This is a genomic window from Micromonospora radicis (assembly GCF_003583405.1).
GTDB classification, from domain to species: Bacteria; Actinomycetota; Actinomycetes; order Mycobacteriales; family Micromonosporaceae; genus Micromonospora; species Micromonospora radicis.
Map to the genome: position 1 here is coordinate 1 of NZ_QXEC01000019.1, position 57,183 is coordinate 57,183.

A 57,183-nucleotide genomic window follows, 5' to 3' on the forward strand; every position below is an offset into this window, starting at 1 on the left:
ACACACCGATGGCCGGCACCCGAACCCGGGTGCCGGCCATCGGCATACCCCGCCCGGTCCTCGGCCGGGCCGGGATGTGGGTGAGCCGGGCCTCCTCGGATCTAGCCTGGCGGTTCTGCGGATGCGACCAGCTCGATCTCGTACCCCTCGGCGTTCGTCAGGTAAGCCGCATAGCTGTCCGGGCCACCGGCGTACGGATGACGGTCCGGGAAGAGTAGTTCCCAGCCGTACGCCGGTGCCTCGGTGACCAGCTGGTCCACGTCGGTGGGTGGCCCGGCGTGGAAGGCCAGGTGGTTGAGCCCCGGGGCAAGCCGATCGTGGCCGACCATTCCTGGAACGGCGTCCAGCCCAGTTTTCCGAGGAGCCAGCCCCAGCTGTGCATTGCCGCGCCCAGGTCGGGTACCCACACCTCCACGTGGTGCAGCGCTCCGAGCGTCACCGGCCTCCGCCGGGGACCCATAGCACGTCGCCGTCCGGATTTGCCGTTCTTGACAGGATAAAGAGCAGATCCGACAGCCGGTTGAGATACTTTGCCGGGAGGTGGCTGGTCCGGTCGGGGTCGTGTGCGACGAGAGCCCACGCCGACCGCTCGGCGCGCCGGGCGATCGTCCGCGCCGCGTGTAGCAGTGCCGCGCCCGCGGTGCCGCCGGGGAGGATGAAGGAGTCGAGCTTGCTCAGGCGCGCGTTGTACTCGTCGCACCAGCCCTCTAGTCGCTCGACGTACTCCTCGGTCACCCGCAGCGGCGGGTACTTCGGGTCGGGTTCCACCGGGGTGGACAGGTCCGCCCCCACGTCGAACAGGTCGTTCTGGATCTGCCCGAGCGCGGTCCGCAGGTCGTCGCCGAGTTGGCCGAGGGCGAGGGCCACGCCGATCGCCGCGTTGCACTCGTCGACGTCGGCGTACGCGGAGATCCGCGGGTCTGTCTTCGGCACCTGTTCGTTGTTGCTCAGCCTGGTCATGCCGGCGTCGCCGGCCTTGGTGTAGATGCGCGTGAGGTGGACGGCCATGACGCACAGCCTACGGATACCAGACCTGACCATCCCGGCCCGGCCGGAGACGGGAACGGGCTGGTCCGCCGGGGTCGGACCGGGTGACGCGGGTGACGCGGCGGTCTCCGACGTCGATGTCATCCGGGTACGCGGCGGGGCCCGGCTCGCCGGCACCGTACACGTGGTCGGTGCGAAGAACTCGGCGCTGAAGTTGATGGCCGCCGCGTTGCTCGCACCCGGCCGGAGCGTGATCACCAACGTCCCCCGGATCACCGACATCGCGATCATGGGTGAGGTGCTGCGGCGCCTCGGTTGCGGCGTACGGTTCGACGCGGACGAGCCGGTGGATCCGATGGTGGCCAGTGGCGGGGTGGCCCGCTCGCGGTCGGTCGTCATCGACGTGCCGGAGCAGCCGGGGGTGGAGGCCGACTACGACCTGGTCCGCCGGCTGCGTGCGTCGATCTGCGTGCTCGGTCCGCTGTTGGCCCGGCGCGGGTACGTGCGGGTGGCCCACCCGGGTGGCGACGCGATCGGTTCGCGCGGGCTGGACATGCACATCTCCGGGCTGACCCGGATGGGCGCGGACATCTCCGGCGAACACGGCTTCGTGATCGCCTCGGCGCCGCACGGCCTGCACGGCGCGGAGATCGCGCTGGACTTCCCGAGCGTCGGCGCGACCGAGAACCTGCTGATGGCGGCGGTACTGGCCGACGGCACCACCGTGATCGACAACGCCGCCCGTGAGCCGGAGATCGTGGACATCTGCACCATGCTCATCCGGATGGGCGCGCTGATCGAGGGGGAGGGGACGTCCACGATCACGGTGGTGGGCGTGCCCCGGTTGCAGCCGGTCCGGCACGCCACGGTGGGGGACCGGATCGTCGCCGGGACCTGGGCCTTCGGCGCGGCGATGACCCGCGGCGACGTCACCGTGACCGGCGTCGACCCGGCGTTCCTGCAGGTCGCGTTGGACAAGGTGGTCGCGGCCGGTGGGCTGGTGGAGACCCGGGCGGATGCCTTCCGGGTACGCATGGACGACCGGCCGCGGGCGGTGGACGTGGTGACCCTGCCGTATCCGGGCTTCGCCACCGACCTGCTGCCGATGGCGATCGGGCTGGCCGCGCTCAGCGAGGGCGCCTCCCTGATCACCGAGAACATCTTCGACGGCCGGTTCATGTTCGCCAACGAGATGATGCGTCTCGGCGCGGACATCAAGACCGACGGGCACCACGCGGTGGTACGCGGCCGGGAGCGGCTCTCCGGTGCGCCGGTACGCGCCACCGACATCCGGGCCGGCGCTGGTCTGATCATCGCTGGGCTCTGCGCCGACGGGGTGACCGAGGTGTCGCACGTGCACCACGTGGACCGGGGCTATCCCGACTTCGTCGCCGACCTGCGGGCGCTCGGCATCGAGGTCGAGCGGGCCACCGCACCGGAGGAACCGGAGCTGACCATCTGACTGTCGCGGCACCGGAGTAGCCGGAGCTGACCGTCGTCGGCTCGACCGATGCCGCCTTAGCTGTCGTTCAGGCTCGCCGACTAGGGTGCAGGCAGACACTCAAGTGCAGCGAGGGAGAGACAGATGGCGGGTCGACTCGCGGTCATCGGTGCCGGGCTGATGGGCTCGGGCATCGCCCAGGTGGCGGCGCAGGCAGGCTGGCAGGTGACCCTGCGGGACTTGGACGACGCGGCGACACAGCGTGGCGTGGACGGCATCCGCAAGTCGTTGGGGAGGTTCGCCGAGAAGGGGAAGATCTCCACCGACGACGTCGAGGCGGCGCTCGGGCGGATCACCCGGACCACCGACCTGGAGGCGGCGGCCGACGCGGACATCGTGGTCGAGGCGGTCTTCGAGAAGCTGGAGATCAAGCACGAGGTGTTCCGCGCGCTGGACAAGATCTGTCGTACGGACGCGATCCTGGCCACCAACACCTCGGCCATCCCGGTGACCCAGATCGCGGCGGTGACCGACCGTCCCGAGTCGGTCGTCGGCACCCACTTCTTCTCGCCGGTGCCGATGATGAAGCTCTGCGAGCTGGTCCGCGGCTACAAGACCAGCGACGCCACGCTCGACGGGGCGAAGGCGTTCGCCGAGGAGATCGGCAAGACGGTGGTGGTGGTCAACCGGGACATCGCCGGCTTCGTCACCACCCGGCTGATCTGTGCCCTGGCGATGGAGGCGGTACGGCTGGTCGAGGCGGGCGTGATCTCCGCCGAGGATCTGGACACCGCCTGCAAGCTCGGCTTCGGGCACGCCATGGGTCCGCTCGCCACCGTCGACCTCACCGGTGTCGACGTGTTGCTCAACGCCACCCGCAACATCTACACCGACACGGCCGACGAGAAGTTCTTCCCGCCGGAGCTGCTCCAGCGCATGGCCACCGCCGGTGACCTGGGCCGCAAGTCCGGCCAGGGCTTCTACTCGTACTGAGGGTGGGTCGGGAAGGGCCCGTCGACCGGGCCCTTCCTCGCGCCCTCAGCCGTCGCGGCGGCTGGTCCAGCGGAAGGTGGTCAGGCAGAGCACCAGGCCGATCACGCACCAGGCGCCGAGCACCAGGGCGACCCGGGTCAGCTCGAACGAGCCGCCCGGCTCCTGGGCGCCGAAGCTCTCCGGCAGGAAGACCGCCCGCAGTCCCTGGCACATCCACTTGAGCGGGAAGATCGCCGCCACCTGCTGCATCCAGGTCGGCAGGTTGGTGAAGACGAAGAACACCCCGGAGATGAACTGGAGCACCAGCGCGATCGGGGTGACTACCGCCGAGCCGCTGCGGGCGGTACGGGCCAGCGACGAGATCGCGATGCCGCACAGGGTGCAGGCGGTGATCCCGAGCGCGCTGACCCAGCCGAAGGTCAGCCAGGCGGCCGTGGTGCTCGGCAGTCGCAGGTCGAACAGGGCCACCGAGACGGCGAGCAGCAGGGCGGTCATCACCACGCCGATCACCAGCACCATCAGTACCTTGCCGGCGAACCAGACCCACTTCGGCATCGGCGTGCCCCGATAGCGTTTGAGCACGCCCCGGTCCCGCTCGATGGGGATCCAGATGCCGAGGTTCTGGAAGCTGACCGTCATCAGGCCGGTCGCGATCATGCCGGTGATGAAGTACTGCGTGTAGCTCACGCCGGAGCCGAGGTCGTCGTCGAAGATCGAGGCGAAGATCAGCACCATGATGATCGGGAAGCCCAGGGTGAAGACCACGGACTCCCGGCTGCGCAGGAACTGCCGGATCTCCAGCCGCCCCTGCCGCAGGGCGAGCCTGGCCGGTCCGGGCCGCCGGTTCGGTGCGACGGCGGTGACCGGGGCGGCCGGCTTCGTGGTGGTGGTCATCGGTGTCCGATCATCTGCAGGTAGATGTCCTCGAGGGTGGGCCGGGTGACGGTCAGGCCGGGCACCTCACCGGCGAAGCGCGCCGCCAGTTCGGTCACCAGCGCCGTCGGCGTCGCGCTCCGCTCGCTCTCCAGCTTGCCCTCCGGCGTACGCCAGGAGACCGTGGCCAGCGCCTCCTGCCGGTTGCCCAGCCGGTTCGGCGGGGCCACCTCGACCAGTCGACCGGCGGCGATCACACCGACCCGGTCGGCGAGCGCCTCGGCCTCGTCCAGGTAGTGCGTGGTGAGCACGATGGTGGTGCCGGCGGCGGCGAGGTCCCGGATCAGCTCCCAGAACTCGCGTCGGGCCTCCGGGTCGAAGCCGGTGGTCGGCTCGTCGAGGAAGAGCAGTTCGGGGCGGCCGATGATGCCCAGCGCCACGTCCAGCCGGCGCTTCTGCCCGCCGGAGAGGGTGTGCGTACGGGCGCGGGCCTTGCCGGCCAGCCCGACCCGGGCGATCACCTTGTCCGGGTCGTCGGCGTCCGGGTAGAAGCCGGCGAAGTGGTGCACCACCTCGGCGACGGTCAACTCGTCGAACTCGCCGGTGCCCTGGAGCACGATGCCGACCCGGGACCGCCAGTCCCGCCCGGCGTTGCCGACGGTACGGGCGGCCGAGCCGCGCGCGGCGGCGCCGGGGTCGATGCCGAGCACCTGTACCTCACCGGCGTCCCGGTGCCGGTAGCCCTCCAGGATCTCCACGGTGGTGGTCTTCCCGGCGCCGTTCGGCCCGAGCAGCGCGAACACCTCGCCCCGGTGGACGTCCAGGTCGAGGTCGGCCACCGCGACGTTGTCGCCGTACGCCTTGCGCAGCCCCCGGACGCGGATCGCGACGTCGTCACTCATGCCGTCAAGTGTGCGACCTGCCGGAGTCCGTCGTCCGCACCGGGGTGGTGGTTCTCGCTCAGCGGTGGCTGTAGGTCATACAGTCGGCCATGTCGGCGTCCGGGCCGACCCGGATCGCTGGTGCGTGGCACTCCAACTGCTCGTTGTGTCGGCAGTCGGCCCGCTGGCAAGCGCCGACCTGGGCGGTCTGCCCGTCGGCCCCCGCCCGGACGGCGGGCATCTCGATGAAGGTGTGGCAGTGTGCGTGGTCCATGCTGCCGATGGTGATGGCGAAGGCGTGGCAGTCGCCGGTGTGGTTGTACGCGCAGGCCGCCACCACACACTCCTGGACGCGCGGCATCTCCATTGCTGCGGTCATTACGACCCCCTCCTAGGTTATGCCCCGATTTTAGGCTTTCGGCGCTACGCGGCGGCCGGGTTCGCCGGGATTCGGGGTATCGGTGGTGTCGAACTGATAGCGCAAGCGGTGCAGCTCGACAGGGACCGGGGGAGGGACGGCAGGAGCGGGCGGCGGCAGCGCCGCAGGAAGCTAGGACCGCGGGGCGGGTGGGGCGGCGAGGACCTCCGACAGCGGGGCCGGTTCGAGGCCGCGTTCGGCGAGTCCGGCCAGGATGTGCGGCAGGGCCTCGTCGGTCATCGGGGCGTTGGCCTCCGTCACGTGCAGCACGACGACCGACCCGGGCCGGACCTCGTCCAGCACCGCCCGGACGATCGGCTGCCAGGCGGTCGCGAAGGGGTCGCCGCTCACCACGTCACCGTCGACCACGGTGAGACCGAGCGGGGCGAGTTCGGTCAGCGCGGCACGGTCGTGGCAGAGCCCGGGAAAGCGGAAGTACCGGGTCTGTCGGCCGCCGTAGGCGTTCACCAGGTCGAAGGTGCGGGCCACGTCGGCGGTCATCCGCCGCCGGTCGATGCGGGGCAGGCCGTAGCAGTCCGCGGTGAAGGCCAGGTGCCCGTAGGTGTGGTTGGCCAGCTCGAAGTGGGGATTGGCGGCGAGCCGGCGGGTCACCTCCGGGTACTGCTCGACCCACTTGCCGGTGAGAAAGAACGTGGCCGGGACGCCGTCGCGCTCCAACCGGTCGACGATCTTCAGGTTGGCGTACGAGCGGACGGTGCCGTTGCGCAGCTGGCGCAGCATGGCGTCGGTCATGTCCGCGTCGAAGGTGAGCGCCACCTTGTTGCCGCTGCGCGGGCCGTGGTCGAGCACCGGGGGCAGCGTGCCGGGCCGGGTGGCGCCGGGCTGGTCGCCGGCCGGTGTCGGGCCCGACCGTCCCGGCTCCGGCGCCCCGGCGGACGGTGGCCCGGGTGCGGATGGCCCGGGTGCGGAGGCCACGGGTGGATCCTGGCCCGCCTCGGCCCAGACGGCGGTCGCCGTGCTCTCGGCGGAGCCGGCCGGTGGTAGCCCGGCGGGGTCGCCGTCGCGTCCGCCGAGCGGGTTCAGGGTGATCAGCAGGGTGACCGCGCCGACCACGGCGGCGGACGTCGCGATGAGCGAAACGCGGGAAGTTCTCGCGGACACCCGCAGATGATGTCAACCCGCCGGGGCCGGCGACACCCGCGGTCGGGACCGTCCGGGTGACCGCCGGGTCAGACCCGGAAACCGGCGGCCCGGGCGGCCTGGCGCTCACGGCGGCGTTCCGCCCGGCGGCGCAGGAACCAGGGCAGGAAGAGGACGAACCCGACCAGGAACACCAGCACCAGCACCGGCAGGACGATCGCGACGAGGGACATCAGCACGCTGGTGGCATCCTCGGCGGTACTCGCCACCGGGGCGCCGATCCCGGCCGTGGTGGCGTTGATGATCGGTCGGGCGGCGGACTTGAGCAGGTGGATGCCGAGGGCGATGAGTACACCGACGAGTACCGGAAGCCACTGGCCCGTACTGCCGAAGAAGCTGCCGGGGTCGGTCACGGTGACCGTCTCGGAGGCCGAGCCCGCGCCGAACGCCAGCCCGCCCGCGGTCGGCCGGACCACCGTCTGGACCACGTCGTTGACGTGGTCCACCACCGGGACCTTGTCCGCGACGACCTCGACCGCGAACAGTACGGTCAGGATCGCCAGCACCCAGCCGTTGCCCAGCCACTGCCAGCTGCCGGGCAGGTCGATCACGCTGGTGTAGCGGGCCAGCAGCCCCATCGTCAGCAGTGGGATGTAGGCGTTCAGTCCCGCCGAGGCGGCCAGACCGGTACCGGTGAGCAGTTCGAGCACCAGTTCAGCATGGCACCGGCACGCCAGTGGCGCTCGGTGGCGATCCCGGGGGTCTCCGCTACCCTCGTCGGGTGCGGTTGGTGATTGCGAAGTGCTCGGTGGACTATGTCGGACGGCTCTCGGCCCACCTGCCGCTGGCCACCCGGTTGCTGATGGTGAAGGCGGACGGGTCGGTGTCCATCCACGCCGACGACCGGGCGTACAAGCCGTTGAACTGGATGAGCCCGCCCTGTCGGCTCCAGGAGGCGCCGGGAGTCTGGCGGGTGGTCAACAAGGCCGGTGAGGAGCTGCGGATCACCCTGGAGGAGATCTTCCAGGACACCTCGTACGACCTGGGTGTCGACCCGGGGCTGCGCAAGGACGGTGTCGAGGCACACCTACAGGAGTTGCTGGCCGCCAACCCGGAGACGCTGGGCGAGGGCTACACGCTGGTCCGCCGGGAGTACATGACCGCCATCGGTCCGGTGGACCTGCTCTGCCGGGACGCCGACCAGGGCACGGTCGCGGTCGAGGTGAAGCGCCGGGGCGAGATCGACGGTGTCGAGCAGCTCACCCGGTACCTCGAACTGCTCAACCGCGATCCGCTGCTCGCCCCGGTGGCCGGGGTCTTCGCCGCGCAGGAGATCAAGCCGCAGGCCCGGGTGCTCGCCACCGACCGGGGGATCCGGTGCGTGGTGGTGGACTACGACCGGCTGCGCGGCATCGAACGCGACGAGCTGACCCTCTTCTAGAGCTTCCGGCCGTACAGCATCTTGACCGCCTTCACCAGGCGGGCGATGTCGGCCGGGGTGCGTTCGAAGGTGGTCGAGGGCAGCGCCGAGCGGGCCCGGCGGCGGGTCACCGCCTTGGCCCGGCCGAACTCGCGTAGCCCGTCCTCGCCGTGGATGCGGCCGAAGCCCGACTCGCCGACGCCGCCGAACGGCAGGGTGGACATGCCGGCGAAGGTGAGGGTCGAGTTGATCGAGGCCATGCCGGAGCGCAGGCGCCGGGCGATGGCGACCGCGCGGCGGCGGCCGAAGACCGAGCCGCCCAGGCCGTACGGCAGGGCGTTGGCCAGGGCGAGGGCCTCGTCGGCGGTACCCACCCGGTTGATCGTCAGCGTCGGGCCGAACGTCTCCTCGCGGACCGCGGCGGCGTCCTCCGGCACGTCGACCAGCACCGTCGGGTGGGCGTACGGCGGTCGTACCGCGTCCGGCCCGCCGAGCACGGCGCGACCGCCCCGCTCCAGCGCGTCGGCGATGTGCCGGCGGATGACGTCCAGCTGGCTCGGCATGGTGATCGGGCCGACGTCGGCGTCCTGCGGGCCGACGGTGAGCCGGCCGGCGCGCTCCACCACGCGGTCGACGAAGGCGTCGAAGGCCGGCTCCACGACGTAGACCCGCTCGATGCCGATGCAGGTCTGCCCGGCGTTGGTCATCGCACCCCAGACACATGCCTCGGCGGCTGCGTCCAGGTCGGCGTCGACGTCGACGATCATCGCGTCCTTGCCGCCGGCCTCGATCAACACCGGGGTCAGCGACTCGGCGCAGGCCGCCATCACCTTCTTCGCGGTGGCGGTGGAACCGGTGAAGGCGAGCTTGTCGACCCCGGCGCGGCACAGCGCCGCGCCGACCTCGGCCAGCCCGTGCACCGTGCTGAAGACGGGTTGCTCGGGTACCACCTCGGCGAACGTGTCGACCAGCCACTGCCCGACCACCGGGGTGTACTCGCTGGGCTTGAAGACCACCGCGTTGCCGGCGGCCAGCGCGTACGCGGCGGAGCCGATCGGGGTGAAGACGGGGTAGTTCCAGGGGCCGATGACGCCGACCACGCCGTACGGCTGGTATTCCAGGTGGGCGGAGAACTCGGCCAGGATGAGCCGCGAGCGGACCCGGCGGTGACCGAGCACCCGGCGGGCGTTGCGGGCCGCCCAGTCGACGTGCTCCACCGAGGTCACGATCTCGACGAGGGCGTCGGGGACGGGCTTGCCGCCCTCGGCGTGCACCAGCTCCGCGAGCTGCTCCATCCGCTGGGCGAGCAGGCGACGCCAGCGCAGCAGCCGGTCGCGTCGCCCGTCGAAGCCGAGTCCGGCCCACCACTGGCCGGCGGTGCGGGCCCGTTCGACGGTCCGTTCGACGTCGACCACGGTGGAGAGCGGCACCCGGCCGGCCTCCTCGCCGGTCGCCGGGTTGGTCGAGATAAGGTGGTCGCCCTCGATGACCGGGGTGCCCGGCAGTTGCGGAGCCGTCATGGCGGAAGTCTAGACCTGAGACCTACTCGCCGGTACGGCAGTCGGGCCGGGCCGGCGCCGGTTCACCGGGCGGGGTTCACGCACCGTAAGGAGCCAGCGGCAAGTGTCTTCCCGGTTACTTATCGGTGCCCGCCCGGGCAGTGGAGGTGGACGCTTGGTGATGGCAGGCTGACGCGGGGTGGTCGTACGGGGTGGAGGTCGGACGGGGCATGGAGGAACATCCGCAGCTGTTGCCGCTGCTCACGGTGGCTACCGGGCCGATGCGCGGGCTCGGGTTCCGGTTGGGTCACCAGCCGCTGGTGATCGGTCGTGACCCGGCGGTCGACATCGTCGTGCACGATCCGCACCTGAGCCGTCGGCACGCCGAGATCTGGCTGGCCGGCGAGGGGGTATCGGTGGTTGATCTCGGTTCGACCAACGGCACCTGGGTGAACGAACTCCGTACCACCGGGGTGGCTCGGCTCACCGACGGTGACGTGATCCGGATCGGTCAGACGGAGTTGCGCTTCTTCGACCCCGGGTTGGCGCGGACCGACCCGGTGGGCCTGAGCTTCGGGGTGCCCCGCCAGGAGCGGCGTACCACGCTGGCGCTGCCGATCGCCCCCACGGGCCCGACGCCGGCGCCCCGCGCCTCGACGGCCGCCCGCTACGTGGCAGACTCGCCCGCGTAACCTTAGCGGTCGTTAACGTACCGGCCGCCCGGATCGGACAGGGGGGCCAGGCGTGACGCGCGAGTTCACCAGGGTCGGTGTGGTGGGTCTGGGCACCATGGGTGCCGGCATCGTCGAGGTGTTCGCCCGCAACGGCGTCCCCGTGGTGGCCGTGGAGGTCTCCGCGGCGGCCCTGGACCGGGGCCGGGCCAACCTGACCGGCTCGACCGACCGCGCGGTTTCCCGGGGCAAGCTCGCCGAGGCCGACCGGGACGCCCTGCTCGGCCGGGTCGACTTCGCCGTCGGGCTGGACGCGCTGCACTCGGTGGACCTGGTGATCGAGGCGGTGCCCGAGCGCCTCGACGTGAAGCAGCGGCTCTTCGCCGAACTGGACCGGATCTGCCACCCCCAGGCGATCCTCGCCACCAACACCTCGTCGTTGAGCGTCACCGAGATCGCCGTGTCGACCGGACGACCACAGCAGGTCGTCGGCGTCCACTTCTTCAACCCGGCGCCGGTGATGAAGCTGGTGGAGATCGTGCGTACGGTGGTCACCGCCGCCGACGTGGTGGCCGACGTGGAGGCGCTCTGCGCCCGGCTCGGCAAGGTCGACGTCACCATCGACGACCGGGCCGGTTTCATCGCCAACGCCCTGCTGTTCGGCTACCTCAACCAGGCCGTCGGCATGTTCGAGGCCGGGTACGCCACCCGCGCCGACCTCGACGCCGCGATGAAGCTCGGCTGTGGCCTGCCGATGGGCCCGCTGGCCCTGCTGGACCTGATCGGCCTGGACACCGCGTACGAGATCCTGGAGACCATGTACCGGCGGGGCGGCCGCAACCGCCGGCACGCCCCGGTGCCGCTGCTGCGGCAGATGGTCACCGCGGGGCTGCTGGGCCGCAAGACCGGCCGGGGCTTCTACACCTACGAGCGGCCGGGCTCGTCGAAGGTCGTACCGGACGAACTGACCCCGCGACCGGCGCAGACCGGCGGCGTCCGGGCCGTCGGCAAGGTCGGCGTGGTCGGTTCCGGGGCGACGGCCGAGGGTCTGGTCGGGATCCTCGGCGACGCCGGTCACCCGGTGGTCGCGGTGCCGGCCGGCGCCGACCCGAGCGGGCTGGCCGACGTCGACCTGGTGGTCGTGGCGTCGGACACCACCACCGCGGCGCGGCCGGTGATCGAGGCGGCGATGGCCACCGGCCGCCCGGCCGACGTGGTGGGCCTGCACTTCGTCCAGCCGCCGAAGGCCGCCCCGCTGGTGGAGATCGTGCGGACGGTCCGTACCTCGGCCGAGACCGTCGCCGCCGCCCGCGCCCTCGTCGCCGACCTCGGCAAGACCGGGGTGCTCTGTGCCGACCGGTCCGGTCTCGTCGTGGACGCGCTGTTGTTCCCGTACCTCAACGACGCCGTGCGGATGCTGGAGGCCGGCTACTCGACCGTCGACGACATCGACCACGCGATGAAGCTGGGCTGCGGCTACCCGACCGGCCCGTTCGAGTTGCTCGACGCCGTCGGGCTGGACGTGGCGCTGGCCGTGCTGCGCGGGGTGTACCGGGAGCAGCGCGAGCCGGGGCTGGCTCCGGCGCCGCTGCTGGAGAACCTGGTCACCGCCGGCTACCTGGGCCGCGAGTCGGGTCGGGGCTTCCGCGCGCAGCCGGCCGCGCAGGGGTAGGGCGCGTCACCGCCCCCGCAACCACCGCCCGAACCGCCCGTACCCTGGACGACGTGAGTCCGCGTCGTAACCGTCCCCGCCGCGACGAATCCGTGCAGCTGGACGCCGAACGCGTCCGGCACGGTGTCGCGTCGGTGCAGCAGTGGCGTGACGGCGACTGGCAGGTCCGGGCGATCAGCGGCGGCACCAAGACCTACCGTTGCCCCGGTTGCGACCAGGAGATCCGGCCCGGGGTGGCGCACCTGGTGGCGTGGCCGGCCGACGACCGGGGCGACCTGACCGACCGGCGGCACTGGCACACCGGCTGCTGGCGGGCCCGGGACCGCCGGGCACCGGTGATCCAGCGCGGCCGTGGCGCACCCCGGCACGGCTGACCGCCCCGACCGCGCGCCGCCGATCCCGGGGGCCGACGGGCGCGACCGGATCGGGCAGGGGAGACTGGACGCATGAGTGCACCGATCCGCGCGTCCTCGATCCTGCCCGGCCGGCGGGAGGACATCGAGTTGCACACGGCGGACGGCCTGCGCCTGGTGGGCGAGCTGGCGCTACCGGCCGAGCGGGCGCCCGTGGCCACCCTGGTCTGCCTGCACCCGCTGCCCACCCACGGCGGCATGATGGACAGCCACGTGTTCCGCAAGGCGGCCTGGCGGCTGCCCGCCCTGGCCGACCTGGCGGTGCTGCGGTTCAACACCCGGGGCACCAGCAGCGTACGCGGCACCAGCGAGGGGGCGTTCGACTCGGCCGTCGGCGAGCGCTACGACGTGGCCGCCGCCATCGAGTACGCCGAGTTCCACGAGCTGCCGAACATCTGGCTGCTCGGCTGGTCCTTCGGCACCGACCTGGTGCTCAAGTACGGCGCCGATCCGTCCGTGTCCGGCGCGATCCTGCTCTCCCCGCCGCTGCGGTTCTCCGAACCGGCCGACCTGGCCCACTGGGCCGAGTCGGGCAGGCCGCTGACCGCGCTGGTGCCGGAGTTCGACGACTACCTGCGCCCGCAGCAGGCCCGCGAGCGGTTCGCGGCGGTGCCGCAGGCCGAGGTCATCGGCGTACCCGGTGCGAAGCACCTCTGGGTCGGCGACGCCGAGACGGTGCTGGACGAGGTGGTCCGGCGGGTCAACCCGGCCGTGCCGGTGCCGCTGCCGACGACCTGGGACGGGCCGATGGAGACCGGCGATGCCAGCGCGTACGCCGACCGGACGGTGGCCGCGTTCGCCGACACGCCGGTGGCGGGCCCACCGCAGCGCCGGGCCGAGTGAGCGGGCACCCGCCGGACCGGGTGCTGTCAGCGGGCCCGCCGGGCTCGGTGCCGGTCAGCGGGCGTCCTGGCGGGGGATCACCACCTCGCGCAGGATCAGCTGGACGGCGGCCACGGTCGGGATGGCGATGAGCGCGCCGATCACGCCCAGCAGGGCGACCCCGAGCAGCGCCGCGACCAGCGCGGCGACCTCGTTGACGTGCACCGACCGGCGCATGATCTTGGGATAGATGAGGTAGTTCTCGATCTGCTGGTAGAGCACGAAGAAGACCAGGCAGGCGATCCCGACCGACGGGCTGGTGGCGAAGCCGACCAGGCTGACGATGACCGCGCCGATGGTCGCGCCGATCTGCGGGATCAGGTCGGTGACCGCGACGACCACGGCCAACGCGAACGGGTACGGCAGGCCGACGGCCAGCGCGAAGACGAAGGCCGTCGCCCCGGCCAGCACGGCGATGGCCAGCGCGCCGACCATGTAGGCGCCGACCTTGGTCAGGATCTCGTCGCCGATCAGCTGCACCCGCTCCCGGCGGGAGCCCGGCACCAGCGCGTACCCGAGGTCGCGCATCCGGTCGAAGTAGACCAGGAAGTAGATGGTCAGTACCAGCACGGTCAGCACCCGGAAGACCGTGCCGAAGACCAGTTGGGCACCGCCGAGCACGCCGCCCAGCGCCCGACCGACCACGTCCGCGTTGGCCGCCTCCTGCACCCGGCGCATCAGGTCGAACCGGACGGCCAGGTCGTTGACCGTCTCGTTGCGGCGCAGCGCGTCCAGGTAGCTCGGCAGCTGTTCGAGGAACTGCCCGGACTGGGTCACGATCGGCGGTACCAGCGCCAGCACCCCGGCGCAGAGCAACGCCAGCACGGTCAGCGTCACCGTCGCCACCGCCAGCCCACGCGGCAGCCCCCACGCGCGCAGCCGGACCACCGCCGGGTGCAGGCCCACCGCGAGGAACAACGCGATGACCACCAGGACCAGGATCCCGGCCGCGTTGCGCAGGCCCAGATAGACCGCGTACGCGGACAGTACGCCGAGTGCGCCGGTGAAGCCGACCAGGAAGCTGTTGCGCCGCAGCGGCCGTCCCGGCGTACCGAACCGGCTGCCGTCCCCACCCGTCGTACGCTGCGCCGGAGCGACCCCCGACGGTACGTTCGTCTCGGCGGCGGCGAGCGGTGCGGTGTGCTGCGCCGGGCTGGACGGTGCGGTGTGCCGCGCCGGGGCTGTGGTGGCGGTCTCCGGCCGGTCCCGGATGGTCCCGGTCGTCGCGGCATCGTGTCGGTCCCGGGTCGTCCCGGTCGCCGGTCCGTCGGGTGCCCCGGTACCCGTCGTCGCCGGCCGCGACTGCTCCGGCCCGCCCTGCGTCATTCGGCCTCCCCGTTCAGGCTCCACCCTGTACTCGCCGTTCCTCGATCCCGCTCGGCCTGGGCCCGCTCGGCCTGGGCCCGCTCGGCCTGGGCCCGCTCGGCCTGGGCCCGCTCGGCCTGGGCCGGAGCGGCCGGTGGTTACCGCCGCTTGAGCCGGCCGACGAAGGCCCGCCAGGTCTGCGGGGTGAACGCGAGCACCGGGCCCTGCCGGTCCTTGCTGTCGCGGACCGCGACCACGCCGGGCAGGTTGTCGGCCACCTCGACGCATTCGACATGCGCGCTGCGGACGGCGGTCCGCCAGATCGCGCCGGTCAGGTCCATGACTTCGCCACTTCCTTGAGGAGTTCGATCGACTGTTGGCGCGACAGTGCCTCGTTGCGCACCGTCTCCCAGCGCGCCAACAGCGTAGCCAAGTCCGCCTCTCCCGTGGCCGGTGCGGCGGTCAGCTGAGTCTCCATCATCGCCACCCAGCTCCCGTCGGCACCCCGTGCCAGATGAAACGGCCCGTACAGGCCGACGTGCAGCCCGGCACTGAGTGGGATGACGTGAACGCTGACGTTCGGCCGTTCGGTGCCGGCGATCAGGTGCTTGACCTGCTCGACCATGACAGACCGGAAGTGCTCTTCGTGTCGGTGCAGGATGGCCTCGTCGATGACCGCGATGAGCTGGGGCGGGTCGGCGGATCACCGCACGGGCGTAACCCTCGGTCTGCAACAGGCCCGGGATCAACGTGGGCTCGAAGATCCGGAGCTGGCGGGCCTGGGTCTGGGCGTCAAACCAGGGCAGGAACCAGGAGGGCTGGGCCTCCCGCTCGGCGATGCGCAGCAGCGACGCCAGCAGCCCGCCGGAACGCAGCACTTCGTCGGCGCGGGCCAGCAACGGCCGGTCGTACGGTCGGCTGCCCGTCTCGACGGCCGAGACCATCGACGGCGAGTAGTGCACCAACTTGCCGAACTCCTCCTGACTCAGCCCGGCGGCCACCCGTAACCGGCGTAGCTGCGCCCGGATCAGGTCGGCGGTCGACTCCTCCACAGTTCCTCCACAATCGCGTACCGAGAAACGCTCACCGTTCCCAGCCGGCACGCCGGCTGCGCAGCCGCGCTACGACCAGGCTCGATGCCTTCCGACAGTAGTGGCCCGCTCAGCACTGTCAGCCATGCCGGGCTCGTCCGCTGCCGGGGAGGGCGCGGACGGGTCTTGGCCGGGGCCGCCCCCCATTCCCCCGGGCGGGCGGCCCCTTCCAACCACTCCTGGTACGTCGCTGCCGCTCCGCACGGGCAGCAGCCCGTACCCAGGCTCGCTAACGGAGGTCGACATGCGTGTCCGCTGGTACCGATGCCCGACAATGCTCCTGCCGGTCCTGCCCCGACGACAGCGCGGCGCGCACCTGCCGGACTGGATGCGCCAGCCGACGCGGCCGCTGCCGATCCAACACCCCGGCCGCCCCGGCCGGCTGACCCCAGGCCAGCAAAGTCGCACGAACCGCGCCCAGCCCTGCGACGCGTACGGCGTCGAGCAGCACCCCGCGCACGGCGTTGCACGGTGGGGCGCGGATGGCGTTGCACGGCGGCCCGCGAGCGGCGGCCGACCGTGATCACCACGCGGCTACCGACACCCGGCGACGGCCCGGCACCCGAGCGCCCACGCGCAGCCGGCGACGGCCCCCCGCACACCCCGCTGCGTCCGATGTGGTGCTGCCGTGCCGACGGCCAGCCCTGGCCGTGCGCCCAAGCCCGGCTCCTGCTCACCGTGGAGTACGACGGAAACCGGATCGGCCTGTCGATCTACCTGGCCGGCCTGATGTACGAGGCGATGCGTGACCTCTACCGCCTCAACCCGTACGACGCCCCCGCCCCCGCCGCGCTGTTCGCCCGCTTCCTCACCTGGGCAACCCCCTGACCCCGCCTCCCGTGCCCTCGCTCTGTCCCGTGCCCTCGCTTTGTCCGGTGCCCTCGCTCTGTCCCGTGCCCTCGCTCTGTCCCGCGCTTGCTGCATCCCCGCCGATCATGAAGTTTTGTGCGGAACAAAGCACCATATAGCGGGCATATCGGCGACCGAAACTCCATGATCGGCGAGGCGGGGTGCGGGAGAGACCGCGAGGCGGGGTGCGGGAGAGCCGGCGAGCGAGGGTGCACGGGGGCGGGTGGGCGTGATTTCACCCTGAAATTTTTATTTCACCATGAAATCAGCGCTCTGAAGGTAACCCACTCCCGGGCTGCCAGCCACGGCGCCGCCGCCGATCATCCAACACCGTCTATCGATCACCGACCCGCCGCACCCGGCTTCGAGACACGACCTAGTCGGAGGTGATCTTGCTTGGTTTGGCGGTGCGTTCGTCGGTGGTCGGCTTCGTCGGTCGCTTGCCGTTCTCACCGGTGCTGGTGATCTTCGTCGGGGTGGCGCCCCGGCCACCGGTGCCGGGAACAGCGGCCACCGTGGGCTCGCCGTCCACCCCGGCGCTCGCGGTACCACCGTCGACGGTGGTCGGTTCGGCGGACGGCTTCGTCGGCGAGGCATCCTCGACCGTGGTGATCGGCTCGGCGACCGGCTTCGTCGGCGGGGCGGTGTCACCGTCGCCGCCCACAGTGGCGGCCGGGTCGGCGGCGGCGCCGTCGGCCGAGGCGGCTGCCGTCGCGGCCGGGGCCGGGGCGGTGTCGACGGTGGCGGCCGGGGTGAGGGCCGGGGTGAGGGCCGGGGCGGTGCCGTTGCTCGGGCGGCTGCCGTTGACCGGTGAGCCGTCGAGGGCCGCGGCGGCGGTGGCGGTGCCCACGGCGACCGGGGTGGTCAGGCCGGCCGGTGCGGGCGAGGTCGGGCCGTCGGGCGTCGTGGTCGCCGACAGCCGCAGTTCGAGCAGCTTGCGCTGCAACTCGTCGGACTCCTGCCGGGACTTCCAGGTCTCCTGGCGCAGGTCGGCGAGCTGCTGCTGGGCCTTGGCGATCTCCAGCATCACCTGGGCCAGCTGCTGCCGCCCGGCCGCCGCCTCCTGCTGCGTCGCGGCCAGGTGCTGCTGCGTGGTGGCCAGGTGCTGCTGGGTGGTGGCCGCGTACTCCTCGAACTGGCGACGGGACGAGGCGACGTACTCGTCGGCCTCCCGGCGGGAGGTGGTGGCGAACTCCTTGGCCTCGCGCCGCATGGTGGTGGCGTACTCCTCGGCCTCCCGACGGGTGGCGGCGACGTACTCGTCGGCCTCCCGCCGCTTGCCGGTGGCCTCGGACTCGGCCTGCCGCAGCAGCTCGCCCGACTGCTCCTCGGCGCGGGCGCGCACCGTGGCGGCCTCGGTCTCGGCGGCCTGGCGGACCTGGTCGGCGCCCTGCTCGATCTCGTTCTTGCGAGCGGTGTACTCCGACTCCAGCTCCGCGCGGCGGCTCTCGAACCCGGACTCCAACTCCGCGGTACGGCTGCGCAGCCGCTCGTCCAACTCGGCGGTCCTGGAACGGATCCGCTCGTCCAACTCGGCGTTGCGGGTCTTGTACTGCTTCTCCAGCTCGGTGCGGCGCCCGGCGAACTCCCGCTCGGCGGTCGCCTTCCGCTCGGCCAGTTCCCGGTCCGCCGCCGCCCGCCGGCCGTTGACCTCCTTCTCCACCCCGGCCCGCCAGGCGCCCAGTTCCTGCTGCGCCTGGGCCCGGGTGTGCTGCACGTACGCCTCGGTCTCGCTGCGCATGCGCTGCGCGTACGCCTCGGTCTCGGCGCGGGTGCGCTTGGCCGCCTCGCTCGCCTGGGTGGTCAACCGCTCGGCCTCCTGGCGGGCCTTGTTGCGGGCGGCCCGGCCGGCCTCGGCGGCGTCGTCGATGATCTGCTTGGCTTCCTGGCGGGCCCTGGCGTGGGTGGCCCGGCCGGCCTCGGTGGCCTGGTCGACCAGGCGCTTGGCCTCCTGCTGGGCCTTGGCGTGCACCTCCTTGGCCGCCTCACGCAGCTGGGTCGCCTCCTGCTGGGCGGTGGCGTGCACCTCGCGGGCCGCGTCGCGCAGCTTGGTCGCCTCCTGCTGGGCCCGAGCGTGGATCTCCTTGGCGGCGTCCCGGAGCTGGGTGGCCTCCTGCTCGGCCCGGGCCAGCGCCTCCTGGGCCGTCTTGCGCAGCCGGGCGACCTCCTCCTTGGCGGCCTTGGCGGCGGCCTCCGACTCGGCCCGGCGCGCGGCGGCCTGCCGCTCCTCCTCGGCCCGGCGGGCGGCGAGGGCGATCTCGAAGTCCTTGAGCGCCTTCGCGGCCTCGGCCCGCGCCTCGTCGATGATGTGCTCGGCGGCGGCCCGACGCGCCTCGATCTCCTCGTTGGCCTCGCTGACGATCGCCTCGGCCTGCTCCTCGGCCAGCGCCAGGATCTGCTCCACCCGGGGACCAAGGTGCCGGAACGCGGCCCGGTCCACCACACCCACCTGCTTGCGTACGGCGGCGAGGTCACGTTGGAGCACCTCGACCTGACCGGCCAGCTTGTGGATCTGGGTGTACGCCTGTTCCCGTTCGGCCGCCAGCGTCTCGATCTCGTGCTCCGCACGAGCGGCGTACCGGTCGACCTGGCGTTTGTCGTACCCCCGCAGGGCCAACTCGAAGTTGGGCTGGGTGGTCACGTCTCCGCTGAGCGCGAACAGATCCTCGCCGTGCGACATGCCCCCATCCTCACACGCATCAGGCCCTCCTGGGGCGATACGGACGCCTCGGTTGGGAGCTACTTCACGTACGCCCGGCGACTCTTCCCGACATGTCCCCGGAAAGCAGGGCGGCGCGGGATGGCACCGTCACCCGGTGTCACCCCGCGCCGTGGATCATGCCCCGGTCGACCTGTCAGCCGGCGGTCTCCGCCGCCACCTTCTCCTCGGCCCCGTCGGCCTTCTTGGCCGCCGGCTTGTCCGACCCGGCGGCGTTGTTGGGCACCCCGGGAACGATGCCGGCCAGGCCGGAGAGCATCTGCCCGAGCTGCGAGGTGACCGCGTCCTTCTGCCGGGTGAGGTCTTCGACCTCGCGGCGGGCCGCCTGGGTGGTCAGCTCGGCCTCGGTACGGGCCTCGTTCAGCAGACGCTGCGACTCGGCGCGCGCCTCGCTCAGCGTCCGCTCCGCCAGCGCCTTGGCCTTCTCGACCGTCTCGGTCGCGTTGCGCTCCGACTCGACCCGGCGGGCCTCGGCGCGCTGCTCGATCTCCTTGGCCCGCTCCTGCGCGGCCCGCGCCCGCTGCTCGGCCTCGCCGACCAGCTTCTGCGTCTGCGCGACCTGGGCGGCGTGCCGCTCCGACTCCTCGCGCTCGGCCTTCTCCCGCCGCTCGGCGAGCTGCAACTCCAGCGCCTGTAGGTCCTTGTCGCGCTTGTCCCGGGCGTCGGTGAGCAGCTTGGTCGCCTCGGCGCGCTTCTCCTCGGCCTCGCGGGCGGCCTTGGCCCGCTGCTGGGTGATCTCCCGCTCGGCGGTGGCGCGCAGCGTGGCGACCTCCCGCTCGACGGTCGACTTCAGCTCGGCGACCTCGTGCGCGGTCACCGTACGCAGCTGCTTGGTCTCCCGGTCGGCGTCCGCGCGCAGCGTGTCGGCCTCGCGTCGGGCCTGGACCCGGACCTCGGCCGCCTCCCGCTCGGCGGCGGTACGGACGTTGCCCGCCTCCCGCTCGGCGGTGGCCTTCATTGCCGCCGCCTCGGCGCGGGCCTTGTCGGTGATCTCCCGGGCCTCCAGGCGGGCTGCGGAGAGGATGCCCTCCGACTCCCGCTTGGCTTCGTTGCGGTGATCGTTGGCCTGCTCCTCCGCGAGCCGGAGAATCTGCTCGACCCGGGTGCCGAGGCCGGAGAGCGTGGGCCGGCTGTTCTCCTCCAGCTGCTTGCTGGTGTCGGTGAGCTTCTGTTCGAGGGCGGTGAGCCGCTGCTCAGACTGCCGGAGTCGGCGCTGGGCGTCGTTGAGCGCCTGCTCGGCGTCGGCGCGGTCCTTGTTGGCCTGGCTGAGTGCGGCGTTCAGCCGGCCGATGAAGTCGTCGACCTGACCGGTGTTGTATCCGCGCAGGCCAACCGTGAAATCAGGCTGCGAGTTCGCGTTATCGAAGAACGCGAGAGGGGAGGACTGCTGCTGGGGCATTGGGACATACTGGCAGACCCCCCGGGGTGCTTCGCAAGGGTGGGGCGGCCCTTTGCCGCCCGTATTACATGGTCAACTCCACCGCTCCGGGTGGAGGGCGATCTTGCCAGCTCGCGGGCGGGCCGCGCGGCACGGGCGTGACGTGGAAAAGGGTCCGCGCGCTTTGTTTCCCGCCCGGCCGGATCAGACGAATGGGCGCGTGGTCGCCGGTGTGGAAAGCCAATCGCGTTCACCGAATGGCCATCGTCGGCTCGTCCGTCAGGCCAGCGACCGCCCACGGCCGGTCCGCCCCGTCCGCCCGCTGGACGGCGCGTCCTGGTGCGTCCGCCTGCTCGTTGCGGGATCGAGTGGTCTCCGTTGCGGGACGATGCCACTCGTTCCGGGATCGTGCGTGATCTTGGTGCTGGCGGTCGTTCCGGCGGAGGTCACTGCTGCGCGGCGGGTTCGACCAGCTCGACCAGGACGCCACCGGCGTCCTTGGGGTGGACGAAGTTGATCCGCGAACCGGCGGTGCCGCGCCGGGGCGACTCGTAGAGCAGTCGCAGGCCGCGTTCCCGCAACGCCGCGCAGGCCGCGTCGATGTCCGCCACGGTGTACGCCACCTGCTGCACGCCGGGACCGTTGCGGTCGAGGAACCTGGCGATGGTCGACTCGGGGGTCAGCGGGGCGAGCAACTGCACGCAGCCGCCCTCGGCGGTCGGGCCGACGGCCAGCATCGCCTCGCGGACCCCCTGCTCGGTGTTCGTCTCGGTGTGCACGCAGCGCATGCCGAACGTCCGGGTGTAGAAGTCGATCGCGGCGTCGAGGTCGGCCACCGCGACCCCGACATGATCGATACGGCGCAGGCCGATGTCTGTGACATAGTCGGCAGCGGGCTCGGCGGGGGAGTTCTCAGGCATGACGCTAGTCTGACCGAACAATCGTTAAGGCGTACAGTTCGGCACCCCCTCGGAGGCAGGTATGGCTTCGGTGATCGTCAGCGGCGCTCGGACCCCGATGGGGCGCCTGCTGGGCAACCTCAAGGACCTACCGGCGACGAAACTCGGTGGCATCGCCATCGCCGCGGCCCTGGAGCGCGCCGGAGTCGCCCCCGACCAGGTGCAGTACGTGATCATGGGTCAGGTGCTCCAGGCCGGTACCGGGCAGATGCCGGCCCGGCAGGCGGCCGTCGAGGCGGGCATCCCGATGTCCGTACCCGCGCTGAGCATCAACAAGGTCTGCCTCTCCGGCCTGGACGCGATCGCCCTGGCCGACCAGCTGATCCGGGCCGGCGAGTTCGACGTCGTGGTGGCCGGCGGCATGGAGTCGATGACCAACGCCCCGCACCTGCTGCTCGGCCAGCGCGGCGGCTACAAGTACGGCGACGTGACGCTCAAGGACCACATGGCGCTCGACGGGCTGACCGACGCCTGGGACTGCTGCGCCATGGGCGAGTCCACCGAGCGACACGGCAGCACGCGCGGCATCACCCGGCAGGAGCAGGACGAGTTCGCCGCGGCCAGCCATCAGCGGGCCGCCGCCGCCCAGAAGAACGGACACTTCGCCGAGGAGATCACCCCGGTGGTCATCCCGCAGCGCAAGGGCGACCCGCTGGTGATCAGTGAGGACGAGGGCATCCGGCCGGACACCACCGTCGACACGCTGGCCAAGCTCCGCCCGGCCTTCGCCTCCGACGGCACCATCACCGCCGGCAGCTCCTCGCCGATCTCCGACGGCGCGGCGGCCGTGGTGGTGATGAGCAAGGCGAAGGCCAAGGCACTCGGGCTGACCTGGCTGGCCGAGATCGGCGCGCACGGCAACGTGGCCGGCCCGGACAACTCCCTGCACTCGCAGCCCTCCAACGCCATCCAGCACGCCCTGCGCAAGGGCGGGCTGACCGTCTCCGACCTCGACCTGATCGAGATCAACGAGGCGTTCGCCCAGGTGGGCATCCAGTCCATCCGTGACCTCGGGATCAGCCCGAGCAAGGTCAACGTCAACGGCGGCGCGATCGCGCTGGGCCACCCGATCGGCATGTCCGGTGCCCGGCTGGTACTCACCCTCGCGTTGGAGCTCAAGCGGCGCGGCGGTGGCACCGGCGCGGCGGCGCTCTGCGGCGGCGGCGGGCAGGGCGACGCGTTGATCATCCACGTCCCCGACCCCACCGAGACCGACCTGTGAGGGTGAGGAGCGAGCCGGGTTTGCGAGCCCCGCAGTCGCGAACGAAGGCTGATCTGTGAGCGAGGCGAACGGCGGCGCCCCGACCGCGGCCACCGGTTCGGTGCGCCGTAGTCGGGACGTACCGAGGCTGGTCGAGCGGGCCCGCGAGGGTGACCCGCGTGCGGTGGCCCGGTTGATCACGTTGGTGGAGTCGGGCGACGAGGTCCTGCCGGCGATCGCGGCGGCGCTCGCCCCGTACGGCGGCCAGGCCCAGGTGGTCGGGCTGACCGGCTCTCCCGGGGTGGGCAAGTCGACCACCACCAACGAGCTGGTGCGCTCGCTGCGAGCCCGTGGGCATCGGGTCGGGGTGCTGGCCATCGACCCGTCCAGCCCGTTCACCGGCGGGGCGATCCTCGGCGACCGGGTACGCATGCAGGACCACGCCACCGACCCGGGCGTCTACATCCGCTCGATGTCCAGCCGGGGTCATCTCGGTGGGTTGTCGGCGGCCACCCCGCAGGCGGTACGCGTGCTGGAGGGCGCCGGCTGCGACGTGGTGCTGGTGGAGACCGTCGGTGTCGGGCAGGCCGAGGTGGAGGTGGCCTCGCTGGCCGACACCACCCTGGTGCTGCTGGCGCCCGGCATGGGGGACGCGATCCAGGCGGTCAAGGCCGGCATCCTGGAGATCGCCGACATCTTCGTGGTCAACAAGGCCGACCGGGACGGCGCCGACGCCACCGTCCGGGACATCCAGGGCATGATCGCCCTCGGTGAGCGCGGGCCGGGCCAGTGGCGCCCGCAGGTGGTGCGTTCCGTGGCCGCCCGGGGCGAGGGGATCGACGACATCGCCGGGGCGATCGACAAGCACCGGGGCTGGCTGGTCGAGCACGACGAGCTGCGGCGCCGCCGGGAGGCGCGGGCCGCCGCCGAGATCGAGGCGATCGCGCTCGGCGTGCTACGTGCCCGGATCGGTTCACTGCGCGACGGTACGCAACTGTCGGTGCTCGCCGCCGAGGTCGCGGCCGGTGCGACCGACCCCTATGCCGCCGCCAACACCCTCCTGACCCACCTAACCCGCTGACACCCCCCACCCGCCCCACCCCTACCCCCTCCACCGCCACCCGCCCCACCCGCCGCCCGTCCCGTGGATCTTGCACTTTCTGCCTGGGCATAAGGGTGTGAAAGCGACTCTTCGGCGACCGAAACTGCAAGATCCACGTTCGTGGGGCGCGGGGTGTGGGTGGGTGGGGGTTGAGGTGTCCACTGCGGAGGATGCGGGGCGGCTAGGCTCGCAGCGCCCCGCAGCGCGCGGGGGTGGTGGGAGCGCCGGGAGAGGGCATGGATCACGAGATGACGCAGGAGCTGCCGATGACTCCGGACGCGGTGGCAGGTGGGCGCACCCACATCGCGGACGAGGTGGTCGAGAAGATCGCGGTGGCCGCGGCGAAGGCGGTGCCGGGCGTGGTCGAGCTGGGTGGGGACATCGCCCGGTTCTTCAACGCGGTACTCGACCGGGTCGGGCTGGACCAGGTGGGCGACGCCCGGCGCGGCTGCTCCGCCCACGTCACCAACGGCGGTGCGGTGATCAACCTGGTCATCGTGACCGACGCCGGGCATCCGGTGCCCGAGGTGACCACGGCCGTGCGGGCCGCCGTGACCGAGGCGGTCGAGGCGTACGGGCTGCGGGTCGACGAGATCAACATCCGGGTGGACGACGTGGCGATCGGGGGTCCGGCGGCCTGAGTTGGGGCAGCTCGGGTTACCTGCCGGTACGAACCGCCTTAGCGATCGTTCAGGCGGGGGCTCTACACTCGACGTGCAGTCGAGGACTCGAGGAGGAGCCCGGAGATGAACGCCGACGAGATCGCCGCCGGACGGGCCCGCTGGCAGGCCCGCTACGACGCGGCGCGGAAGCGGGAGGCGGACTTCACCACGCTCTCCGGGATGCCCGTCGAGCCGGTCTACGGGCCACCGGAGGGGGCCGCGTACCCCGGCTTCGACCGGATCGGCTGGCCCGGCGAGTACCCGTACACCCGGGGTCTGCACCCCACCGGCTACCGGGGGCGGACCTGGACCATCCGGCAGTTCGCCGGGTTCGGCAACGCCCGGCAGACCAACGAGCGCTACAAGATGATCCTCGGCGCCGGTGGCGGCGGCCTCTCGGTCGCCTTCGACATGCCGACCCTGATGGGCCGCGACTCCGACGACCCGCAGTCCCTCGGCGAGGTCGGCCACTGCGGGGTGGCGGTGGACAGCGCCGCCGACATGGAGGTGCTCTTCGACGGCATCGACCTGGCGGCCGTCACCACCAGCATGACCATCTCCGGTCCGGCGGTGCCGGTGTTCTGCATGTACCTGGTCGCCGCCGAGCGGCAGGGCGCCGACCTGTCGACGCTCGACGGCACCCTGCAGACCGACATCTTCAAGGAGTACATCGCGCAGAAGGAGTGGCTCTTCGACCCCGAGCCGCACCTGCGCCTGATCGGCGACCTGATGGAGTACTGCGCCCGGGAGATCCCGCGCTACAAGCCGCTGTCGGTCTCCGGCTACCACATCCGCGAGGCCGGCTCGACCGCCGCACAGGAGCTGGCGTACACCCTCGCCGACGGCTTCGGCTACGTCGAACTGGGGCTGTCGCGCGGGCTGGACGTAAACGTCTTCGCCCCCGGGCTGAGCTTCTTCTTCGACTCGCACGTCGACTTCTTCGAGGAGATCGCCAAGTTCCGCGCCGCCCGCCGGATCTGGGCCCGCTGGCTGCGCGAGGTCTACGGCGCGACCAGCGAGAAGGCGCTCTGGCTGCGGTTCCACACGCAGACCGCCGGGGTGTCGCTGACCGCCCAGCAGCCGGTGAACAACGTGGTCCGCACCGCCGTCGAGGCGCTCGCCGCGGTGCTCGGCGGCACCAACTCGCTGCACACCAACGCCCTGGACGAGACCCTGGCCCTGCCGACCGACGAGTCCGCCGAGATCGCCCTGCGTACCCAGCAGGTGCTGATGGAGGAGACCGGGGTGACGAACGTGGCCGACCCGCTCGGCGGATCGTGGTACGTCGAGGCGCTCACCGACCGGATCGAGGCCGAGGCGGAGGAGATCTTCGCCCGCATCCGGGCGCTGGGCGGCGAGGGCCCGCACGCCATCGGGCCGATGACCGCCGGCATCCTGCGCGGCATCGAGGACGGCTGGTTCACCGGGCACATCGCCGAGTCGGCGTTCGCCTACCAGCAGGCACTGGAGAAGGGCGACAAGAAGATCGTCGGGGTCAACTGCCACACCGGTACCGTCGCCAAGGACCTGGAGATCCTGCGCATCTCGCACGAGGTGGAGCTGGAACAGCGCCGGGTCCTCGCCGAGCGCAAGACCGGCCGGGACGCCGCCCGGGCCCGGGCCGCCGTCGCGGAGATGGTGGCGGTGAGCCGTACCGGGGAGAACATGATCCCCGCGATGCTGGACGCCGTACGGGCCGAGGCCACCCTCGGCGAGATCTGCGACGCGCTGCGCGCGGAATGGGGCGTTTACCGCGAGCCCGCCCGGTTCTGACATCCGCGCCGCCAGGGCGGTTGGGCAGGGGTGACAGTGGCAACTGCGTGGGCCGCGGTTGATCTGAGTTGGGCACGTCGCGTGCGAGACTAGATAACCATGAGCGACCCACGGATCACCTCGTCGATCTTCACCCGCGGCGCGGTCGACCTCAGCGCGCTGCGCACCCCTGCCCCCACCGCCACCCCCGCCCCGGCCCAGGCTGGCCCGCCTGCCGGCGTACCCGGCGGGGCCGCCGCCGGCGGCGCTGCCGTCGTCGACGTGACAGAGGCGAACATCCAGGCCGAGGTGCTCGAACGCTCGCTGGCCGCCCCCGTGGTGGTGTTCTTCGGTGCCGCGGGCTACCCGGACAGCGACCAGTTCGCCCCGCTGCTGGAGAAGCTCGCCGCCGAGGGCGGCGGCACGTGGGTGCTGGCCCGGGTCGACGTCCAGACCAACCCGCGGATCGCCCAGATGTTCCGGGTGCAGGGCATCCCGACGGTGTACGCGGTGGTCGGCGGGCAGCCGGTGGACGCCTTCTCCGGCGCGGTGCCGGAGCCGCAGCTCCGCCAGTGGCTCCAGGCCGTACTCAAGGCCGGCGGGGTCGCCGTGACCGCACCCGAGGATCCCCGGCTCGACGAGGCCGACGACGCCCTGATGGACGGCGACCTGGACGCCGCCGAGCAGGCGTACCGCAAGATCCTGGCCGAGACGCCCAACGACGCCGCGGCCCAGGCGGGCCTGGCCCAGGTCGGCCTCGCCCGCCGGGTCTCCGGCACCGACCCGCAGGCGGCGCTCGACGCCGCGGCGGCCGCCCCCGACGACGTCGACGCCCAACTGCTGGCCGCCGACATCGAGGTGCTCAGCGGCCTCGCCGAGCAGGCGTACCAGCGGCTCGTCGGGCTGGTCCGGCGCACCGCCGGTGAGGACCGCGAGAAGGCCCGCCAGCACCTCGTCGGCCTGTTCAGCATCGCCGGCCCGGACGACCCCACGGTCGCCACCGCCCGCCGGGCCCTGGCCAGCGCCCTGTTCTGATCCATCCGCCACGCCAGCGCGGGCCGGCGTAGCGCCGGCCCGCCGCGACCCTTCGAGGACGGGAGCCCATGATGCGCCGGATCGCCGTCCTCGACGCGCCGAGTAACCTTGGCCTGCGCCCGCCGACGTCCACCTCGGTACCGGGCTGCGGGAAGGCCCCCGGCGCGCTGCGCGACCAGGGCCTACTGCCCCGGCTGCGGGCGCGCGACGCCGGTTGCCTGACCCCACCCCGCTACGACGCGGGCGACTGGCGGCCCGGCGACGGCGTCTGCCACGCCCGGGAGATCGCCGGCTACTCGGTGGGGCTCGCCGACCGGATCGGCGACATCATCGACCGGGGCGAGTTCCCGCTGGTCCTCGGCGGCGACTGTTCCATCCTGCTCGGCTCGGCGCTGGCCATGCACCGACTCGGCGAGGCCGTCGGCGGCCGGATCGGCCTGGTCTTCGTCGACGGCCACTCCGACTTCCGGCACCCCGGCAACGCCTCGTACGTCGGCGCGGCGGCCGGCGAGGGCCTCGCCCTGGTCACCGGGCGCGGCCAGGCCGACCTCGCCGCCATCGAGGGACGCCGCCCCTACTTCCGCGACATCGACGTGGTGGTGCTCGGCATCCGCGCCCAGGACGAGTACCGGCTCGACCTACAGGCCGCCGGGATCACCACCCGACCGGTACCGGCACTGCGCGCCGAAGGCGCGGCGCGTACCGCCCAATGGGCCCACGAGCAGCTGGCCGACTGCGCCGGCTACTGGGTGCACGTGGACGTGGACGTCCTCGACCCGGCCGTGATGCCGGCCGTCGATGCCCCCGACCCCGGCGGCATCGCCTTCGCCGAGTTGGAGATCCTGCTCTCCGGCCTGGTCGACACCCCGCACTGCCTCGGTGTCGAGCTGACCGTCTTCGACCCCGACTACGACCCGGACGGCGCGTACGCCGCCGAGATCGTCAACACCGTGGTGGCCGGGCTGCGGCCGGTCACCGCCCCCGCGCCGATCCCACCCCGGCTACGCCCCGGGAAGGCCGACCGGCCCGCCCCGGCACCCCGGCACCCCGTCGCCCGCCCCGTCCCGCCGCTGCCCTCCGATCCGCTCGGCCCGGGCGCCCTCGGCCCCGGCTCCCTCGGCTCTGGCTCCCTCGGCCCAGGCCCGGTTGATGCTGGTTCGTCCGGATCGGGTTCGGGCCGATCGGGTTCTGACAGATCGGGTTCGGGTGGTTCGGGTTCGGATGGTTCGGGGTCGCTCGTGGTGGGGGCGGAGACTGCGGGGGCGCCGCCGGAGCTGCTGACACAGCCGGCGGTCGACGCGCAGCACCGGCCGGAGCGGGCGAGCCCGAACGGCTGGGACCCGGCACCGGACGACCATGATCTGATTCCCGGCGAGTCGGACCTGGCCAACACCGGTGACCCAGGGCAGGAGAACCGGCCCGCGTCCACTCCCGGCGGCCTGACCGCCTAACCACCCTCGCCATCCTGACCACCGCACCGCCCGGTGGCCCGGCCGCCGTGCCGTTCGCCCGTCTGGCCGCAATGATCGTCACCGTTGCGTCGTGATTGCGGTGATCCGGCCAGGCGGACGCCGCCGTTGCGGCGTAGCGGTGCGATCCACGCGGCGGCGTAACGGTGGCGTAGCGGTGGCGATCAGCCGGTGGCGAGTGAGCGGTGGACGATCAGAGGGCGCGGAGGAAGCGTGCCGCGATCGGGACGGCGGTGGAACTGCCCGAGCCGCCCTTCTCGACGAAGACCGCGAAGGCGATGTCTCCCTGCCAGCCCACGAACCAGGCGTGGGTGTTCTTCGGGTTGTTGTCGTACTCGGCGGTGCCGGTCTTGCCGTGTACCGGCTCGCCGGGCACGTTCTTCAACGCCGTGCCGGTTCCGCTGGTGACCACCTCGCGCATCATCTCCCGGACTGCGGTCACCGGCGCGGAAGGCAGCTCGGGGCCCGGTTCGGCCGGCTGCTCCGGCGCGGGGTCGAGCACCAGCCGGGGCGGGACGACGGCGCCCTTGGCCACCGCCGCGGTCGCCGCGGCCATGGCCAGCGGGCTGACCAGGGTGGTGCCCTGCCCGATCGCGGCGGCGGCCTGCTCGGTGGCGCCGCCACCGGCGGAGACCTTCCCGGTGAACGCGTCCAGCCCGACCTGCCAGTCGCCCTCCAGGCCTAGGCTGCGGCCGGCGGCGGCGAGCCCGTCGGGGCCGAGCTGTGGGGCGAGGGCGGCGAAGGCGGTGTTGCAGGACTTGGCGAAGTCGGTGCGGAACGGCACCTTGCCGAGTTCGAAGTCGTTGGAGTTCTTGAACGAGCGGCCGTCGACCTCGAAGGTCTTCGGGCAGTCGACGACGGTGTCCGGGTTCACCGCGCCGCGCTCCACCAGCCCGTACGCGCTGACCATCTTGAACGTGGAGCCGGGCGGCACCTGGGCGGTGAAGGCCAGGTTCTCCCCGGCGGCGCCGGGACCGTTCGCGGCGGCGAGCACCGCGCCGTCACTGATGCGTACGGCCACCAGGGCGGAGCGCCGTCGCTCGCCGCGCAGCGCCTGGTCGGCCGCGTTCTGGGTGGCCACGTCGAGGGTGGTCCGCACGGGCTGCCCCGGCTGCGGCTCGCGCTGGAACACCTCGGTGTCGGTGTTCACCAGCGTGCCGTCCGGGCCGGGGCGTTTGATGATCACGGAGAGTCCGGGTACGCCGCGCAGCCGTTCGTCCCATCGGCCCTGCAACCCGCCGTGGCCGACCAGGTCGCCGGGGGAGTAGCGGTCGGGGTGGTTGGCCAGGTCCTCGGCGTACGCCGGGTCGACGGTGCCGAGCACGGCGCGGGCGAACTCGCGGGTCGGCGCCAACTCCAGCTTGTCGGTCGGGAACTTCGTCCCCGGCAGGTCGTAGATGCGTGACTTGATCTGCCGGTACGCCTCGTCGCGCAGGGTGACCACCTCGACGAACGCGTCCGGTTTCGCCTCCGCCAGCCGTTTCGGCAGGTCCGACAGGTCCACCGGCGGGGTGATCGCCGGGCGGATGGCACGGAACGCGGCGTCCAGCTCGCGGACCATCGCCTTGACGTCGGTCACCTCGTTGGGCTGCAACCCGACCCGGACCACGTCGCGGGGGGCGACCAGCGGTTCACCGGCGCCGTCGAGCACCCCGGCCCGGGGCGCCCGTTCCCGTCGCAGCCCGAGCCGGTCGCCCCGGGTCAGGTTCTCCTGGACGATCTGCGGCTCCCAGATCACCTGCCACTGGTCGTCGCGGCCCTGGGCGAGGCGTACCGGCCGCTCGTAGGACCAGTTGGTCTCGCCCGGCAGCGTCCAGTCGACAGTGATGGTGGCGGTGGCGGTGTCCCGGACGATCGTCGGGTCGCCCTGCCGGGTCAGCGTGAGCGGCGCCTCGGCGAGTTCGCCGGAGAGCTCCTTGATCTCCCGCGCCACGTCGGCGGCCGGGATCCGCGAGCCGGTCGGGTCGATGAAGGCGACGGAGTTCAGGTCGCCCGAACGCCAGCCGGCGAGGAACGCGTCCACGCTGCGCTGCGGGCCGTCTTCGCCGGAGCAGGCGACCAAGCCGGCGGACGCGAGCAGACAGACGGCGAGGGCGGCCATCCGGGACGAGCTGCGACGGATTCGGTACGGCCGGTGCATCAGGTTCGGTTCCTCCCGCTCAGGCTGACCTGCACGCTAGTACGTCCGCGCAGCTGGCACCGCCCCGCCCGGGTCCGGGTGGGTGAGACCGGCACCGCCCCGCCCGGGTCCGGGTGGGTTAGACCGGCACCGCCCCGCCGGGCCTGGGTGGGCGGAAAGACGAACGGGTGACGGTGTGATGAACAACAACAGGCGGGGTACTCCCGAGCCAGCCGAACCTCGTACCGCATACGGGTGAAAGGACGACCGTCTGAGATCCGGATGGCCGGGCGGAGGTCCGCCGACGGAGGAACCGGTCGGTCGGCCTAGGCTTGGCGGCAGAGTGACCCACAACGCGGTGGGTCGAGGGGAGTGGCACCGATGGACCGGCGTCCGGCGATCAAACCGGGACCCGACCTCCGGCAGGATGACACCGGCCGGGACGACAGCTTCGACACGGCGACCGACGGAGACGGCTTCGGCCGCCTCGACACAGGAGTGACCGGGATGACCGGTTCGAGCATCGACACCCTCTACGACCTGGGTCTGCCACCAGAGGTGTTGGCGGACGACGTGGAGGACGCCGAGCTGGACGAGCCGGTACCCAACGCCGAGCGCCTGGTGGCGCAGGCGGTGGCGCTGGCCGGCGACGACCACGACGCCGCGACCCTGGTCGGGCGGTTCTGGCGGTTCGCGCCGGACGAGGAGCTGATCGGCTTCACCGCCGAGGAGATGCTCGACGCGGCCCGGGCCCACCGCGAGCTGGCCCAGCAGCGGGTGCCCGGCGAGTTGAAGTTGCGGATCCACTCACCCGACGCCGAGCAGCACCACAGCGTCGTCGAGATCGTCACCGACGACATGCCGTTCCTGGTCGACTCGGTGACCGCCCTGCTCAACAGTCACCACCTGGACGTGCACCTGCTGGTGCACCCGCTGGTCGTGGTGCGCCGGGAGCCGTTGGGTCGGCTGGTCGAGGTGGCCGCCGACGTGGAACCGGACGACGCGATCTCCGGTGACCTGGTCGAGAGCTGGATGCGGATCGAGATCGACCCGGTCCGCGACCCGGCGGAGCGGGACAAGCTGCGCCGCGAGTTGCAGCGGGTGCTGACCGATGTGCGGGAGGCCGTCGAGGACTGGCCCAAGATGCGCCAGTGTGCGCTGGCCCTGGCCGACGAGTTGGCCGCCGCCCGCACCAGCGACAACCGGCCGCCGGTGCCGGAGAAGGACATCACCGACTCGGTGGAGCTGCTGCGCTGGCTCGCCCACGACCACTTCACCTTCCTCGGCTACCGCGAGTACCGGCTGGTGCCGGAGTCGGAGCACGGTGGGCCGGCGTTGGAGGTGGTGCTCGGCACCGGTCTGGGCATCCTGCGGCAGGATTCGCCGGAGGCGCGCGCGCTGTCGTCGATGACGCCGGAGGCGCACGAGAAGGTCACCGAGAAACGCCTGTTGATCATCACGAAGGCGAACTCGCGGGCCACCGTGCACCGCTCGGCGTACCTGGACTACATCGGTTTCAAGATCTTCGACGCCAACGGTGAGGTGGTCGGCGAACGCCGGTTCCTCGGCCTGTTCTCCACCGCCGCGTACCGGACCAGCGTCCAGGAGCTGCCGGTGGTCCGGCGTAAGGTCGCCGAGGTGCTGGACCGTTCCGGGTTGAGCCTGCGCAGCCACTCCGGCAAGGATCTGCTGCAGATCCTGGAGACGTACCCGCGCGACGAGCTGTTCCAGATCAAGACCGACGACCTCTACCACGCGGTGATCGGTGTGCTGCGGATGGCGGGTCGCCGGCAGCTGCGGGTGTTCCTGCGGCGCGACGCGTACGGGCGGTTCATCTCCTGCCTGATCTACCTGCCCCGGGACCGGTTCACCACCCAGAACCGGCTGCGCATGCAGGACATCCTGCTGCGCGAGCTGAACGGCGTCGGGGTGGACTACACCACCCGGGTGACCGAGTCGATGCTGGCCCGGGTGCACTTCATCGTGCGTACCGACCCGACCAGCCCGCCCGGTGACATCGACGCCGACCTGCTGGCCGAGGAGCTGGCCGACGCCACCCGGCTGTGGGACGACGACTACCGGCTGGTGCTGGAACGCAAGCTCGGCGACGAGCAGGCCAAGCACCTGTTCGGCCGGTACGCCGACGCGTTCCCGGAGGGCTACAAGGACGGGCACACGCCGTACGAGGCGATGAAGGACCTGGCCAAGCTGGAGCTGCTGGAGGAGCCCGGCCAGCTGGAGATGCACCTGTTCCGCAAGCAGCTGATGCCGCGCGCCGCCGGCCGGGGCCCGGACGTCGACGAGTCGATGGACGTCCGGTTCAAGGTCTACCGGTACGGCGAGCCGATGATGCTGTCCGCGGTGCTGCCGGTGCTGCACTCGCTCGGCGTGAAGGTCGTCGACGAGCACCCGTACGAGGTGGAGCGCATCGACGGGCGGATCTGGCTGTACGACTTCGGGCTGCAACTGCCCGAGGGACACCAGGAACTCGCCGAGGTACGCCCGCACGTGGAGAACGCCTTCGCGGCGGCCTGGCGCGGCGAGGCCGAGGTGGACGGCTTCAACGAGTTGGTGTTGCGCGCCGGGCTCACCTGGCGGCAGGTGGTGGTGCTGCGCGCGTACGCGAAGTACCTGCGCCAGACCGGCACCGTCTTCTCCCAGGACTACATGGAGTCGACGTTCATCGCGTACCCGCAGATCGCCACGCTGCTGGTGCAGCTCTTCGAGGCGCGGTTCGAGCCGGGGCCGAGCACCGCCGAGCAGCGTCAGCAGCGCAGCGCCGAACTGGTCGACGAGATCCGGGCCGCGCTCGACGACGTGGCCAGCCTCGACCAGGACCGGATCCTGCGCTCGTACCTGTCGCTGATCCAGGCCACCCTGCGGACCAGCTTCTACCAGAAGCCGGTCGGTGGACGCCCGAAGCCGTACGTGGCGTTCAAGCTCGACCCGCAGGCGATCCCGGAGCTGCCCGCGCCGCGGCCGAAGTTCGAGGTCTTCGTGTACTCGCCGCGCTTCGAGGGCGTGCACCTGCGCTTCGGGCCGGTGGCCCGCGGCGGCCTGCGCTGGTCGGACCGGCGGGAGGACTTCCGTACCGAGGTGCTCGGCCTGGTCAAGGCGCAGATGGTGAAGAACGCCGTGATCGTGCCGGTGGGCGCCAAGGGCGGCTTCATGCTCAAGCAGAAGCCCGGCGACCGGGACGAGGCCGTGACCTGCTACCAGCAGTTCGTCGGCGCCCTGCTGGACATCACCGACAACATCGTGGCCGGCGAGATCGTGCCGCCGGAGGACACCGTCCGGCACGACGGCGACGACCCGTACATGGTGGTGGCGGCCGACAAGGGGACCGCGACCTTCTCCGACATCGCCAACGAGATCTCCACCGCGCACAACTTCTGGTTGGGTGACGCCTTCGCCTCCGGCGGCTCGGCGGGCTACGACCACAAGAAGATGGGCATCACCGCGCGGGGCGCCTGGGAGTCGGTCAAGCGGCACTTCCGCGAGTTGGGCCACGACACCCAGAGCCAGGACTTCACCGTGGTCGGCCTGGGTGACATGTCCGGCGACGTGTTCGGCAACGGGATGCTGCTGTCCAAGCACATCCGGCTGGTGGCCGCCTTCGACCACCGGCACATCTTCCTGGACCCGGACCCGGACGCGGCGACCTCGTACGCCGAGCGGAAGCGGCTGTTCGAGCTGCCCCGTTCGAGCTGGGAGGAGTACAACCCTGAGTTGATCTCCGCCGGTGGTGGGATCTATCCGCGTACGGCGAAGTCCGTCCCGGTGTCGCCGCAGGTCCGCGCGGCACTCGGGCTGCCCGACGAGGTCGAGCAGCTGAGCCCGCAGGAGCTGATGAAGGCGATCCTCACCGCGCCGGTCGACCTGTTCTGGAACGGTGGCATCGGCACCTACGTCAAGGCCTCCAGCCAGACCAACGCCGAGGTGGGCGACAAGTCCAACGACGCCATCCGGGTGGACGGCCGCAGCCTGCGCTGCCGGGTGGTCGGCGAGGGCGGCAACCTGGGCTTCACCCAGCACGGCCGGATCGAGTACGCCCAGGCGGGCGGCCGGATGTACACCGACTTCATCGACAACGCGGCCGGGGTGGACTGCTCCGACCACGAGGTGAACATCAAGATCCTGCTGAACACGGCGGTGGCCGACGGCGAGCTGACCGTCCCCGAGCGCGACGAACTGCTCGCCAGGATGACCGACGAGGTCGCCGAGCTGGTGCTGCGGGACAACTACGACCAGGCCCGGGCGATCAACAACGCCCAGGCACAGGCCGCCTCGCTGCTGCCGGTGCACCGTCGGATGATCACCGAGTTGGAACGCTCCGGCACGCTGGACCGGGCGCTGGAGGCGCTGCCGCCGGACGAGGAACTGGCCGTACGCGCCGAGTCCGGACTCACCGCGCCGGAGTTCGCGGTGCTGCTGGCGTACGTGAAGATCGCCCTGGAGAAGGAGATCCTCACCGAGGGGCTGCCGGACGAGGAGTGGACCAGCGAGGTGTTGGTCAACTACTTCCCGACGCCGATGCGGGAACGGTTCGCCGAACGGATGGGTCGGCACCGGCTGCGCCGCGACATCGTGACCACGGTGCTGGTCAACGAGGCGATCAACCGGGGCGGCATCTCGTTCGTCTTCCGGGTGGTCGAGGAGACGGCGGCGTCGGCGGCGGACGTCATCCGGGCGTACGTGGTGGTCCGTGAGGTCTTCGGGCTGCGCGAACTCTGGGACGCGGTCGAGGCGCTGGACAGCCAGGTGGACCCGGAGTTGCAGACCAGCGTCTACCTGGACACCCGGCGGCTGCTCGACCGGGCGGTGCGTTGGCTGGTGACGAACCGGCGATCGCCGATCGACGTACCGGCGGAGGTCGCCCGGCTGCGCGACGGGGTGGCCGAGTTGCTGCCCGGCCTGGAGACGTTGTTCCACGGCAGCGAGCGGGAGGGGATCGCGGCACACATCGACTCGATGACCGAGCGTGGCCTGCCGCGAGAACTGGCCGAGCGGAGCACCCGCCTGATGTACAGCTTCGGCCTGCTCGACGTGGTGGAGACCGCGGCGACCACCGGGCGCGAGGTGGGCGAGGTGGCCTCGATCTACTTCGTGCTCTCCGACCGCTTCCGGGTCGACTCGTTGCTGTCGAAGATCTCGCTGCTGCCCCGTGCGGACCGGTGGCAGACGCTGGCCCGGATGGCGCTGCGCTACGACCTGTACGCCGCGCTGGCCGCGCTCACCGCCGAGGTGCTCGACTCCACGTCGGACGATCTGTCGCCGCAGGAGCGGGTGCACCAGTGGGAGCAGTCGAACGCCACCTCGATCCACCGCGCCGAACGGGCGATGGGTGACTTCGACGAGTCCCGTGCCGACCTGGCGGCCCTGTCGGTCCTGCTCCGCCAGATCCGTACCCTGGTCCGCACCTCCGCCGCCACCTGATCACCCGCCGCGACGCCCGGGCGGCCCGGCGGGATGATCCGCCGGGCCGCCCGGGTCGGTCGTGGAGCGTGGCCAGCTGGTCAGTGAGTCAGCTGGTCAGCGAGGCGAAGACGATCACGTTGTCGGGGTAGTCGCCGGTGGCCTCGTCGAACTGGCCACCGCAGGTGACCACGCGCAGGCCGGGGCGGTCGCTCGGGCCGTACACCTGCTCGGTGGGGAAGGCGTCCTTCGGGTAGGAGGCCACCGAGTCGACCTGGAAGTTGGCCGGCTGGCCGTCGGCCCGGCTGACGGTGATGACGTCGCCGGGTTGCAGGGCGCCGAGGGAGAAGAAGACGGCGGGGCCGATGGCCGCCGAGTCGACGTGTCCGACGATGACCGCGTTGCCCACCTCGCCGGGGCTCGGGCCCGGCTCGTACCAGCCGGCAAGCAGTGCCTGGTCCAGCGGGGGCACCTGCACGGTGCCGTCGGGGTTGGTGCCGAGCGGCATGATCTGCGCGTCGACGCCGATGCGGGGGATGCTGATCGCGGTGGGTACGGCGCGCGCCAGCCCGGGGACCGGCCCGTCGGTGCCGCCGAGGTCCACGTCGTCGAAGGGTACGCCGGTCGGCGCGGTGACACCGGTCTGCGCCGCGGGCTGGGGTGGGCGCACCGGCGCGGTGGTCTTCAACGAGGCGCCGATCAGGCCGGAACCCGCCATGGCGAGCAGGACGACGACGACGGCGCCGACGGCGCGCCACGGTCTACCGTGACGGCCGTCGGCCCGTGTCGTCGTCGCGTCAGGCCGCGAACTCATCGACCCGGCGGCGGCGCAGCAGCACGAGGCCGCCGAGGGCGGCCGCGCCGACCAGACCCGCTCCGGCGGTGGCCATCCCGCGGTCGGCGCCGGCGGTCATGCCGCCGTCACCACCGTCGACCCCGCCGTGCGGCAGGACGACCAGTTCGCCCACGCCACAGGAGCCTTCCAACTTGTACGTGCCGGGCTTGGCGTCCCTGGCGATCCGGGCCTCGCCGTAGTAGACGAAGTCCTTCTTGTGCTCCCAGTCGCCGTCCTTGCCGCGCTCCGCGGACTCCTCGCCGGCCCACTCGCGCTCGCCGGCCCAGTCGCGCTCGCCCGACCACTCGCCGGAGTCCGAGCCGTACTCGTCGCGGCCCTGCCAGCCGCCCTTGGACTCCTCGCCCTCGCGGCCCTGCCACTCCTCGCGGTCCTTGCCGCCCTCCGAGTCACGGCCCCGCTCCGCGTCCTGGCCGTGCTCGTCGCTCTTCCAGTCCTGCTGGTCGTCGGCGGCGGCACCCCCACCGGAACCGTACTGGGGAGCTTCGTCGCGGCCCTGCCACTCGCCGCGGTCGTCGCCGCCCTCCCAGTCCTTGCCCTTGTCGTCCTTGCCCTTGTCCCAGCTCTTGTCGTCCTGCCAGTCTCTGCGGTCCCCGCCGTGCTCGTAGGAACCCTCTTCCCGGTTCCAGCCACCGCGGTCGCCACCCCACTGCCCACCGTCGCGGGCCGGTTCGAGCTTGACCTTGCCGGTGACCTTGGACCAGACAAAGGGGTTCTCCTGCGGGCTGGGGCAGACCTCCACCAGCTTGATCTCTTCGCCGGGCTTGGCGGCGTGCGGCTTGGCGAAGACCTTGCCTTCGTCCTCGTGGGGCTGGCCGTCGGCGAACGCGACTCCCGGCGCGAACACCAGCAGGGAGGCGCCGCCGAGGGCAGCCCCCGCCACGACCTTCCCGAGCATCTTCTTAGCCATGACCTGAGTCACTCCATCCCTGATTTGTCCTGCGGCCGGTGACAACCGAGCCATAACCGACGTTAGACCGTTTCATGACTTATGCAGGGAAAGATTCGCGTTTTGGCATTAGTTCGGGTTGTCGACTTCGCGGGGCCGGTAGGTTCGCGCGTACCGCCCTGTCCGGGCTTCGATGCGGGTGTGCCGGCTCCGGCCCCGTCGCCCGCTCCCGCGGACCGCCGGCCGGCGGGTCGCCCCGGCGTGGCGAGGTAAGGTTTCGAAAGTATCGAACCATTGCCATGGAAGCGCTCCCATGCAAGAATCGCTGCACGCGGTTCGCGGAGCCACACCGCGTAGGCAGGGTGTCGAGGGCAGCCGGTTGCACCGGACGACCATCCGCCGCCGACCGGCTACGCCGGTCGTCGCACCACCACCAACGCCCGCCCGGGTCGGGCGCTCCCGAATATCCCGTTGGCGCCGGTGGCCGTCCACACAGGACGCCCTGGGGCCACGTGCCGGGCCGTACGCGGATCCGGTCTCGCCCAAGGAGATCAGTGGCATGAATGTGTGGAGAAGGCTGTCCGGCCGTCGCCGGGCCGTCGCGCTGGCCGGCGCGAGCGCGCTGGTCGCGGGCGGCTTGGTGACGCTTCCGGTCACCGCGGCGCACGCGGCGACGCAGTGCGACGTGGCCTACACGACCAACGACTGGCAGGGCGGCTTCACCGCCAACATCACGATCAGGAACATCGGCGACCCGCTCAACGGGTGGACCCTCGGCTTCACGTTCCCCGACGCCAACCAGCGCGTCCAGCAGGGCTGGTCGGCCCGGTGGAGCCAGTCGGGCCGCAACGTGACCGCGCAGAACGAGGCGTACAACGGCAACCTGGCCACCGGCGGCACCGCCAGCATCGGCTTCAACGGCAGCTGGAGCGGCAGCAACCCGCGGCCCACCTCGTTCACGGTCAACGGGGTCGCCTGCAACGGCGGCACCACCCCGACGACCCCGCCGCCCACCACGACTCCGCCGACCACGCCGCCGCCCACGACTCCGCCGCCCACCACCCCGCCGCCCACCACGCCGCCGCCCGGCGGACCTCGGGTGGACAACCCGTACGTGAACGCCCGGGGCTACGTGAACCCGGAGTGGAAGGCCAAGGCCGAGTCGGTCGCCGGTGGCAACCGGATCTCGAACACCCCGACGGGTGTCTGGCTGGACCGGATCGCGGCGATCGAGGGCACCGACAACAGCCAGTCCAACGGCCCGATGGGTCTGCGTGACCACCTGGACGAGGCGCTGCGGCAGAACGCCCAGTACATCCAGGTCGTGATCTACAACCTGCCCGGCCGGGACTGCGCGGCGCTCGCCTCGAACGGTGAGCTGCAGGCCCACGAACTGCCCCGGTACAAGGCGCAGTACATCGACCCGATCGCGGCGATCATGGGTGACACGAAGTACCGCAACCTGCGGATCATCACCGTCATCGAGATCGACTCGCTGCCGAACCTGGTGACCAACACCACCAACAACCCGGGTGGCACCGCGATGTGCGACACGGTGAAGGCCAACGGCGCGTACGTCGAGGGTGTCGGCTACGCCCTGGCCAAGCTGGGTGCGATCCCGAACGTCTACAACTACATCGACGCCGGCCACCACGGCTGGCTCGGCTGGGACAGCAACTTCGTCCCGACCGCGCAGATCCTGCGAGACGCCGCACGGGCCTCCGGCTCCACCACCGCCAACGTGCACGGCTTCATCGTCAACACCGCGAACTACTCGGCCCTGCGTGAGCCGTACGCCCGGGTCACCGACTCGGTGAACGGGCAGACGGTGCGCCAGTCGAAGTGGATCGACTGGAACCAGTACAACGACGAGCTGTCCTTCGCCCAGGCGTTCCGCCAGGAACTCGTCCGGCAGGGCTTCGACAGCGGCATCGGCATGCTGATCGACACCTCCCGCAACGGCTGGGGCGGTGCGAACCGTCCGACCGGCGCGGGCCCGACGACCAGCGTGGACGCCTACGTGGACGGTGGCCGGGTCGACCGGCGCATCCACAAGGGCAACTGGTGCAACCAGGCCGGTGCCGGTCTGGGCGAGCGGCCGAGGGCCGCGCCGGAGCCGGGCATCGACGCGTACGTCTGGATCAAGCCCCCGGGTGAGTCGGACGGCTCCAGCCGCGAGATCCCGAACAACGACGGCAAGGGCTTCGACCGGATGTGCGACCCGACCTACACCGGCAACGAGCGCAACGGCAACAACCGCAGCGGTGCCCTGCCGGACGCCCCGATCTCGGGCGCCTGGTTCCCGGCCCAGCTCTCCGAGCTGATGCGCAACGCCTACCCGCCGTTGTCCTGACGGTCAGGCACACCGGCCGCCAGCAGTAGGTGAGGCGCTGCGGCGGCAGGTTCCCCGGGCCCCTGGTCCGACCGCACCGGTCGGACCAGGGGCCCACCCCCGCGGCGGCACCGGGCCCGGCGACCTTGTCGCCGGTGGGCAGCCGCCTCGGGTCAGGGCACGGTCTTCTCGACCGCTTCCCGACCGGTCTCGGCCAACTCCCGCCGGGCCCGCTCGACGTTCTCCGGGGTCGGATCCAGCCCTCGGGCGACGACCAGGTCCTCGGGATCCCACGGCTGTTCGGCACCGGTGCGAATGTTGTCCGGGGCGGCACCCGTGCCGGTGCCGGTCGCCCCGGTGCCGGCGGCGTACGGATCGCCGATGACGGGGTCGGTCGGCGCGCCCTGGTCCACCCGTTCGCCCGGTTCGGCGAAGGTCGGGCTCTCCGCGTCGGGACCGCCTCCGGTCATCAGCGCCGGCACGCCGCTGTCGTCGTCCACCGCCGCGGCCACCTCGGGGCGCTCCTCCAGCGGGCGTTCCCGCTCACGATCCGTCATCGTTGCTGCCCTCCTGTCCGCAGCCGCTTCACCTGGCCCGCTGCCGGGTACCCACCAACCCGCCCACCATGCCCCGCCGACCCGTCCGCCGCCCGGCCGGGTTCGCGGTGCCGGGGCAGGACGGAGGCGGGCGTCCCGACCAGGACGCCCGCCTCCGGCGGATCGGTTCGTCAGCGACCGAGAACCCGGTCGAGGAAGTCGCGGTACTCCCGGACGGCCACCCGTAGCTGCTCGGTGTCGGTCGCCCCGGCTTCCTGCCAGCCGCCCAGCTTCTTCTTGTGCTCGGCCAGCGCGGCGGAGAGCGCCTCCATCGCCTCGTCGACCAGCGACTGCGCCTCGCCGGCCGCAGCCCGGGGGTCGTCCACGAAGCGCAGCTGGACGTCCCGCCAGCGGTCCCGGAAACCCTGCGCGGTGCTCCCGTCGAAGAGGGTCGCCGCCCCCGCCGGTACGGCCGTGGACGTCCCGTTGGGGGACTGCGCGTCCGGATCGACCATCGCCGGGGTGGCGCTGCCGTAACCGGCGCCCCCGGCGGCTGCCGCCGCGCCGTCCACTCCGGTCGTCGCTGCCGGTCGGCTCAGCTCGTCCGCGTCGGCCCGGTGCCCGTCGGCGTCGGCCCGGTGCTCGTCGGCGTCGGCCCGGTGCCCGCCGACGGCGGGCACGTCCCGCGCCTCGATGTCGTCCCGCGCCTCGATGTCGTCGTCGGTGGCGTCGTCGTGCGGCCTGGTGTCGTCGTGGGCGAGGCCGTCGACGGTCCGACCGGTCCCGGTCGTACCGTCGAACTCGGCCGTCGGGTCGGCGCGCAGCCCCTCCCGCTCGCCGTCGACCGCGCCGTCGCCCGGCTGGGCGGTACGCTCCTCACGCGGGTCGGGCTCGTTCTCGGGACGCGGGTTGGCCAGCGCGGAAGCGGCCACCGCCCCACCCACGGTGGTGGCGCCGAAGGTGGTCGGCACGGGGCCCGGCTCGTGGAACTCGGCCTGCTCGCCGTCGTCACCCGGCCGTCCGTCCCAGGGCCGGGCGCGCTCGGCGGTGGACTCCGTCCGCGGCTCCGACTCGTCGTGGCCGTCGAAGTCGTCCGCGATGTCACGGTCGTCGCCGCTCGGCGGTACCTGCACCGGCGTCGACCGGATGGTGTCGGGGTGATCGTTGTTCAGCTTCTCTTCCTGCCGCATGGTGGTCTCCTCAGCGGTTGGTGGCGTCGTGGGCGGCGTCGCGGTGGCGCTGCTCCGGCGTCCGCGCCGCCACCGGCTCCGCACCGAGCAGGTCGGCGAAGAGGGCGCGGTAGTGGACGACGGCTTGGCGAAGGTCCTCGGTGCTGGCCTCGCCCCGGGAGTTGCGCAGGTGGATCTCGTGGGCGTCCCGGTAGTGGCTGAGCGTCCGGGCATGGTCCACGGACAGGTGGGCGAGTTGGTCGGAGAAGTCACCCGTGGGGTAGCCGCGCTCGGCGACGAGCCGGGTGACCAGTTCGTCCGCCTGGCCGACGGTCTCGGCGGGGGAGTCGATGAAGCGGACCTGGAGTTCCTCCCAGGCGGCGGCGTACCGGGCGCGGGAGGCGGGTTCGAGCGGGACCAGTTCGAGTTCGGCGTGCCGGCGTTCCCGGTCCCGCAGTTCCCGCTCGGCCGCGCTGCGGCTGTCCTGCTCGGCGATGACATGGTCGTACTCCGGACCGAATCGCTGACGAAGCGCCCGGCGGCGGCCCGCCACGACGACGGCCGCGGCGACGGCGGCGAGGATCAGGATGACGAGGACGGTGACGACTATCTGCGTGGGCGACATGGCTCCTCCTTCGCCTGCAGGTATTCCCTCCGTCCACTGATCGCCAATCCCGTTCCGGAGCACTTTCCTGCGCCGACTTGCCCCCACAGCCGCGGATCTTGGTACGAAAGCGCCCACCCGGGGGCAAGTCTCGTACCAGATATCGGCCGGGACGTTCGGCAACGTACCGGTAGTCTCGACGGACGGTAGTGCGTCGAGCGCGGATTACGTATCCTGCCCAAGGCGCCCGAGTCGGCGTCCCGGCGGGCAACCGGGTCGCGTCCCGGTGACGGCGCTGCCCGGCCGTGCCGGAGCCCCTCCAGCCACCTCTCCGGGCGAGGTCCGATTGAACACCCGCGACTGGCCGATCCGCTCCAAGCTGACCGCGTTGGTCGTCGTGCCGGTGACCGCGCTGCTGGCACTGTGGATCTTCGCCACCACGCTCACCTTCGGGCCGGCCCTCGACCTGCTGGCCGCCCGGACCCTCCTCTACGACCTGGGCCGACCCGGCGAGACCGTGGTGGCCGAGCTGCAACGGGAGCGACGGCTCTCGGTGGTGCAGCTCGCCGCGCCCCGCGCGGCCTGCGACCGGCAGTCGGCCGGTTGTGTGCTGCCGGCCCTGCTGGAGCAGCGGGAACGCACCGACGCGGCCGTCGCCGAGCTGCGGCGCCGGGTCTCCGGCGACAAGCTCCGGGACGCCGCGGGCGAGCTGCTCGAAGCCCGGCTGGACCGGTTGCTGGGTGAGCTGGCGGAGTTGCCGCAGGGGCGCGCGGCGATCGACGGTCGACAGCTCGACCGGGTGGGCACCATCGGGCTCTACAGTGGAATGGTCTCGGCCGCGTTCCACACCTTCGAGGCCCTGGCGAACCTGCCGGACGAGGACCTCAACCGGGAGGCGCGGGCCCTGACCGACCTCGGTCGCTCCCGTGAACTGCTCGGGCAGACCGACGCGCTGCTGGCCGGGGCGCTGGCCGGCGGAGGGTTCGCCAAGGGCGAGCACACGATGCTCGTGCAGAGCGTCGGCAGCCAGTGGTTCCTCGCCGAGCACGCCGTGGCGGACCTGCCGGAGGCCGACCAGGCCACCTACCAGCGGTTGACCGAGCAGGAGGCGTTCGGCCGGCTGCGGTCGATGCAGGACGACCTGATCGCCGCCGGCCCGTCGGCCCGGGTGACGGTCGACCCGCAAGCGTGGCAGCTCGGCTACGACACCGTGCAGCAGTCGCTGCGTGACTTCGAACTGGCCCAGGCCGACAGCCTGGCCGACCGGTCGGTGCCGATGGCGGTTCGTACCCTGGCCCGGCTGGCCGCCGCCGGGCTGCTCGGCCTGATCGCCGTCGTGCTCTCGCTGGTGGTGGCGCTGCGGGTCGGTCGTTCCCTCGCGCAGCGGCTCACCCTGGTACGCGGCACTCTGAAGGAGACCGCCGAACGGCGCCTGCCGGAGGTGGTGGATCGGCTGCGCCGGGGCGAGCCGGTGGACGTGGCCCGGGAGACACCGGTGGCCGACCGGGGAGCCGACGAGATCGGCCAGGTGGCCCAGGCCTTCACCGAGGTGCAGCGGGTCGCCATCCAGGCCGCCCAGGTCGAGGTCACCCTGCGCCGCGGACTGAACGAGGTCTTCCTGAACATCGCCCGGCGCAGCCAGGGCCTGGTGCACCGCCAACTCGCCCTGCTCGACCGACTGGAGCGCGACGCGGAGGATCCGGACTACCTCGCCGAACTGTTCCGGGTCGACCACCTCGCCACCCGGCTCCGCCGGCACGCCGAGGACCTGGTCATCCTCGCCGGATCGGCGCCGGGGCGGGGCTGGCGTAACCCGGTGGCCATGGTGGACCTGATCCGCGGGGCGATCTCCGAGGTCGAGTCGTACGACCGGGTCGACATCACCGCCGTGCAACCCGCCGGGACGGTGGGCCGGGCGGTGGGCGACATCATCCACCTGCTCGCCGAGCTGATCGAGAACGCCACCGCCTTCTCGCCGCCGCAGTCGCGGGTGGAGGTCGCTGGCGAGCACGTCGCCCACGGGTACGCCCTCTCGGTGTCCGACCAGGGCCTGGGCATGACCGCGACCGCGATCGAGGAGGCCAACGACAAGCTGGCCCGGGCGCCCGAGTTCGACCCGGCGGAGACGGCCCGGCTCGGGTTGTTCGTGGTGGCGCGGCTGGCCGCCCGGCACGGCGTACGGGTGCGACTGCGCAAGTCCGACGGGCCCGGCCTGGCGGCGGTGGTGCTGATCCCCACCGAGCTGATCACGGCCGAGCCGTCGGCGTTGCCCGACCTGGAGCCCGCGCAGGCCGAGGACGGTGCCGTCAGCCCGGAGCAGCGGCGGCTGGCACGGGCGACCCGACTGACCACGGTTCCCCGGCAGCGCTCCCGACCGTCGTCGCGTACGACGGCGCCCGACGACCCGGCCCGCCGGTCGGCTCCCGGTGAGCCCGCCGGGCGACGGGGCGGCCCCGACCAGGCGTCGACCGTCGAACCGGCCGAGGACGGTGGGCTGCCACGCCGGATCCGTCGGCACCGCCGGGCCGGTACGACCGTCGAGCCGGCCACGACGCCGCACGCCGCGGAGGTCGCGGCCGGGGCGACGGGGGGTACGGCGGCGGCGGGCGACGGTGCTCGCGGCCCGGTGGACACCCCGACCGTGCGGCTGCCCGCGCTGACGCCCCGGTCCACGTCGTCGGCGGCGATCGACGGTCCGACCCTGCGGCAGCCGGTGGTGCCACCCCGGACCGCGCCCCGGCCGGTCGGCGAGCCCACGCCGCGCAGCCCGGAGCAGGCGCGGCGGTTCATGTCGGCCCTACAGGCCGGCACGGCCCGGGGCCGATTGGCCGCCGGGACGGACGCGGACCGATCGGAGACGCCGGCCTCTTCCGGGCCGGGCGCCGATGCGACCCGGCCCGGCGCGGGCGCCGGTGCGACCCGGCCCGGGGATGGCGCCGAAGACGCCGCCGCAGCCGGGCCGACCGAGCCGCCGGACGGCGGTTCGGCCACTGTGGAATCCCCGACCGCTACTGAGAGGGACGCCTGATGCAATCGACGAGGCAGAGCGCCAATCTCGACTGGTTGCTCGACGATCTGGTGGAGCGGGTGCCGACCGCGCGACGCGCGGTGGTGCTCTCGGCGGACGGGCTCCTGCTGGGCTCCTCCGCCGAGCTGGACCGTGCCGACGCCGAGCACCTGTGCGCGCTGGCCTCCGGCCTCGCCAGTCTGGCCCGGGGCGCCAGCCGGCAACTCACCGGTGGGCCGGTCCGGCAGACGGTGGTGGAGATGGAGTCGGCGTACCTCATCGTGACCGCGGCGGGGCAGGGCGCCTGCCTGGCGGTGGCCAGCGACGCGGACGCGGACATCGGCCTGGTGGCGTACGAGATGGCGATGTTGGTGACCCGCGTGGGCGAGAACCTGGGAGCGCCGGTCCGGGCGTCGGTGGGTGCCGCCGATGCGGACTGACTTACCCGGGCACCGACACGAGTGGCTCGACGACGACGCCGGGCCGGTGGTACGGCCGTACACCCTGACCGGCGGACGGGTACGGCCCAGCGCGGACGGCGTCGACCTGGTCGCGTACGTGCTGGCGAAGCCGGATCCGGATCTCGCCGCGTACCCGGAGCTGCATCCGGAGCACCGGCTGTTGGTGGAACTAGCCGGCCGGGGCACTCCGGTGGTGGAACTCGCCGCCGACCTGGACCTGGCGGTCGGCGTGGTCCGGGTGTTACTCGGTGACCTGCTGTCCCGGGGGCTGGTCGCCGTGCACCAGCCGCCGCGCGCCACGTATCTGCCCGACAACGACATCCTCAAGGCGGTGGTCGATGGACTCCGTGCGTTATGACGCCGAGCGGTGGGGCCACCGGGTCCCGATCGCGCTGAAGATCCTCATCGCCGGCGGGTTCGGCGCCGGCAAGACGACGCTGGTCAGCGCGTTGAGCGAGGTGCGGCCGTTGCAGACGGAGGAGATCCTCACCGGCGCCGGTGTCGACACCGACGACATCTCCGGGGTGGAGACCAAGTCGACCACCACGGTGGCGATGGACTTCGGACGCATCACCATCAACGACGATCTCCAGCTGTACCTCTTCGGTACGCCCGGACAGGATCGGTTCTGGTTCCTCTGGGACGAGTTGGCCTTCGGCGCCCTCGGCGCGGTGGTGCTCGCCGACACCCGACGGCTGGCGGACTGCTTCCCGTCGATCGACTACTTCGAGCAGCGGGGCATCCCGTTCGTGGTCGGCGTCAACTGCTTCGACGGTTCGCAACGGTTCAGCCTGGAGGCCGTACGCCGGGCGCTGGACCTCGACCCGGACGTGCCGATGGTGCTCTGCGACGCCCGGGACCGGCAGTCCGGCAAGGCGGTGCTGATCTCGCTGGTGGAGCACGTCGCCCGGCAGCGGGGCGAACCGGTGCCAGCGGGGTGACCGCCGATGCGCCGCGGATCGCAGGTCTAATCCGCTGACGTCGGGGGAAGGCTTGACGGTGGGATCGACGGGCGAGGACGGCGGAAGGCGGCTACCCGGTGGCGGGTCGAGGCGACATCTTTCACATCGGTGGTTACACCGCGCACAGCGACGGGCGGGGCACCGGCATCGTCGCCGCCCGGCGTGACCCGGACACCGGCGAGCTGACCTCGCTGGGCACGGTCGCGGTCACCGCGTCACCGTCCTTCCTCGCCCGCCACCCGACCCGGCCGGTGTTGTACGCGGTCAGCGAGCTGCCCACCGGCGCGGTCGGTGCCTGGCGGGTGGGGGACGACGGTGACCTGACGGCGCTGGGTGCACGTCCGACCGGCGGTGCGGAGCCCTGCCATCTGGCGGTCGCGCCGGACGGCGGGTACCTCTTCGTGGCCAACTACGGCGGCGGGAGCGTGACCGTGCTGCCGCTCGATCCGGACGGGGTGCCCGGCGAGCGCACCGACCTGGTGCAGCACCAGGGGCACGGCCCCGATCCGGAGCGCCAGGAGCAGGCACACACGCACATGGTCTCGCCGGGCGCCGGCCACGAACCGCTGCTCGCGGTGGACCTGGGCACCGATTCCATCTACCGGTACGACCTCGACGCCGCCTCGGGTCGGCTGGTGCCCCGGGCCCCCCGGGTGCGGACGACCCCCGGCGTGGGGCCCCGCCATCTGGCCCGCCATCCGGACGGCCGACGCCTGTACGTCTCCGGCGAACTCGACGGTTCGGTGCTGGCGTACGAGTCGACCGGGGACGGCGCGCTGCACCTGCGGGGGCGGGTCGCCGCCAGTGACCGGGCCGGGCACGTCCAGCCCTCGGAGATCGCGGTCGACGCGGACGGCCGGTTCCTCTACCTGGCCAACCGGGGGGTCGGTACGATCGCCGTCTTCGCTCTCGGCCCGGGCCTGCCGGAACTGGTCGGCGAGGTGGAGACCGGTGGGGAGTGGCCCCGGCACTTCGTGTTGACCGGGGGGTACCTCTACGTCGCCGACGAGCGGGCGGACATGGTGCGGACGTTCCGGGTCGACCGGGAGAAGGGTTTGCCGGTGCCGGTCGGCGAGCCGGTGGCGATTCCCAGCCCTACCTGCGTTCTGCCCTGATAGTGGGCGTTGGACATTGATGCATCCACATTGCGGCGCTGAGTCCTCACTCAAAGTTACTGAATCACGGTAAACTGTTTCTCCTCTGTAACTTTCGTCCGAACGGCCATGGCAGTGGCCCGGTCGGGTACGGAAGATGGTCTGCGTGTCAGCAGGCCGCCATCGCATGCGTTCAGGTATTCACGGTGCCGCCGCCGCAGCCGCGGTCGGCGTGCTCGTCGTCACGGCCGGAGGTTGGGTGGGCTACCGCCAACTCGCCGGGCCGGACTGCTCGGGCAAGATCGAGTTGTCGGTCGCGGTGGCGACCGAACTCGCACCGGCGGTCGACGCGGCGGCCTCCGAGTGGGAGGCGAACGGCGCGGCGGTCGACGGCACCTGCATCGACGTGACGGTCGCGGCCTCCGACCCGGTCGAGGTGGCCGCGGTGGTGGCGGCCAAGCACGGCGCCACGCTGGCCGGCGTCGGCCAGGCCAGCGGCACGGCGGTCAGCCCGGACGTCTGGATTCCGGACTCCTCCACCTGGCTGCTGCGGTTGCAGACCGGCGGCGCGGCGGCCTTCGCGCCGGGCAACGGCGCGTCCGTGGCGAGCAGCCCGGTGGTCGTCGCCATGCCCGAGCCGATCGCGACCCGGCTCGGTTGGCCGCAGAAGGAACTCGGCTGGACCGAACTGCTGGCCCGGGTCAACAGCGACCGGCCGTTGAAGACCGGCATCGTCGAGCCGACCCGGGACGCGGCCGGCCTGTCCGGCCTGCTGTCGCTGATGACCGCCGCGTCGTCGGCCGGTGGCGCCACCGCCGAGCAGGACCGCATCGGGGCGCTGCGCGCGTTGGCCTCCGGCGCCTCGGCGCTGCGTCAGGACCTGCTCGCCAAGTTCCCGACCGCGGCGGACGGCACCACGCTGGCCAGCGCGCTCGGCGCGGCGGCACTGTCCGAAGAGGACGTCATCCAGTACAACGCGAAGAAGCCGCCGGTGCCGTTGGCGGCGCTCTACCTGAAGCCGTCGCCGTTGCCGTTGGACTACCCGTACGCGGTGCTGCCCGGCATCGAGCCGGCCAAGGACTCCGCAGCCCGGGTGCTGTTCGAGGTGCTCACCACCTCGTCGTTCAAGGACAAGCTGGCCGCGCAGTCGCTGCGCGGGCCGGACGGCAACTGGGGCAACGGCTTCGCCCCGCCGCAGGGCGCACCGAGCCCGGCCGGTGGCGACCCCTCCTCCGCGCCACCACCGCAGGGCGGCGTCGCCGCCGGGGGGCTCGCGCCGGACGCGGTGGAGCGCGCCGTCTCCAGCTGGTCCATCGCCACCCTGTCCGGGCGGATGCTCTGCATCATCGACGTCTCCGGCTCGATGAAGAAGCCGGTACCGACCGCGAACGGCGCGACCCGCCAGCAGGTCACCGCGGAAGCGGCCCGGCGTGGTCTGAACCTGTTCGACGACTCCTGGTCGATCGGCCTGTGGGTCTTCTCGACGAACCTGGACGGCCCGCGCGACTACCGCGAGGTGGTGCCGATCGGGCCACTGTCGAGGCAGCGCAGCACCCTGGAACGGGGCCTGGACACGGTCGTCTCGTCCAGTGGTGACACCGGGCTCTACGACACGCTGCTGGCCGCCTACAAGGACGTCCAGCAGAACTGGGAACCAGGCAAGGTCAACTCGATCGTGCTCTTCACCGACGGTAAGAACGAGGACGACAACGGCATCTCGCAGCGCCAGTTGATCGCCGAGCTTGAGCGGATCAAGGATCCGGACCAGCCGATCCAGGTGATCATCATCGGTATCGGCACCGAGGTCAGCAAGTCGGAGCTGGACACCATCGCGGAGAGTGCCGGTGGTGGCGCGTTCATCGCCGCCGACCCGACCAAGATCAGCGACATCTTCCTCCGGGCGATCGCCCTGCGGAAGGCGCCGGCCTGAGCCGAGTGACAGGTGACGAGCCTGTGGTGGCGACGGGGATTCCTGTTACCACAGGCTCGTTTCGGTTTGCGTGCCAGCTCCACAAAGTGACGGCAATACGTCCGAAGCAATCGGCCACCATAGTTGTCAGGGCAGGATGTCGTCGTGCACCGGTCGCTCCGGCTTCGATCTGAACCGGGCCCGGGCCGTCGGCGAGCGAAGTGGGAGGGCTGGTGACCTCGGCGACGCTGTTGACCCCCGCCAGATCTTCGACGCGACCGGACGGCGCCTCGTCGTCGAGCAGATCGGTACGCAGCGACCAGCGGGCGTACGTGCGCAGCCTGGTGGTGCTGGACGCCGCCGTGCTGACCCTGGCGGTGCTCGCCGGCTACGCCGCCCGGTTCGGTGACGCCGCGCCGCGGGACACCCACGTGCCCTACGTCCTGGTCGCCCCCGGGCTGGTCCTGGCCTGGCTGGTCTCGCTGAAGGCGATGCGCTGCTACGACGACCGGGTGATCGGCTACGGCGCGGACGAGTACCGCCGGGTCAGCATGGCCAGTCTCCGGCTCGCCGGTGCGGTCGCCATCGCCGGCTACGTCGCCGACGTCGGCGTCTCCCGGGGCTTCCTGGCGATCTCGTTCGCCGTCGGCACCGTCGGCCTGGAGGTCGCCCGCTTCGCCGCCCGTAAACGCCTGCACCGGGCCCGTTCCCGGGGCGCCGGCTGGTCCCGGCGGGTGCTGGTGGTCGGCGACACCGCGCACGTGCTGGAGCTGGTGCACACGTTGCGCCGCGAGCCGTACGCCGGCTACGAGGTGGTGGGTGCCTGCATCCCGGACGCCCTGCTGGCCCCGGTGGCCCAACGGCTCGGCGACGTACCGGTGGTCGGCTCGTTCCGGGGCATCCCGGAGGCCGCCGCCGCGATCGGCGCGGACACCGTCGCCGTCACCGCCTGCGGCGAACTCACCGCCACCCGGCTGCGTCGGCTCGGCTGGCAGCTCGAGGGCACCGGGATCGACCTGGTGCTCGCCCCGGCGCTGACCGACGTGGCCGGCCCCCGCATCCACACCCGTCCGGTCGCCGGGCTGCCGCTGATCCACGTGGAGGCGCCGGAGTTCCGTGGGGCGCGCAAGCTGGTGAAGGGATTCGTCGACCGGTCGGCGTCGCTGCTGGCGCTGGCCCTGTTGCTGCCGCTGCTGGCGGTCATCGCGCTGGCCGTCAAGCTCAACAGCCGTGGCCCGGTGCTGTTCCGGCAGATCCGGGTCGGCCAGGGTGGCCGGGAGTTCGGGGTCTTCAAGTTCCGCACCATGGTGGTCAACGCGGACGCCCTGCTGGCCGAGCTGGCGGCCCGCAACGAGACCGACGGCCTGCTGTTCAAGATGCGGGACGATCCGCGGGTGACCCGGGTCGGGCGGCTGCTGCGCAAGTGGTCGCTGGACGAGTTGCCGCAGTTGGTCAACGTCCTGCTCGGGCAGATGAGCCTGGTCGGTCCCCGTCCGCCGCTGCCCTCCGAGGTGGCCCGCTACGACGGCGACGTGGCCCGGCGGTTGCTGGTCAAGCCCGGCATGACCGGCCTCTGGCAGGTCAGCGGCCGGTCGGACCTGAGCTGGGAGGACGGCATCCGGCTGGATCTCTACTACGTGGAGAACTGGTCGCTGGCGGCCGACCTGACGATCCTCTGGAAGACCTTCGGTGCCGTGCTGAACAGCCGCGGCGCGTACTGACGCCCCCGGGACGGTCCCGGCGCGTGCTGAGGCCCGGGCCGGGCGGGCCGGTTACGGCTGCGGGCCGAGCCAGTCCAGGCAGACCACCACGGCGTCGTCGGTCAGGTCGCTGGCGACGAACGCCCGCAGGTCGCCCAGGAGGGAACGGACCGCGTCCAGCGGGCTCATCGGCGCGGTACGGCGCAGCATCCGGTCCAGCGCGGTCTCGCCGTACCGGGTGCTCGGCCCGGTCGCGTCGATCACCCCGTCGCTGATCATGAACAGCCGGTCGCCGCGTTCGAGTTGGATGTGCTGCTCGCGGTAGTGCGTCCCCTCGAACATGCCGAGCGGGAACTGTTCCTCCAACTGCTGCACGCTGACCTCCCCGCCACGCAGCAGGACGAGCCGCGGTGAACCGGCGTCGACGGCGGTGAGCAGCCCGCTGTGCAGGTCGACCTCGATCAGCAGGGTGGCCAGGTGCTGCTCGCCCCGGTGCAGGGCGTAGATCGCCTGGTCGGCCAGCGAGGCCTGGTCGGCCAGCGAGATGCCGGCCCGCCGGGCGTTGCGCAGGGCGCAGGTGGCGAGGGTGGTGAGCATCGACGCGGCGACCCCCTCACCCATGCCGTTGATCGTGGCCGTCCAGACCCGGTCACCGTCGTCGGACCAGTCGAAGCTGTCACCGCGCACCGCGTACGCCGGTTCCAGCTGCCCGGCCAGGCTGAACGAGGGACGGATCCGGCTGCGGCCGGGCAACTGCTCCCACTGCACCTCGGCGGCGAGGGTCAGGCGACGGCTGCGCCGGGCGGTGCGGTACACGTCGGTGCCCGGGTCGACCGCGGTCAGCTCGTGGGCCAGCGCGGTGCCGATCTCGGCCAGCTCGACCAGTACGCCCTGGTCGGCGACCGGCGTGACCCGGAGCACCCCGCGCCGCTCGCCGCGCATGCTGACCGGAAGGTACCCGGTGCGGTCGGCGTACACCGGGCTCTGGTGGTCGAAGCAGCGCCAGGCCGGATGACCCGGCGTGGTGATCTCCTCCCCGCCGCGCAGCGGCAGCAGCGCCGCGAGCCGGTAGTCGACCTGGAAGAGCTCGGCGTCGGTGATGCCGTACCCCCGGGCGAGCAACGGGCCGAGCCGATCCAGCAGGAGGTCTGCGGGCGCCGCGGTAAGGCTGGCTCGGGCCCGGTCGACCGGCTCGCTCATGGCTTCTCCTTGATCACAAGCCCATTCACCGACAGAATCGGAGTACGCTCAGCCCCACCATGGCGGAACTGCACGGTCCACCCGGACCCGAGATGAGTATGGCTGCCCAGCTGGATGTCGCGGCGGGCGCCCTGCTGACTGTCTGGGACGGTGCCCGGGAACGGACGGCGAACCGGATCTCCACCGCCCAGCTTCGGGCGGTCATGCTCGTGGAACGGCAGGACGGGATCAACCTGCGCAGGCTGGCCAGCGGGCTGGACATGCTGCTCTCCTCGGCCAGCCGACTCTGTGACCGGCTGGTCGCCGCCGGCATGCTGGAGCGGGAGCCCGGGCGGGCCGACCGGCGGGAGATCTCGCTGCACCTGACCGCCGAGGCCCGCCGGCTCCTCGACGAGCTGCGCGAGGACCGCCGGCAGCGGCTGGCCGAGATCCTCGCCGACATGACACCCGAGGCACGTGCGGCGCTCCTGCACGGCCTGCAGGAGTTCGACGAGGCGGCCCGGGAGCGTCTGGTCCGGCCGGTGTCGCCGTTGGTGCCGCAGGCCGACCAGCCCGAGGCGGAACAGCTGCCCGAGTCCCGCGCCGGTGGCGACGCGCCGCGGGCCTGGCCGGCGGGGGAGTCCGCGGTCTTCCGGACGGCCTGACCTGATGGTCCGCCGCCCCGCGGCGACCGGCGGCGGTTCAGCGGGGCTCGGCCGATGCCATCGCCAGCATCGCCACGTCGTCGTGTCGCTGCTCACCGCACCAGTCGTCGATCAGGCCGAGCACCCGGTCGACCAACGCGGCCGGGGGCAGCCCGGCGGCGGCGGTGAGCGCCTGGCGCAACCGTCGCTCACCGAACATCTCCGTCCCGTCCGGCCCACCCCGGGCCTCGGTCACCCCGTCGGTGTGGGCGAGCAGTACCGCACCGGGCGGCAGCCGTAGCGCGACGTCGACGAAGCGGGCATCGGGCAGGGCGCCCACCGGCATGCCGTCCACCGGTATCGAGGCGACCGTGCCGTCACCACCGACCACCAGGGGTGGCGGATGTCCACCGCCGGCCACCCGGACCCGCAGCCCGCCGTCGGGTTCGCGGTGCAGCGAACCCAGCAGCAGAGTGGTGAACTGGCCCCGCCGGGCGGCCCCGGGCAGGTCGAGCAGGGCCTGGTCGAGCAGCCGCAGCAACTCCAGCGGCTGCTGTTCGACCAGCCGTAGGGTCTGCAACGACTGGCGGACCCGGCCGGTGAGCACCGCCGCGCCGACGCCCTTGCCGGAGACGTCGCCGAGCGCGAAGAGCGCACCGCCGTCGGTCGGCAGCACGTCGTAGAAGTCCCCGCCGATCCGCAGTGTGTCGCCGGCCGCCCGGTAACCACCGGCGATCGCCATCCCGGGCAGCCGGGGCAGCTTCGGCGGCAACAAGCTGTTCTGCAGCACCCGGGCCAGGTGGGCCTGTTCGTCGTACAGCTCCGCCATGGTCAGGGCGGCACCGGACCGGGTGGCGTACTCGCGGACCAGGTCGACGTCGCGCGGCGCGAAGCCGCCCCGCTCGCCCCGGCGGAGCAGGACCAGCGCACCGGCGGTGCGGCCGGCGCCCGGCATCGGACTGACCAGCAGCGTCGCGTCCGGGCCGAAGTCCGGCGGGATGACCGGGTGCAGCTCCGACCGCGCTGCGGCCGACCACGGTCGAGGGGCGGTGAACTGGCCGTCGAGCGCCTCGTCGAGCCCCGGTACGGCGGCGGTGAGGCGCCAGTCGGTCACCCCGAACGCCGGCTCGGGTCCGGTGCTGGCGTACCGGACCCAGTGCGGCCGGTGCTCGGCGGGCACCGTCGGCAGGTGCACCACCAAAGCCAGGTCGGCCAGCTGCGGCACGGGCAGCATGGCGGTGGCCCGCAGGGCCTGATCGCGGTGCAGCGCCATGCCGAGGCGGCGGCCGGCGTCCGCCAGGAAGGCGGTACGCCGACGCTCGGCCAGCAGCGCCTCGACGTGGACGTGTTCGTCGGTGACGTCGCGTATGTACCAGGCGGACCGGCCGCCGGCCAACGCGTGGCGTACCCCGCGTAGTCGCCGGCAGTGGTGCTCGTCGTCGAACCCCGCCGCGTCGTCGGCGACCGCGGACGCCAGGGCCGGCACCGCGCAGGTGGCCAGGTCGGTGCCGGGTACGAGTTCCGGGAGCAGGGTCCGGGCTGCCGCGTTGACCAGGCTGACCACCCCGGATCCGTCGGTGGTCAGCACCGCCTCGGCGAGCCCGTCGAGGAGTTCCCGGGCCAGGTCGTCGGCGGTTGGCGGCATCGCTCGCGGGGACCGGTCGCGGCTGGTTTCCCTGCTGTCGGCGCAGCCGTCGACGTGGCCGTCGTGGGTGCTGGTCACCGGCGGTCGCCGGGCGTCCTGCACTGCCGACCGGTGCGCATGACGGTGCTGGACTCCTCGTCGTCGGGTGATTGCCTTCGGGCAAGCGTACCGAGGTGTCTCGGCCGTCGTCCGCTGGGCGCGGGGCCGCCCGGGGCCCTCGCCCTGCGCCATCGGTCGGTTACAGCCGGGACAGCCAGCCGGCCGGGCGGGCGATGATCCGGCGGACCACGGACCCGGCGGCACCCACCGCGGCGGCGGTGGCGCCGAGGGTCGCCGGACGGACGGTGACCGGCGCCCACGCCGCGGTGAGCACCCGACGCTCGATCTCGGCGAGCATCTGCGGCCGGAGCCAGGGGGTGAGCGCGGCGTAACCCCCGCCGAGCACCACGGTGTCGAGATCCAGCAGGTTGACCACGCTGGCCACGGTGACGCCGAGTGCGGTGCCGGCCTCGCGCAGGGCCCGCCGTACGGTCGCCTCGCCGTCCCCGGCCAACTCGGCGAGCCGGGTGGGTGCGGTGTCGGCCGGCAGGTCGGCGCCGGCCAGCCCCGCGGCGGAGAGGATCGCCTCCTGTCCGGCGTACTGCTCCAGGCAGCCCCGGCCGCCGCACCGGCAGGGCGGCCCGTCCGGCCGGACCGGGATGTGGCCGATCTCCCCGCTCCAGCCCCGCGCGCCCCGGTAGAGGGCGCCGTCGAGCACGATTCCGGCGCCGATGCCGACCTCGCCGGAGATGTGCAGGAAACTGCCCGGCCCGGCACCGGCGTGTAGTTCGCCCAGTGCGGCGAGGTTGGCCTCGTTGTCCACCACCAGGGCCGGCACCCCGTCGACCGTCTCGGTCAGCGGCGGATGGCCGGCCAGCAGCTGCGGCACCGGTACGTCGCGCCAGCCCAGGTTCGGTGCGAGGCGGACCCGGCCGGCGTCGTCGACCAGCCCCGGTACGCCCAGGGCGGCACCGGCCAGGGTGAGGCCCTCGGCGTCGGCGGCGGCGCGGGCGGTGGCGGCGATCGAGGCCAGCCGGCCGAGCGCGTCGGTGGGGGAGACCGGCCGCAGGTCGGCGCGGTGCACCGCGTGGTGCCGGACGGTGCCGGCGAGGTCGACGACGCAGGCGGCCAGGTAGTCGACGTTGACCTCCAGCCCGAGCCCGGCCGGGCCGTCACCGGCGAGCACCAGGCCCCGGGCCGGTCGGCCGGCTCCGGCGCGCGGTGTCGGCTCCGCCTCGGTGACCAGGCGGCCGGCGACGAGGTCCTCGACCACGGCCGAGACGGTGGCTCGGGTCAGGCCGGTCTCGGCGGCCAGCGCGGCCCGCGAGGGCGGGCGGTCGGCGGCGGCGATCCGGCCGAGCACGAGGGCGAGGTTCAGCTCGCGCAGACTGCCCTGCCGGACCGCGCCCGCGGGGGCGGCGGTCGGGTTCACCCCTTGACAGTGCCACACGGTGGTCATTTAATTCAACCACTGAACAAATAGCGGACGACACCACCGGAGGTCTGCCATGGCACCCCGTCCCACCCCTGCCGACAAGTTCTCCTTCGGGCTCTGGACGGTCGGCTGGCAGGGCCGAGACCCGTTCGGTCACGCCAGCCGCGCCGCGATCGACCCCGTCGAGTCGGTGCACCGGCTCGCCGAACTGGGCGCGTACGGCGTCACCTTCCACGACGACGACCTGGTGCCCTTCGGCGCGGACGCCGCCGCCCGGGACGCCCAGATCGCCCGGTTCCGCAAGGCCCTCGACGAGACCGGCCTGGTGGTGCCGATGGTCACCACCGACCTCTTCCAGCAGCCCGTCTTCAAGGACGGCGGCTTCACCAGCAACGACCGTGACGTGCGGCGGTACGCG

General features: G+C 72.3%; 46 protein-coding genes and 2 pseudogenes (1 of these 48 only partly in view). 25 read left to right on the forward strand and 23 right to left on the reverse strand.

The window, feature by feature from the left end; all coding sequences use genetic code 11:
- Positions 1 to 101 precede the first annotated feature (101 nt).
- Both D2L64_RS18965 and D2L64_RS18970 read right to left on the reverse strand, forming a co-directional pair.
- Positions 102 to 460, reverse strand: a pseudogene (locus D2L64_RS18965) (VOC family protein).
- On the reverse strand, positions 436 to 1,008 hold the full coding sequence (locus tag D2L64_RS18970; protein WP_119578422.1) for a cob(I)yrinic acid a,c-diamide adenosyltransferase: 573 nt from the start codon (positions 1,006 to 1,008) through the stop codon (positions 436 to 438). The pseudogene D2L64_RS18965 and the gene D2L64_RS18970 overlap by 25 nt, the downstream one beginning before the upstream one ends.
- Here D2L64_RS18970 and murA point away from each other — a divergent pair.
- A complete protein-coding gene (murA, locus tag D2L64_RS18975) occupies positions 1,007 to 2,449 on the forward strand; it encodes a UDP-N-acetylglucosamine 1-carboxyvinyltransferase (RefSeq protein ID WP_119578424.1) in 1,443 nt (480 codons plus the stop codon). The genes D2L64_RS18970 and murA overlap by 2 nt on opposite strands.
- A 123-nt stretch (positions 2,450 to 2,572) precedes the next feature.
- A complete protein-coding gene (locus tag D2L64_RS18980; protein WP_119578426.1) occupies positions 2,573 to 3,421 on the forward strand; it encodes a 3-hydroxyacyl-CoA dehydrogenase family protein in 849 nt (282 codons plus the stop codon).
- Positions 3,422 to 3,466: 45 nt separating this feature from the next.
- Here D2L64_RS18980 and D2L64_RS18985 read toward each other — a convergent pair whose 3' ends face one another.
- From D2L64_RS18985 to D2L64_RS19005, 5 genes are all read right to left on the reverse strand, one after another.
- Positions 3,467 to 4,315: an ABC transporter permease gene (locus tag D2L64_RS18985; protein WP_119578428.1), complete on the reverse strand. Its 849-nt coding sequence runs from the start codon at positions 4,313 to 4,315 to the stop codon at positions 3,467 to 3,469.
- Positions 4,312 to 5,196 carry an ABC transporter ATP-binding protein gene (locus D2L64_RS18990; protein ID WP_119578430.1) on the reverse strand — a complete coding sequence of 295 codons (885 nt, stop codon included), beginning with the start codon at positions 5,194 to 5,196 and terminating at the stop codon, positions 4,312 to 4,314. Before D2L64_RS18990 ends, D2L64_RS18985 begins: the two co-directional genes overlap by 4 nt.
- 58 nt (positions 5,197 to 5,254) lie before the next feature.
- Positions 5,255 to 5,554, reverse strand: a complete 300-nt coding sequence (locus tag D2L64_RS18995) for a DUF1540 domain-containing protein (RefSeq protein WP_119578432.1) — start codon at positions 5,552 to 5,554, stop codon at positions 5,255 to 5,257.
- Positions 5,555 to 5,725: 171 nt separating this feature from the next.
- Entirely contained in the window at positions 5,726 to 6,715 is a 990-nt protein-coding gene (locus D2L64_RS19000) for a polysaccharide deacetylase family protein (protein ID WP_233559036.1), read from the reverse strand.
- A gap of 68 nt (positions 6,716 to 6,783) precedes the next feature.
- Entirely contained in the window at positions 6,784 to 7,404 is a 621-nt protein-coding gene (locus D2L64_RS19005; RefSeq protein WP_119578434.1) for a DUF4126 domain-containing protein, read from the reverse strand.
- Between the two features lie 71 nt (positions 7,405 to 7,475).
- On the opposite strand from D2L64_RS19005, the gene nucS reads away from it, so the two are divergent.
- Complete coding sequence (nucS, locus tag D2L64_RS19010) at positions 7,476 to 8,135, forward strand: endonuclease NucS (RefSeq protein ID WP_119578436.1); 660 nt, start codon at positions 7,476 to 7,478, stop codon at positions 8,133 to 8,135.
- Here nucS and D2L64_RS19015 read toward each other — a convergent pair.
- Positions 8,132 to 9,634, reverse strand: a complete 1,503-nt coding sequence (locus D2L64_RS19015; protein WP_119578438.1) for an aldehyde dehydrogenase family protein — start codon at positions 9,632 to 9,634, stop codon at positions 8,132 to 8,134. The two genes, nucS and D2L64_RS19015, sit on opposite strands and share 4 nt — an antisense overlap.
- A gap of 209 nt (positions 9,635 to 9,843) precedes the next feature.
- Here D2L64_RS19015 and D2L64_RS19020 point away from each other — a divergent pair, with 209 nt between their 5' ends.
- From D2L64_RS19020 to D2L64_RS19035, 4 genes are all read left to right on the forward strand, one after another.
- Positions 9,844 to 10,305: an FHA domain-containing protein gene (locus D2L64_RS19020; protein WP_119578584.1), complete on the forward strand. Its 462-nt coding sequence runs from the start codon at positions 9,844 to 9,846 to the stop codon at positions 10,303 to 10,305.
- Between the two features lie 52 nt (positions 10,306 to 10,357).
- Positions 10,358 to 11,956, forward strand: coding sequence for a 3-hydroxyacyl-CoA dehydrogenase family protein (locus tag D2L64_RS19025; protein WP_119578440.1), 1,599 nt, complete (start codon positions 10,358 to 10,360; stop codon positions 11,954 to 11,956).
- A gap of 92 nt (positions 11,957 to 12,048) precedes the next feature.
- Positions 12,049 to 12,330, forward strand: a complete 282-nt coding sequence (locus D2L64_RS19030) for a hypothetical protein (protein ID WP_119578442.1) — start codon at positions 12,049 to 12,051, stop codon at positions 12,328 to 12,330.
- A 72-nt stretch (positions 12,331 to 12,402) separates the two neighbouring features.
- Positions 12,403 to 13,212, forward strand: a complete 810-nt coding sequence (locus D2L64_RS19035; RefSeq protein WP_119578444.1) for an alpha/beta hydrolase — start codon at positions 12,403 to 12,405, stop codon at positions 13,210 to 13,212.
- Positions 13,213 to 13,266: 54 nt separating this feature from the next.
- Here the strand turns inward: D2L64_RS19035 and D2L64_RS19040 are convergent, their stop codons facing one another.
- From D2L64_RS19040 to D2L64_RS19050, 3 genes and pseudogenes are all read right to left on the reverse strand, one after another.
- Positions 13,267 to 14,577: an AI-2E family transporter gene (locus D2L64_RS19040; RefSeq protein WP_233559037.1), complete on the reverse strand. Its 1,311-nt coding sequence runs from the start codon at positions 14,575 to 14,577 to the stop codon at positions 13,267 to 13,269.
- Positions 14,578 to 14,714: 137 nt separating this feature from the next.
- A complete protein-coding gene (locus tag D2L64_RS19045) occupies positions 14,715 to 14,897 on the reverse strand; it encodes a DUF397 domain-containing protein (RefSeq protein ID WP_119578446.1) in 183 nt (60 codons plus the stop codon).
- A pseudogene (locus tag D2L64_RS19050) lies at positions 14,888 to 15,659 on the reverse strand (helix-turn-helix domain-containing protein). The gene D2L64_RS19045 and the pseudogene D2L64_RS19050 overlap by 10 nt, the downstream one beginning before the upstream one ends.
- Before the next feature lie 507 nt (positions 15,660 to 16,166).
- Here D2L64_RS19050 and D2L64_RS19055 point away from each other — a divergent pair.
- Entirely contained in the window at positions 16,167 to 16,475 is a 309-nt protein-coding gene (locus tag D2L64_RS19055) for a hypothetical protein (RefSeq protein WP_119578448.1), read from the forward strand.
- 397 nt (positions 16,476 to 16,872) lie between these two features.
- On the opposite strand, the gene D2L64_RS19060 is transcribed toward D2L64_RS19055, so the two are convergent.
- From D2L64_RS19060 to mce, 3 genes are all read right to left on the reverse strand, one after another.
- A complete protein-coding gene (locus D2L64_RS19060; protein WP_119578450.1) occupies positions 16,873 to 19,176 on the reverse strand; it encodes a coiled-coil domain-containing protein in 2,304 nt (767 codons plus the stop codon).
- A 175-nt stretch (positions 19,177 to 19,351) separates the two neighbouring features.
- The gene (locus D2L64_RS19065) at positions 19,352 to 20,614 is read right to left on the reverse strand and encodes a DivIVA domain-containing protein (RefSeq protein WP_119578452.1); all 1,263 of its coding nucleotides are present in this window, start codon (positions 20,612 to 20,614) and stop codon (positions 19,352 to 19,354) included.
- A 425-nt stretch (positions 20,615 to 21,039) separates the two neighbouring features.
- Entirely contained in the window at positions 21,040 to 21,513 is a 474-nt protein-coding gene (gene mce, locus D2L64_RS19070) for a methylmalonyl-CoA epimerase (RefSeq protein WP_119578454.1), read from the reverse strand.
- Positions 21,514 to 21,574: 61 nt separating this feature from the next.
- Between mce and D2L64_RS19075 the strand changes: the two genes are divergently transcribed.
- The 6 genes from D2L64_RS19075 to D2L64_RS19100 all read left to right on the forward strand — a co-directional run bounded on the left by D2L64_RS19075 (position 21,575) and on the right by D2L64_RS19100 (position 28,755).
- Positions 21,575 to 22,774, forward strand: coding sequence for an acetyl-CoA C-acetyltransferase (locus tag D2L64_RS19075; RefSeq protein WP_119578456.1), 1,200 nt, complete (start codon positions 21,575 to 21,577; stop codon positions 22,772 to 22,774).
- Positions 22,775 to 22,829: 55 nt separating this feature from the next.
- Entirely contained in the window at positions 22,830 to 23,834 is a 1,005-nt protein-coding gene (gene meaB / locus D2L64_RS19080) for a methylmalonyl Co-A mutase-associated GTPase MeaB (RefSeq protein ID WP_119578458.1), read from the forward strand.
- Positions 23,835 to 24,091: 257 nt separating this feature from the next.
- Positions 24,092 to 24,496 (forward strand): Asp23/Gls24 family envelope stress response protein, encoded by a 405-nt coding sequence (locus D2L64_RS19085; protein WP_119578460.1) that lies wholly within the window; start codon positions 24,092 to 24,094, stop codon positions 24,494 to 24,496.
- Between the two features lie 105 nt (positions 24,497 to 24,601).
- Complete coding sequence (locus tag D2L64_RS19090) at positions 24,602 to 26,290, forward strand: acyl-CoA mutase large subunit family protein (RefSeq protein ID WP_119578462.1); 1,689 nt, start codon at positions 24,602 to 24,604, stop codon at positions 26,288 to 26,290.
- Positions 26,291 to 26,389: 99 nt separating this feature from the next.
- Complete coding sequence (locus D2L64_RS19095; RefSeq protein WP_119578464.1) at positions 26,390 to 27,304, forward strand: tetratricopeptide repeat protein; 915 nt, start codon at positions 26,390 to 26,392, stop codon at positions 27,302 to 27,304.
- Positions 27,305 to 27,372: 68 nt separating this feature from the next.
- The gene (locus tag D2L64_RS19100; protein WP_407663139.1) at positions 27,373 to 28,755 is read left to right on the forward strand and encodes an arginase family protein; all 1,383 of its coding nucleotides are present in this window, start codon (positions 27,373 to 27,375) and stop codon (positions 28,753 to 28,755) included.
- A 211-nt stretch (positions 28,756 to 28,966) separates the two neighbouring features.
- On the opposite strand, the gene D2L64_RS19105 is transcribed toward D2L64_RS19100, so the two are convergent.
- Complete coding sequence (locus D2L64_RS19105) at positions 28,967 to 30,913, reverse strand: penicillin-binding transpeptidase domain-containing protein (RefSeq protein WP_119578466.1); 1,947 nt, start codon at positions 30,911 to 30,913, stop codon at positions 28,967 to 28,969.
- Between the two features lie 360 nt (positions 30,914 to 31,273).
- On the opposite strand from D2L64_RS19105, the gene D2L64_RS19110 reads away from it, so the two are divergent.
- Positions 31,274 to 36,328 (forward strand): NAD-glutamate dehydrogenase, encoded by a 5,055-nt coding sequence (locus D2L64_RS19110; RefSeq protein WP_119578468.1) that lies wholly within the window; start codon positions 31,274 to 31,276, stop codon positions 36,326 to 36,328.
- Between the two features lie 88 nt (positions 36,329 to 36,416).
- Here D2L64_RS19110 and D2L64_RS19115 read toward each other — a convergent pair whose 3' ends face one another.
- Both D2L64_RS19115 and D2L64_RS19120 read right to left on the reverse strand, forming a co-directional pair.
- The gene (locus D2L64_RS19115) at positions 36,417 to 37,121 is read right to left on the reverse strand and encodes a class F sortase (protein WP_119578470.1); all 705 of its coding nucleotides are present in this window, start codon (positions 37,119 to 37,121) and stop codon (positions 36,417 to 36,419) included.
- Positions 37,105 to 38,070 carry a hypothetical protein gene (locus D2L64_RS19120; RefSeq protein ID WP_119578472.1) on the reverse strand — a complete coding sequence of 322 codons (966 nt, stop codon included), beginning with the start codon at positions 38,068 to 38,070 and terminating at the stop codon, positions 37,105 to 37,107. Before D2L64_RS19120 ends, D2L64_RS19115 begins: the two co-directional genes overlap by 17 nt.
- Positions 38,071 to 38,608: 538 nt before the next feature.
- Between D2L64_RS19120 and D2L64_RS19125 the strand changes: the two genes are divergently transcribed.
- Positions 38,609 to 40,402, forward strand: coding sequence for a glycoside hydrolase family 6 protein (locus D2L64_RS19125; RefSeq protein WP_119578474.1), 1,794 nt, complete (start codon positions 38,609 to 38,611; stop codon positions 40,400 to 40,402).
- 152 nt (positions 40,403 to 40,554) lie between these two features.
- Here the strand turns inward: D2L64_RS19125 and D2L64_RS19130 are convergent, their stop codons facing one another.
- From D2L64_RS19130 to D2L64_RS19140, 3 genes are all read right to left on the reverse strand, one after another.
- On the reverse strand, positions 40,555 to 40,938 hold the full coding sequence (locus D2L64_RS19130) for a hypothetical protein (protein WP_119578476.1): 384 nt from the start codon (positions 40,936 to 40,938) through the stop codon (positions 40,555 to 40,557).
- 170 nt (positions 40,939 to 41,108) lie between these two features.
- Complete coding sequence (locus tag D2L64_RS19135) at positions 41,109 to 42,107, reverse strand: hypothetical protein (protein ID WP_119578478.1); 999 nt, start codon at positions 42,105 to 42,107, stop codon at positions 41,109 to 41,111.
- Between the two features lie 10 nt (positions 42,108 to 42,117).
- Positions 42,118 to 42,711 (reverse strand): hypothetical protein, encoded by a 594-nt coding sequence (locus D2L64_RS19140; RefSeq protein ID WP_119578480.1) that lies wholly within the window; start codon positions 42,709 to 42,711, stop codon positions 42,118 to 42,120.
- Positions 42,712 to 43,036: 325 nt separating this feature from the next.
- Between D2L64_RS19140 and D2L64_RS19145 the strand changes: the two genes are divergently transcribed.
- From D2L64_RS19145 to D2L64_RS19175, 7 genes are all read left to right on the forward strand, one after another.
- Entirely contained in the window at positions 43,037 to 45,718 is a 2,682-nt protein-coding gene (locus tag D2L64_RS19145) for a sensor histidine kinase (RefSeq protein ID WP_119578482.1), read from the forward strand.
- Positions 45,718 to 46,137 carry a roadblock/LC7 domain-containing protein gene (locus tag D2L64_RS19150; RefSeq protein ID WP_199714620.1) on the forward strand — a complete coding sequence of 140 codons (420 nt, stop codon included), beginning with the start codon at positions 45,718 to 45,720 and terminating at the stop codon, positions 46,135 to 46,137. Before D2L64_RS19145 ends, D2L64_RS19150 begins: the two co-directional genes overlap by 1 nt.
- Positions 46,127 to 46,516: a DUF742 domain-containing protein gene (locus D2L64_RS19155; RefSeq protein WP_119578586.1), complete on the forward strand. Its 390-nt coding sequence runs from the start codon at positions 46,127 to 46,129 to the stop codon at positions 46,514 to 46,516. Before D2L64_RS19150 ends, D2L64_RS19155 begins: the two co-directional genes overlap by 11 nt.
- A complete protein-coding gene (locus D2L64_RS19160) occupies positions 46,497 to 47,099 on the forward strand; it encodes a GTP-binding protein (RefSeq protein WP_119578486.1) in 603 nt (200 codons plus the stop codon). Before D2L64_RS19155 ends, D2L64_RS19160 begins: the two co-directional genes overlap by 20 nt.
- Positions 47,100 to 47,197: 98 nt before the next feature.
- On the forward strand, positions 47,198 to 48,235 hold the full coding sequence (locus D2L64_RS19165) for a lactonase family protein (protein ID WP_119578488.1): 1,038 nt from the start codon (positions 47,198 to 47,200) through the stop codon (positions 48,233 to 48,235).
- 145 nt (positions 48,236 to 48,380) lie between these two features.
- Positions 48,381 to 50,144 carry a substrate-binding domain-containing protein gene (locus tag D2L64_RS19170; RefSeq protein WP_119578588.1) on the forward strand — a complete coding sequence of 588 codons (1,764 nt, stop codon included), beginning with the start codon at positions 48,381 to 48,383 and terminating at the stop codon, positions 50,142 to 50,144.
- 212 nt (positions 50,145 to 50,356) lie between these two features.
- On the forward strand, positions 50,357 to 51,844 hold the full coding sequence (locus tag D2L64_RS19175; RefSeq protein WP_119578590.1) for a sugar transferase: 1,488 nt from the start codon (positions 50,357 to 50,359) through the stop codon (positions 51,842 to 51,844).
- A 51-nt stretch (positions 51,845 to 51,895) separates the two neighbouring features.
- On the opposite strand, the gene D2L64_RS19180 is transcribed toward D2L64_RS19175, so the two are convergent.
- Complete coding sequence (locus D2L64_RS19180; RefSeq protein ID WP_119578490.1) at positions 51,896 to 53,023, reverse strand: PP2C family protein-serine/threonine phosphatase; 1,128 nt, start codon at positions 53,021 to 53,023, stop codon at positions 51,896 to 51,898.
- 92 nt (positions 53,024 to 53,115) lie between these two features.
- Here D2L64_RS19180 and D2L64_RS19185 point away from each other — a divergent pair, with 92 nt between their 5' ends.
- Positions 53,116 to 53,667 (forward strand): MarR family winged helix-turn-helix transcriptional regulator, encoded by a 552-nt coding sequence (locus tag D2L64_RS19185; protein WP_233559038.1) that lies wholly within the window; start codon positions 53,116 to 53,118, stop codon positions 53,665 to 53,667.
- 37 nt (positions 53,668 to 53,704) lie between these two features.
- Here the strand turns inward: D2L64_RS19185 and D2L64_RS19190 are convergent, their stop codons facing one another.
- Both D2L64_RS19190 and D2L64_RS19195 read right to left on the reverse strand, forming a co-directional pair.
- The gene (locus tag D2L64_RS19190; protein ID WP_233559039.1) at positions 53,705 to 55,369 is read right to left on the reverse strand and encodes a PP2C family protein-serine/threonine phosphatase; all 1,665 of its coding nucleotides are present in this window, start codon (positions 55,367 to 55,369) and stop codon (positions 53,705 to 53,707) included.
- Positions 55,370 to 55,529: 160 nt separating this feature from the next.
- A complete protein-coding gene (locus D2L64_RS19195; protein ID WP_119578492.1) occupies positions 55,530 to 56,789 on the reverse strand; it encodes an ROK family transcriptional regulator in 1,260 nt (419 codons plus the stop codon).
- Positions 56,790 to 56,838: 49 nt separating this feature from the next.
- Between D2L64_RS19195 and xylA the strand changes: the two genes are divergently transcribed.
- Positions 56,839 to 57,183, forward strand: the 5' end (the start) of a protein-coding gene (xylA, locus tag D2L64_RS19200; RefSeq protein ID WP_119578494.1) for a xylose isomerase. Its footprint extends 843 nt past the window's final position; 345 of the gene's 1,188 nt are visible here — the first part of the coding sequence; its start codon is at positions 56,839 to 56,841; its stop codon lies off the right edge, out of view.

What these genes read in the sequence shown, in the direction of transcription:
- D2L64_RS19020 (WP_119578584.1), top strand. Translation starts at nt 9,844, where the DNA reads ATGGAGGAACATCCGCAGCTGTTGCCGCTGCTCACGGTGGCTACCGGG.
- D2L64_RS19160 (WP_119578486.1), top strand. Translation starts at nt 46,497, where the DNA reads ATGGACTCCGTGCGTTATGACGCCGAGCGGTGGGGCCACCGGGTCCCG.
- D2L64_RS19115 (WP_119578470.1), bottom strand. Translation starts at nt 37,121, where the DNA reads ATGAGTTCGCGGCCTGACGCGACGACGACACGGGCCGACGGCCGTCAC.
- D2L64_RS19125 (WP_119578474.1), top strand. Translation starts at nt 38,609, where the DNA reads ATGAATGTGTGGAGAAGGCTGTCCGGCCGTCGCCGGGCCGTCGCGCTG.
- D2L64_RS19130 (WP_119578476.1), bottom strand. Translation starts at nt 40,938, where the DNA reads ATGACGGATCGTGAGCGGGAACGCCCGCTGGAGGAGCGCCCCGAGGTG.
- D2L64_RS19195 (WP_119578492.1), bottom strand. Translation starts at nt 56,789, where the DNA reads ATGACCACCGTGTGGCACTGTCAAGGGGTGAACCCGACCGCCGCCCCC.
- D2L64_RS19155 (WP_119578586.1), top strand. Translation starts at nt 46,127, where the DNA reads ATGCGGACTGACTTACCCGGGCACCGACACGAGTGGCTCGACGACGAC.
- D2L64_RS19085 (WP_119578460.1), top strand. Translation starts at nt 24,092, where the DNA reads ATGGATCACGAGATGACGCAGGAGCTGCCGATGACTCCGGACGCGGTG.
- D2L64_RS19100 (WP_407663139.1), top strand. Translation starts at nt 27,373, where the DNA reads ATGATGCGCCGGATCGCCGTCCTCGACGCGCCGAGTAACCTTGGCCTG.
- D2L64_RS19095 (WP_119578464.1), top strand. Translation starts at nt 26,390, where the DNA reads ATGAGCGACCCACGGATCACCTCGTCGATCTTCACCCGCGGCGCGGTC.
- murA (WP_119578424.1), top strand. Translation starts at nt 1,007, where the DNA reads ATGACGCACAGCCTACGGATACCAGACCTGACCATCCCGGCCCGGCCG.
- D2L64_RS18980 (WP_119578426.1), top strand. Translation starts at nt 2,573, where the DNA reads ATGGCGGGTCGACTCGCGGTCATCGGTGCCGGGCTGATGGGCTCGGGC.
- D2L64_RS18985 (WP_119578428.1), bottom strand. Translation starts at nt 4,315, where the DNA reads ATGACCACCACCACGAAGCCGGCCGCCCCGGTCACCGCCGTCGCACCG.
- D2L64_RS19185 (WP_233559038.1), top strand. Translation starts at nt 53,116, where the DNA reads ATGAGTATGGCTGCCCAGCTGGATGTCGCGGCGGGCGCCCTGCTGACT.
- D2L64_RS19065 (WP_119578452.1), bottom strand. Translation starts at nt 20,614, where the DNA reads ATGCCCCAGCAGCAGTCCTCCCCTCTCGCGTTCTTCGATAACGCGAAC.
- D2L64_RS19150 (WP_199714620.1), top strand. Translation starts at nt 45,718, where the DNA reads ATGCAATCGACGAGGCAGAGCGCCAATCTCGACTGGTTGCTCGACGAT.
- D2L64_RS19015 (WP_119578438.1), bottom strand. Translation starts at nt 9,634, where the DNA reads ATGACGGCTCCGCAACTGCCGGGCACCCCGGTCATCGAGGGCGACCAC.
- D2L64_RS19060 (WP_119578450.1), bottom strand. Translation starts at nt 19,176, where the DNA reads ATGTCGCACGGCGAGGATCTGTTCGCGCTCAGCGGAGACGTGACCACC.
- D2L64_RS19090 (WP_119578462.1), top strand. Translation starts at nt 24,602, where the DNA reads ATGAACGCCGACGAGATCGCCGCCGGACGGGCCCGCTGGCAGGCCCGC.
- D2L64_RS19105 (WP_119578466.1), bottom strand. Translation starts at nt 30,913, where the DNA reads ATGCACCGGCCGTACCGAATCCGTCGCAGCTCGTCCCGGATGGCCGCC.
- D2L64_RS18990 (WP_119578430.1), bottom strand. Translation starts at nt 5,196, where the DNA reads ATGAGTGACGACGTCGCGATCCGCGTCCGGGGGCTGCGCAAGGCGTAC.
- D2L64_RS18970 (WP_119578422.1), bottom strand. Translation starts at nt 1,008, where the DNA reads ATGGCCGTCCACCTCACGCGCATCTACACCAAGGCCGGCGACGCCGGC.
- D2L64_RS19075 (WP_119578456.1), top strand. Translation starts at nt 21,575, where the DNA reads ATGGCTTCGGTGATCGTCAGCGGCGCTCGGACCCCGATGGGGCGCCTG.
- D2L64_RS19040 (WP_233559037.1), bottom strand. Translation starts at nt 14,577, where the DNA reads ATGACGCAGGGCGGGCCGGAGCAGTCGCGGCCGGCGACGACGGGTACC.
- D2L64_RS19045 (WP_119578446.1), bottom strand. Translation starts at nt 14,897, where the DNA reads ATGGACCTGACCGGCGCGATCTGGCGGACCGCCGTCCGCAGCGCGCAT.
- D2L64_RS19180 (WP_119578490.1), bottom strand. Translation starts at nt 53,023, where the DNA reads ATGAGCGAGCCGGTCGACCGGGCCCGAGCCAGCCTTACCGCGGCGCCC.
- D2L64_RS19035 (WP_119578444.1), top strand. Translation starts at nt 12,403, where the DNA reads ATGAGTGCACCGATCCGCGCGTCCTCGATCCTGCCCGGCCGGCGGGAG.
- D2L64_RS18995 (WP_119578432.1), bottom strand. Translation starts at nt 5,554, where the DNA reads ATGACCGCAGCAATGGAGATGCCGCGCGTCCAGGAGTGTGTGGTGGCG.
- D2L64_RS19120 (WP_119578472.1), bottom strand. Translation starts at nt 38,070, where the DNA reads ATGGCTAAGAAGATGCTCGGGAAGGTCGTGGCGGGGGCTGCCCTCGGC.
- D2L64_RS19140 (WP_119578480.1), bottom strand. Translation starts at nt 42,711, where the DNA reads ATGTCGCCCACGCAGATAGTCGTCACCGTCCTCGTCATCCTGATCCTC.
- mce (WP_119578454.1), bottom strand. Translation starts at nt 21,513, where the DNA reads ATGCCTGAGAACTCCCCCGCCGAGCCCGCTGCCGACTATGTCACAGAC.
- D2L64_RS19135 (WP_119578478.1), bottom strand. Translation starts at nt 42,107, where the DNA reads ATGCGGCAGGAAGAGAAGCTGAACAACGATCACCCCGACACCATCCGG.
- D2L64_RS19110 (WP_119578468.1), top strand. Translation starts at nt 31,274, where the DNA reads ATGGACCGGCGTCCGGCGATCAAACCGGGACCCGACCTCCGGCAGGAT.